Annotated in this window: 50 protein-coding genes (2 of these 50 cut by a window edge); 27 read left to right on the top strand and 23 right to left on the bottom strand. The window is 62.5% G+C overall.

Features of this window, described 5'->3' with window-relative positions:
- The 5 genes from PQQ51_RS19350 to PQQ51_RS19330 form a co-directional block, all read right to left on the bottom strand.
- On the bottom strand, positions 1–1190 hold the 5' portion of the coding sequence (locus tag PQQ51_RS19350; RefSeq protein WP_408498411.1) for a serine hydrolase domain-containing protein. Its footprint begins 316 nt before the window's first position; only the first 1190 of its 1506 coding nucleotides appear in the window; it begins with the start codon at positions 1188–1190; its stop codon lies off the left edge, out of view.
- Positions 1191–1221: 31 nt separating this feature from the next.
- Positions 1222–2775, bottom strand: a complete 1554-nt coding sequence (locus PQQ51_RS19345; protein ID WP_408498410.1) for a methyl-accepting chemotaxis protein — start codon at positions 2773–2775, stop codon at positions 1222–1224.
- A gap of 42 nt (positions 2776–2817) precedes the next feature.
- A complete protein-coding gene (ocd, locus tag PQQ51_RS19340; protein ID WP_408498409.1) occupies positions 2818–3879 on the bottom strand; it encodes an ornithine cyclodeaminase in 1062 nt (353 codons plus the stop codon).
- Positions 3880–3912: 33 nt separating this feature from the next.
- Positions 3913–5031, bottom strand: a complete 1119-nt coding sequence (locus PQQ51_RS19335; RefSeq protein ID WP_408498408.1) for a succinylglutamate desuccinylase/aspartoacylase family protein — start codon at positions 5029–5031, stop codon at positions 3913–3915.
- A 247-nt stretch (positions 5032–5278) separates the two neighbouring features.
- Complete coding sequence (locus PQQ51_RS19330) at positions 5279–6205, bottom strand: LysR family transcriptional regulator (protein WP_408498407.1); 927 nt, start codon at positions 6203–6205, stop codon at positions 5279–5281.
- A 259-nt stretch (positions 6206–6464) separates the two neighbouring features.
- On the opposite strand from PQQ51_RS19330, the gene PQQ51_RS19325 reads away from it, so the two are divergent.
- Positions 6465–7664 carry a porin gene (locus PQQ51_RS19325; protein ID WP_408498406.1) on the top strand — a complete coding sequence of 400 codons (1200 nt, stop codon included), beginning with the start codon at positions 6465–6467 and terminating at the stop codon, positions 7662–7664.
- Positions 7665–7817: 153 nt separating this feature from the next.
- On the opposite strand, the gene PQQ51_RS19320 is transcribed toward PQQ51_RS19325, so the two are convergent.
- The 6 genes from PQQ51_RS19320 to PQQ51_RS19295 form a co-directional block, all read right to left on the bottom strand.
- Positions 7818–9710, bottom strand: coding sequence for a dipeptide ABC transporter ATP-binding protein (locus PQQ51_RS19320; RefSeq protein WP_408498405.1), 1893 nt, complete (start codon positions 9708–9710; stop codon positions 7818–7820).
- Positions 9707–10537 carry an ABC transporter permease gene (locus tag PQQ51_RS19315; RefSeq protein WP_408498404.1) on the bottom strand — a complete coding sequence of 277 codons (831 nt, stop codon included), beginning with the start codon at positions 10535–10537 and terminating at the stop codon, positions 9707–9709. Before PQQ51_RS19315 ends, PQQ51_RS19320 begins: the two co-directional genes overlap by 4 nt.
- Complete coding sequence (locus tag PQQ51_RS19310; protein ID WP_408498403.1) at positions 10538–11479, bottom strand: ABC transporter permease; 942 nt, start codon at positions 11477–11479, stop codon at positions 10538–10540.
- 8 nt (positions 11480–11487) lie between these two features.
- Positions 11488–13101 (bottom strand): ABC transporter substrate-binding protein, encoded by a 1614-nt coding sequence (locus PQQ51_RS19305; protein WP_408498402.1) that lies wholly within the window; start codon positions 13099–13101, stop codon positions 11488–11490.
- A gap of 531 nt (positions 13102–13632) precedes the next feature.
- Positions 13633–14679 (bottom strand): aldo/keto reductase, encoded by a 1047-nt coding sequence (locus PQQ51_RS19300; protein ID WP_408498401.1) that lies wholly within the window; start codon positions 14677–14679, stop codon positions 13633–13635.
- A 63-nt stretch (positions 14680–14742) separates the two neighbouring features.
- Complete coding sequence (locus PQQ51_RS19295; protein WP_408498400.1) at positions 14743–15351, bottom strand: TetR/AcrR family transcriptional regulator; 609 nt, start codon at positions 15349–15351, stop codon at positions 14743–14745.
- Positions 15352–15597: 246 nt separating this feature from the next.
- Between PQQ51_RS19295 and PQQ51_RS19290 the strand changes: the two genes are divergently transcribed.
- The 6 genes from PQQ51_RS19290 (at position 15598) to PQQ51_RS19265 (ending at position 21233) form a co-directional block, all read left to right on the top strand.
- Positions 15598–16614 (top strand): AraC family transcriptional regulator, encoded by a 1017-nt coding sequence (locus tag PQQ51_RS19290; protein ID WP_408498451.1) that lies wholly within the window; start codon positions 15598–15600, stop codon positions 16612–16614.
- Between the two features lie 115 nt (positions 16615–16729).
- Entirely contained in the window at positions 16730–17296 is a 567-nt protein-coding gene (locus PQQ51_RS19285) for a carboxymuconolactone decarboxylase family protein (protein ID WP_408498399.1), read from the top strand.
- Entirely contained in the window at positions 17293–18396 is a 1104-nt protein-coding gene (locus PQQ51_RS19280; RefSeq protein ID WP_408498398.1) for an acyl-CoA dehydrogenase family protein, read from the top strand. The genes PQQ51_RS19285 and PQQ51_RS19280 overlap by 4 nt, the downstream gene beginning before the upstream one ends.
- Entirely contained in the window at positions 18393–19193 is an 801-nt protein-coding gene (locus PQQ51_RS19275; protein ID WP_408498397.1) for an ABC transporter ATP-binding protein, read from the top strand. The genes PQQ51_RS19280 and PQQ51_RS19275 overlap by 4 nt, the downstream gene beginning before the upstream one ends.
- Positions 19194–19207: 14 nt before the next feature.
- Complete coding sequence (locus tag PQQ51_RS19270; protein WP_408498396.1) at positions 19208–20398, top strand: ABC transporter substrate-binding protein; 1191 nt, start codon at positions 19208–19210, stop codon at positions 20396–20398.
- A complete protein-coding gene (locus PQQ51_RS19265; protein ID WP_408498394.1) occupies positions 20391–21233 on the top strand; it encodes an ABC transporter permease in 843 nt (280 codons plus the stop codon). Before PQQ51_RS19270 ends, PQQ51_RS19265 begins: the two co-directional genes overlap by 8 nt.
- Positions 21234–21288: 55 nt before the next feature.
- On the opposite strand, the gene PQQ51_RS19260 is transcribed toward PQQ51_RS19265, so the two are convergent.
- Positions 21289–21474: a hypothetical protein gene (locus tag PQQ51_RS19260; protein WP_408498393.1), complete on the bottom strand. Its 186-nt coding sequence runs from the start codon at positions 21472–21474 to the stop codon at positions 21289–21291.
- A gap of 265 nt (positions 21475–21739) precedes the next feature.
- Between PQQ51_RS19260 and PQQ51_RS19255 the strand changes: the two genes are divergently transcribed.
- Positions 21740–22027, top strand: coding sequence for a DUF1488 family protein (locus PQQ51_RS19255; protein WP_408498392.1), 288 nt, complete (start codon positions 21740–21742; stop codon positions 22025–22027).
- A gap of 64 nt (positions 22028–22091) precedes the next feature.
- Here the strand turns inward: PQQ51_RS19255 and PQQ51_RS19250 are convergent, their stop codons facing one another.
- The 4 genes from PQQ51_RS19250 to PQQ51_RS19235 form a co-directional block, all read right to left on the bottom strand.
- Positions 22092–24140, bottom strand: coding sequence for an acetyl/propionyl/methylcrotonyl-CoA carboxylase subunit alpha (locus PQQ51_RS19250; RefSeq protein WP_408498391.1), 2049 nt, complete (start codon positions 24138–24140; stop codon positions 22092–22094).
- Positions 24141–24228: 88 nt separating this feature from the next.
- Positions 24229–25014 (bottom strand): enoyl-CoA hydratase/isomerase family protein, encoded by a 786-nt coding sequence (locus PQQ51_RS19245; RefSeq protein ID WP_408498390.1) that lies wholly within the window; start codon positions 25012–25014, stop codon positions 24229–24231.
- 29 nt (positions 25015–25043) lie between these two features.
- Positions 25044–26651, bottom strand: coding sequence for a carboxyl transferase domain-containing protein (locus PQQ51_RS19240; protein WP_408498389.1), 1608 nt, complete (start codon positions 26649–26651; stop codon positions 25044–25046).
- 19 nt (positions 26652–26670) lie between these two features.
- Positions 26671–27852, bottom strand: a complete 1182-nt coding sequence (locus tag PQQ51_RS19235) for an isovaleryl-CoA dehydrogenase (protein ID WP_408498388.1) — start codon at positions 27850–27852, stop codon at positions 26671–26673.
- A gap of 310 nt (positions 27853–28162) precedes the next feature.
- Here PQQ51_RS19235 and PQQ51_RS19230 point away from each other — a divergent pair, with 310 nt between their 5' ends.
- The 3 genes from PQQ51_RS19230 (at position 28163) to PQQ51_RS19220 (ending at position 31047) form a co-directional block, all read left to right on the top strand.
- Positions 28163–28909, top strand: coding sequence for a TetR/AcrR family transcriptional regulator (locus PQQ51_RS19230; RefSeq protein WP_408498387.1), 747 nt, complete (start codon positions 28163–28165; stop codon positions 28907–28909).
- A gap of 55 nt (positions 28910–28964) precedes the next feature.
- Positions 28965–29768 carry a DUF72 domain-containing protein gene (locus PQQ51_RS19225; RefSeq protein WP_408498386.1) on the top strand — a complete coding sequence of 268 codons (804 nt, stop codon included), beginning with the start codon at positions 28965–28967 and terminating at the stop codon, positions 29766–29768.
- 160 nt (positions 29769–29928) lie between these two features.
- A complete protein-coding gene (locus PQQ51_RS19220) occupies positions 29929–31047 on the top strand; it encodes a 3-deoxy-7-phosphoheptulonate synthase (protein ID WP_408498385.1) in 1119 nt (372 codons plus the stop codon).
- Between the two features lie 177 nt (positions 31048–31224).
- On the opposite strand, the gene PQQ51_RS19215 is transcribed toward PQQ51_RS19220, so the two are convergent.
- Positions 31225–31503, bottom strand: a complete 279-nt coding sequence (locus PQQ51_RS19215) for an HU family DNA-binding protein (RefSeq protein ID WP_408498383.1) — start codon at positions 31501–31503, stop codon at positions 31225–31227.
- 265 nt (positions 31504–31768) lie between these two features.
- On the opposite strand from PQQ51_RS19215, the gene PQQ51_RS19210 reads away from it, so the two are divergent.
- On the top strand, positions 31769–31987 hold the full coding sequence (locus PQQ51_RS19210) for a hypothetical protein (RefSeq protein WP_408498382.1): 219 nt from the start codon (positions 31769–31771) through the stop codon (positions 31985–31987).
- Positions 31988–32137: 150 nt separating this feature from the next.
- Complete coding sequence (locus PQQ51_RS19205; RefSeq protein WP_408498381.1) at positions 32138–34087, top strand: putative bifunctional diguanylate cyclase/phosphodiesterase; 1950 nt, start codon at positions 32138–32140, stop codon at positions 34085–34087.
- Here PQQ51_RS19205 and PQQ51_RS19200 read toward each other — a convergent pair.
- A complete protein-coding gene (locus tag PQQ51_RS19200; RefSeq protein WP_408498380.1) occupies positions 34060–34794 on the bottom strand; it encodes a DUF899 family protein in 735 nt (244 codons plus the stop codon). The two genes, PQQ51_RS19205 and PQQ51_RS19200, sit on opposite strands and share 28 nt — an antisense overlap.
- Before the next feature lie 238 nt (positions 34795–35032).
- On the opposite strand from PQQ51_RS19200, the gene PQQ51_RS19195 reads away from it, so the two are divergent.
- Positions 35033–36058 (top strand): DedA family protein/thiosulfate sulfurtransferase GlpE, encoded by a 1026-nt coding sequence (locus tag PQQ51_RS19195; RefSeq protein WP_408498379.1) that lies wholly within the window; start codon positions 35033–35035, stop codon positions 36056–36058.
- 24 nt (positions 36059–36082) lie between these two features.
- A complete protein-coding gene (locus PQQ51_RS19190; protein ID WP_408498378.1) occupies positions 36083–37024 on the top strand; it encodes a phosphate acetyltransferase in 942 nt (313 codons plus the stop codon).
- 138 nt (positions 37025–37162) lie between these two features.
- Here PQQ51_RS19190 and speB read toward each other — a convergent pair whose 3' ends face one another.
- From speB to relB, 3 genes are all read right to left on the bottom strand, one after another.
- Entirely contained in the window at positions 37163–38125 is a 963-nt protein-coding gene (speB, locus tag PQQ51_RS19185) for an agmatinase (RefSeq protein WP_408498377.1), read from the bottom strand.
- Positions 38126–38263: 138 nt separating this feature from the next.
- Entirely contained in the window at positions 38264–39757 is a 1494-nt protein-coding gene (locus PQQ51_RS19180) for an aldehyde dehydrogenase (RefSeq protein WP_408498376.1), read from the bottom strand.
- Positions 39758–39865: 108 nt separating this feature from the next.
- On the bottom strand, positions 39866–40417 hold the full coding sequence (gene relB / locus PQQ51_RS19175) for a type II toxin-antitoxin system RelB family anti-toxin (protein ID WP_408498375.1): 552 nt from the start codon (positions 40415–40417) through the stop codon (positions 39866–39868).
- A gap of 420 nt (positions 40418–40837) precedes the next feature.
- Between relB and PQQ51_RS19170 the strand changes: the two genes are divergently transcribed.
- The 11 genes from PQQ51_RS19170 to PQQ51_RS19120 all read left to right on the top strand — a co-directional run bounded on the left by PQQ51_RS19170 (position 40838) and on the right by PQQ51_RS19120 (position 53782).
- Positions 40838–41059 carry a hypothetical protein gene (locus tag PQQ51_RS19170; protein WP_408498374.1) on the top strand — a complete coding sequence of 74 codons (222 nt, stop codon included), beginning with the start codon at positions 40838–40840 and terminating at the stop codon, positions 41057–41059.
- 303 nt (positions 41060–41362) lie between these two features.
- On the top strand, positions 41363–42157 hold the full coding sequence (locus PQQ51_RS19165) for a gamma-glutamyl-gamma-aminobutyrate hydrolase family protein (protein WP_408498373.1): 795 nt from the start codon (positions 41363–41365) through the stop codon (positions 42155–42157).
- Between the two features lie 32 nt (positions 42158–42189).
- A complete protein-coding gene (locus PQQ51_RS19160) occupies positions 42190–43524 on the top strand; it encodes a glutamine synthetase family protein (RefSeq protein ID WP_408498371.1) in 1335 nt (444 codons plus the stop codon).
- Positions 43525–43571: 47 nt separating this feature from the next.
- Positions 43572–45011 carry an aspartate aminotransferase family protein gene (locus PQQ51_RS19155; protein ID WP_408498370.1) on the top strand — a complete coding sequence of 480 codons (1440 nt, stop codon included), beginning with the start codon at positions 43572–43574 and terminating at the stop codon, positions 45009–45011.
- Between the two features lie 73 nt (positions 45012–45084).
- Positions 45085–46206, top strand: coding sequence for a polyamine ABC transporter substrate-binding protein (locus tag PQQ51_RS19150; protein ID WP_408498369.1), 1122 nt, complete (start codon positions 45085–45087; stop codon positions 46204–46206).
- 216 nt (positions 46207–46422) lie between these two features.
- Entirely contained in the window at positions 46423–47583 is a 1161-nt protein-coding gene (locus PQQ51_RS19145; RefSeq protein WP_408498368.1) for an ABC transporter ATP-binding protein, read from the top strand.
- Positions 47580–48554 (top strand): ABC transporter permease subunit, encoded by a 975-nt coding sequence (locus PQQ51_RS19140; protein ID WP_408498367.1) that lies wholly within the window; start codon positions 47580–47582, stop codon positions 48552–48554. Before PQQ51_RS19145 ends, PQQ51_RS19140 begins: the two co-directional genes overlap by 4 nt.
- A complete protein-coding gene (locus PQQ51_RS19135) occupies positions 48551–49462 on the top strand; it encodes an ABC transporter permease subunit (RefSeq protein ID WP_408498366.1) in 912 nt (303 codons plus the stop codon). Before PQQ51_RS19140 ends, PQQ51_RS19135 begins: the two co-directional genes overlap by 4 nt.
- 39 nt (positions 49463–49501) lie before the next feature.
- Positions 49502–51094 carry a DUF3138 family protein gene (locus tag PQQ51_RS19130; RefSeq protein ID WP_408498365.1) on the top strand — a complete coding sequence of 531 codons (1593 nt, stop codon included), beginning with the start codon at positions 49502–49504 and terminating at the stop codon, positions 51092–51094.
- A 73-nt stretch (positions 51095–51167) separates the two neighbouring features.
- Entirely contained in the window at positions 51168–52460 is a 1293-nt protein-coding gene (locus PQQ51_RS19125; protein ID WP_408498364.1) for an NAD(P)/FAD-dependent oxidoreductase, read from the top strand.
- Positions 52460–53782, top strand: a complete 1323-nt coding sequence (locus PQQ51_RS19120) for an NAD(P)/FAD-dependent oxidoreductase (protein ID WP_408498363.1) — start codon at positions 52460–52462, stop codon at positions 53780–53782. The genes PQQ51_RS19125 and PQQ51_RS19120 overlap by 1 nt, the downstream gene beginning before the upstream one ends.
- Before the next feature lie 37 nt (positions 53783–53819).
- Here the strand turns inward: PQQ51_RS19120 and PQQ51_RS19115 are convergent, their stop codons facing one another.
- Entirely contained in the window at positions 53820–54845 is a 1026-nt protein-coding gene (locus PQQ51_RS19115; RefSeq protein WP_408498362.1) for a hypothetical protein, read from the bottom strand.
- Between the two features lie 132 nt (positions 54846–54977).
- A complete protein-coding gene (locus tag PQQ51_RS19110; RefSeq protein WP_408498361.1) occupies positions 54978–56852 on the bottom strand; it encodes a patatin-like phospholipase domain-containing protein in 1875 nt (624 codons plus the stop codon).
- Positions 56853–57123: 271 nt separating this feature from the next.
- Between PQQ51_RS19110 and PQQ51_RS19105 the strand changes: the two genes are divergently transcribed.
- Positions 57124–57671: the 5' portion of a DUF2891 domain-containing protein gene (locus PQQ51_RS19105; RefSeq protein WP_408498360.1), read on the top strand. The gene runs 463 nt beyond the window's last position; only the first 548 of its 1011 coding nucleotides appear in the window; it begins with the start codon at positions 57124–57126; its stop codon lies off the right edge, out of view.

Here is a 57671-nt window from a genome sequence, read left to right as displayed (position 1 = left end):
TCGCTGTCGGTGAATTCGAATTGCAATTCCTCGATGCCCTGCGCGTTCGGCTCCATCGCGAATCGCCGGACACCGGAGCCGTCAATCGTGCCCTTGGGTTGCGGCTGCCGAAGATATCCCTCTTTCCACGCAACCGGCGCATCCTCTTTCTGCCACTCGACGATTTTCGCTTCGAGCCGCGCATCGGCGCCGTCTTTCGACGCTGCGTCAAATGCCGCAGGAAAGTATCGATCGATCAACGGCAACAGCTTCGCGCTGCCCTTGATCGCGCCGGTGATCGCCAGCGTCGCACCATGTTCGGGGAACACCACGGCCAACTGAACGAATACGCCTCTCGCGCTGTAAGCGCCGTCCGGGTGTGTCCACCAGTGATATCCGTAACGTCCCGATTCGACATGCGACCTGGTTGCGTCGGCCACCCACGCGGCGGGCAGCAAGCGCTTGCCTTCCCAGACGCCATTCTGCGCGTGCAGGATGCCGAGTTTCAGCAGATCGGCCGTTTTCGCCCACAGTCCGTTGCCACCTGGATTGATGCCGTCCGGACCCACGTCCCATGTTTCACCGGTAATGCCAAGCGGTTCGAGCAGGCGTGGCTTCAGATAGTCGTGCAGCGTTTCGCCTGTCGCGCGGCTCAACAGGGCCGAGAGCATGTAGCTTGCGGCGCTCGTGTACAAAAAGGCGCCCCCCGGCTGTCCGGCGAGCGGAATCCGGAAAAATGCCTCGGTCCAACTCGTGCCCATCCCGCGCCAGCGAGCGCCGGAGGTCGTGGTCTCGTGACCCACGCGCATCGTCAGCAGATCTTCGATCGTCATGGCGGCGAGCCTGTCGTCGACCACTTCCGGAAGCGCCTCGGGAAAGAACGACACGACCTTGTCATCGAGGCGGAAATGGCCCTCTTCTAGCGCGAGACCGATCGCGCAGGCGGTAAAGCTTTTCGCGACCGAATGCAGATTGCGCGGCCGCTCCGCACGATACGGCCAACGCCACGCCTCCGTCACCACATGACCGTTGCGATGGATCATCAAGGCGTGCATGTCGAGGTTCGCGGCCTCGACATCGTTCAGGAAGGCAACGATCGCGTCGGCATCCACACCCATGGACGAGGGCTTCGCACGCGTCAGGCCATCCAGCGCGGTGCCGCTCAACAGCGCCGAGGGTTCTACAGCGCGATCGGAAAAAGAGTCTGACATGTTGTCTACAGAATGATTAACGTTGGACAGCCTACGCCAAAGCTTCGCCGAGCCTGAACACCGACACGGCCTCACGCAGCGAGTGCGCCTGATCGGCCATGGCCTGCGCCGCCGCGGCGGCTTCCTCGACCAGAGCCGCATTACGCTGCGTCACTTCGTCCATCTGCCTGACGGCCTGGTTCACCTGTTCGATGCCGACGCTTTGCTCGGCCGAAGCCGATGAGATTTCGCCCATGATATCGGTCACGCGCTGCACCGACGCAACGATCTCGCTGATCGTCTCGCCGGCCTGGCCGACCAGCGCCGAGCCGACATCGACACGCCGCACGGATTCGCCGATCAACTCGCCGATCTCTCTCGCCGCGGCCGCACTGCGTTGCGCGAGCATCCGCACTTCGGTCGCCACCACCGCGAAACCACGGCCCTGCTCGCCGGCCCGCGCTGCTTCGACTGCGGCATTGAGCGCGAGGATATTCGTCTGGAACGCGATGCTCTCGATCACGTCGACGATCGCGCCGACTTTGCCCGAGCTGTCCGAGATGCCTTGCATCGTTTCGACCACGCGCCCGACGAACTGGCCGCCACGCCCTGCCGCCTCCGATGCCGCGCTCGCCAGCATCACCGCCTGTTTCGCGTTGTCGGCATTGTGACGCACGGTCGAGGTGAGTTCGTCCATGCTGCTGGCGGTTTCCTCGAGCGACGCAGCCTGTTCTTCCGTGCGCCGCGACAGGTCGGTATTGCCTTGCGAAATCTGATCCGCCGCGACCGATATCGACTCGCCCGACGCCTTGATGCCGACCACGGTATCGCACAACTGCCGGTCCATTTTGCGCAGCGCTTCGAGCAACTGGCCGAATTCGTCGCGTGAATCGACCTCGATCCGGTTGTCCAGTCTGCCGCTCGCAATCTGATTCGCGACGCCGACTGCGCGCTGCAACGGCGCCGAAATCGCCCTGACGAGATAGATCGAAATGCCGATCGCCGCCACGATGCCGGCAACGACAATGGCGATCGCCACCAGAATCTGTGTGCGGAAAGTCGCCGTGCTGTTGATCGCGATCTGTCTGGTCTGCGCGAGATTCAGCACGGCGTCTTCGTCCAGCGCCTTTTGCAGGTTGTGTGAAACCGGCACCAGTTTGCCGATCGACACGTTGAGCGCGTCGAATTTTTCAGCGGCGGCGGCCGCAAGCGCGGCGTCGGTGAGGCGTGTGAATTCCGGCAGCGCATCGTCGATGCGCCGCGCGAGCGGGCGTTCCTTGTCGTCGAACGCGCCTTTCTCGTAGTACTCGCTCCACGAGCTGCCGATGCTCTGCTGATCCAGGCGGATCTTCGCGATCATCGGCGCTGCGAGCGCGGCGCTGCTTACGCCCTGCATCGCGCGCAACTGCAAACGGATGTCGAGTTGCGCAACCCGGACATTGCAGAGCTGCGCAATCGGCGTGACTTTGCCGTCGTACAGCTCGCTCATGTCCGAGGTCAGCCGCGACAAGCCCACTACGCCAAACGCGCCGATGCCCGCCATCAGCAACACGCAGACGGCGAATGCCAGCATGATCCTGAAGCGGATCGTGTGAATGAATTGCATCACGTCGATCCCGTCAGCAGGCGTTGGCGAAGGGGCGCGCGCTCACGCCGTCAGCGCAACACGCAGTTGCGCGGCCGGCGCTTCCACCACAGGCGCGACGAACTGATACAGATCCTTGGGATCCTTCGGTGCAGGAATCAGATCGATGTGTTCGCCGATGTTCTGTGCGTCGGTCACGTCGCGCAGATAGCGCAACGCCGAGAAATCTTCCAGCGCGAATCCGACCGAATCGAACACGGTGACCTGCGCTGCGTTCTGGCGGCCCGCCACTTCGCCCGACAGCACACGCCACAACTCCACCACCGGGAAATCCGCGGGAAGCTGCTGGATATCGCCTTCGATCCGCGTTTGCGGTTCGAACTCGACAATCACGCGGCCGCCCTTCAACACATCAGCATGCAACTCGGTCTTGCCGGGGCAATCGCCACCCACCGCATTGATGTGCATGCCCGGCTCGATCATGTCGGGCGTCAGAATCGTCGCGTTGGTTTTATCCGCGGTTGCCGTCGTCACGATATCCGCGCCGCGCGCCGCTTCGGCTGCGCTGCCGGCCCGGATGAAAGTCAGATCCTTGAAACCGGACAGATTGCGGATCAGTTTTTCCGTTGCCGCCGGATCGATATCGAACAGACGGAACTCCTTGATGCCGAGCATCGCCTTGAACGCGAGCACCTGAAATTCGCTTTGCGCGCCGTTGCCGATCAAGGCCATCGAGCGCGAATCGGGGCGAGCCAGTGCTTTCGCGACCAGTGCCGAAGTCGCAGCGGTGCGCAGCGCGGTCATGATCGTGAACTCGCTGAACAGCACCGGGAAACCGGAATCGACTTCGGCCAGCACGCCGAACGCCATCACGGTCAGCAGATTGACGTGGGTGTTTTTCGGGTGACCGTTCACATACTTGAAACCATACAACGTGCTGTCGGACGCCGGCATCAGTTCGATCACGCCGCCAGGCACATGATTGGCGACGCGCGCCGACTTCTCGAATTCGTTCCAGCGCAGATAGTCTGCGCGGATGTACTCTGCCATCGTGGTGATGAACGCTTCCGCGCCGATCGATGTCACCAGCTTGCGGACATCGCTTACATCAATATATCTCGTCATTTTTTGCCCAGCCTTATCAACATTCGAAGTAGGTCATGCGCTCAGCAGATTGCCGGAGCGGATCACTTCGTGGCCCGACACCCGCCCAAGCGGATCGCCTTGCCGCACGTATCGCGCGTCTCTTCGCATATAGAAGATGCCCGCGGTACGCGAGTGAATCGATGTTCTCGTGCCGTCAGCCGTATCGACGATCACGAAGATCTGTTGTCCGACGCTGACCTCGGCGCCGGCATCCACGCAATGCAGCAGGATGCCCGCGGACGGCGCGTGGAACTGTTCGCTGCCGGCCAGCGGCGTCGCCGGCCACGCGAGCGGCGGCAACGGCGCGGCCGGGCCGTCGATCGCGCCGCAATACGTCAGGTACTCGATGATCGCCGTCGCATCCTGCTGCGCCAGTTCATCGGTGACGTCGCGTTGGCCGCGATGCTCGACCGTGACCGCGGTGCTGCCGCGCGGAATCGGGAACTGTTCGCCGAAGCGCTGTTGCAGTTTCCACCACGTGAAGCTGTGCGCTTCGTCGAACGACTGGCCGCCCGAATCCACCGCCAGCAACGATGCGCGAGCGCCCAGATAGCGCGCGAGCGGCTCCGCATCCGGCCAGATCGCTTCGCCGGTGTACAGATGCATCGTCGCTTCCCGCGAGCAATGCAGATCGAGAATGATGTCCGCGTCGATCGAGAGCAACATCAACGTGCGCTGCATATCGTCGAACGTCTGGCGAGGTTGTTGCGCGAGCAACAGCTCGCGCCAGGCCGCACGGATCACCGCGCGGTTCGCTTCAGCGTCCGCGCCCAGCTTGCCTTCCACCGCATCGGCAATTTGCGGCGCGAGCAGCGGAAAGCCGCGATTGAAGTTGCGCCCGCTCGCCAGTTCGAACCGGCCGATCCCGTAGCCGAGTACATATTGACTCAGGCCGATCGGATTGGCCGCGCTGACCAGCACCACTTCGCAACGCAAGCGCCCTTGCTGCTCGATCTGTTGCAGCTTGTCCATCACGGTCAGTGCCACCAGCATGCCGGGGATTTCGTCCGCGTGCAGACCGGCCTGGATATAGATCTTCTTACCGTGCGCTTCGCTGCCGAAGTGATGCGAAATCAACTGATGCGCGGTGCCATCGGTGGCGGCAAGAAGGCGGTGTTTAGCGCTGTGCATTAAAAGAATCGTCCTGTGGTTCATCAACAGACCGCGACGATGGTGGCGGGCGCGCCGGGTCAGCTCACCTCGCGCGCCCGGCGGGTTTCCGCCTTGCCTGATGAACGCCAGCAACGTCGAGGCACAGGTGGGATGCTAAGCATTCGGGCGCACAGCAGGAAGCGTGCTCCGGGTTATCGTGATCGGTAATTTAGATCGCCTGCACGCCGACGCTCATCGGCGCTAATCGGCGCGCGCCGGCGTGGCCTCAACTGCTTCGCGACACGCCGCGTTTCAGCCGCGCATACGACACCAGCATGCTCGCCAGTTCCTGCGCGATTGAGGTCAGCGGCGAATTGCTGCGGCGGATCAGGCAGATGTCGCGCGGCTGAAAGCTCTCGCGAATCGGCACTCTGACGAGCGACCCGGAGAACAGTTTGAAGTCGGCGAGCACGCCTGGGTCCATCGTCAGATAGTCGGTTTCGCAGACGAGAAACAGCGACTCCAGCAGCGTCTCGGCGGTCACGACGATCTTCGGCATGCCCAGCCCGCTGGCCGCGAACATCCCCACCAGACGGTTCGCCGCGATCCCCACCACCCCTTCGCGCCTGAAGCCCACCCATTCGGAATCGGCCAGTTCGACAATCGACGTCGCGTTGGCCTTCGGGTGACCGGCGCGCGCGAGAATCGCGGGCGAGGAACGGTACAGCCGGTCGATGTGCAGATCGACGATGTCGTCCAGTTCCGGCGCGAGCGGACAGAGCGCGAAATCGAGGCGGCCGTCGCGAATCCTCTCGATCAGCATTTGCGACGACCCGTTCGACAGATGCACGAGCGCGCGCGGATAGCTCGCGCTGAAGCGCTTGAGCGTCGGCACCAGCAGCTCGGCGAGCGGCTCGGATGTGAGACCCACCGCGATGCGTCCGGTCGGCTCTCCTTCCAGTTCGCGCATGTCCTGATCGATGCGCTCGCAATCCTTGATGATCGACGACGCGCGCGCGAGCAACTTCTCGCCGAACGGCGTGAGGCTGATGCCCAGATGCGAGCGCGTCAATAACGGCACCGCGAGTTCGGCTTCGAGACTCTGGATAGCGTGGGTCAACGCGCTTTGCGCGATATCCAGCGAGCGCGCGGCCGCACGAAAACTGCCCTGCTCGACGACCGCGCAAAACACTCTGAGTTGGCTCAACGTCATGGGATCACCTTATGCGATTGCACTGATTTTGCGTCTGTTTTGTGCTGATTTTTGCATGTCATAACAGCTCTTCGGCTCGCTGCAAATACGGGTAATTCTGTGATCTGCGGTTTAGATCGTGATGCCAAGGATCGGTCTTCCGACTAAAAAAATGACCACATAGGATTTGCCGCAACCCGTGCTAGCGCGCAGGCCCCGCTTCACTGCGACCCGTTTCACTTCACCTTACTTGCATCCGGCTATGCCGAGGATAAATACGATGAAAAAGACCATACCCATGATCGCCGTACTCGCTGCCTTCTCGAGCGTCGCACACGCTCAGAGCAGCGTGACGCTGTACGGCCTCGTCGACACCGGGTTGACGTTCAATTCAAACTCCAAAGGCGGCCGTCAGTACTCGGCTTCCTCCGGCAACCTGCAAGGCGACCGCTGGGGCCTGCGCGGCTCGGAAGACCTGGGCGGCGGTCTCAGCGCGATCTTCCGTCTCGAAGGCGGCTTCAACATCGACAACGGCACGCTCGGCCAGGGCGGCGCGCTGTTCGGGCGCAAAGCCTACGTCGGCCTGTCCGGTCCGTATGGTACCGTCACCCTCGGCCGCCAGTACGACCCGCTCGGCGACTACGTCGGCAGCTTCGAATCGGCTAACGCGGAAGAACTCGTAACCGGCACGGAATGGGGCAGCATCTACGGCGCTCACCCGGGCGACATGGACAACCTCGACAACTCCGACCGCATCAACAACTCCATCAAGTACGCGAGCAAGAACTACGGCGGCTTCACGTTCGGCGGCATGTACAGCCTCGGCGGCAAAGCCGGCGACTTCACCAGCAACCAGTTGTTCGGCGTCGGCGCCGGCTATCACAACGGTTCGCTGAGCCTCGGCCTCGCTTATGAAAAGGCCAAGGATCCGAACTACTCGGTGTTCGGCACCAACCCGAACGCCAATTCGTCGACGTCGACGAACGCGCTGAACATGTCGAGCCCGGTGTACAGCGGCTTCGCGTCCGCCGGTGCATGGCAGGTGATCTCGGCCGGCGCCGCTTACCGGATCGGCAATGCGACGATCGGCGGTGTTTACAGCAATGTCGCGTTCCAGAACCTCGGCAGCGAAGCCGGCGCAGGACTGAACCCGAAGCACCTGAGCGGCACCGCATCGTTCAATATCGGCGAACTGAACTTCGCGTATCTGGTGACGCCCGCGCTGCAACTCGGCGCGGCCTATACCTACACGCGCGGCAGCTCGGTCGGCAGCATTTCCGGTGCATCGTATAGCCAGGTCAATCTCGGCGCGGACTACTTCCTGTCGAAGCGCACCGACCTGTATCTGGTCGGTATCTATGAACATGCTAGCGGCGTCGATTCGACCGGCAAGCAGGCTGTAGCCGCAATCGCCAATCTGTCGAATTCTTCGACCGACGTGCAGACCGCTGTCGTGGTCGGCATCCGTCACAAGTTCTAACGCGCTGCGTTCTCCACCGCAGTTGAAAAAGGTGCCTCCGGGCACCTTTTTCTTTTACTGCTATTACTGCTATTTTTTTGCGCCGCCTTCATTGCCTGCTTCCAGCGGGCGATAAAGGCGGCTTCAGTTCGCTTCAGTCCGATTCACGCAGTCTCACGCGGCCGCATGCAAAGCGACACGATGCCCTTGCGCGCCGCGCGCCACCGCCACGAGTCGCGGCGCACCGTACTGCGCGCTTTGCTGCGCCTGATCGGGATTGAAGTACGCGTCGTCCGCGAGACGCTGTGTCGGCACTTCGCGCGACAGCACCTTGAAACCGTCCCGGCGATTACCACGCAACTCCGGCACCGCCTGCAGCAAGCGGCGTGTGTACGGATGGCACGGATCGTCGAATACGGCGTCGCGCGAACCTTCCTCGACGATATGTCCGCGCAGCAACACCAGCACCCGGTCGGCGATCTGTTCGACCACACCGAGGTCGTGCGAAATCAGCAAACAGGCAAAGCCGTAACGCGCTTGCAGCGACACCAGCATATCGAGCACCTGTTTCTGCACGGTCACGTCGAGCGCCGACACGGGTTCGTCCGCGATGATCACCGCCGGGCGGCTCGCGAGCGCACGAGCAATCGCCACGCGCTGCCGCTGTCCGCCGGACAACTCATGCACGAAGCGCCGCGCGTGATCGCCGAGTCCGACATCGGTCAATGCGGTAGCGACACGCTCGGCGCGTTGCGCGGCACTCAGCGTGCTGTCCGCACGCAAGCCTTCCGCGACGAGCGCACCGACCCGCATGCGCGGATCGAGCGACGAATACGGGTCCTGGAACACCATCTGGATCGCCCGGCGCGCGGTTTGCAACTGCTTCGCGCCGGTGTGCAGAAAGCGCTCGCCGTTCAGCAGCACTTCACCTTCTGCCGGTTCGACGAGACCGAGCACCACTTTCGTCAGACTGGTCTTGCCGCTGCCCGACTCGCCGACGATCGCCAGCGTCTCGCCCGCACGCAAGCTGAACGACGTGCGATGCACCGCGCGAACGCTGCGCTTCGCGCCGAACCACGACGCGACACCGCTGCTCGCGGCCCGATAGTCGATCACGACATCGCGCACATCAAGCACCGGAGCGGGCAATTGAGCCGGTTCAGACGACCCGGCAGTCTCGGGCGCTTCAGAAGAAGGCAGCCGCCGCGGCAACGCATCGAGCAACGCCAGCGTGTAGTCGTGCGACGGCCGCGACAGCACCTGCTCGGCCGCGCCGGTTTCGACGGCCACACCCGCTCGCATCACCAGAACGCGCTCGGTATAAGCCGCGACCAGCGCGAGGTTGTGACTGATGAAGATCAGCGCGGTGCCTTCTTCGCGAGTGAGCTCCGTCATCAGATCGAGCACTTCTTTTTGCACCACGCAGTCGAGCGCGGTGGTCGGTTCGTCGGCGATAAGCAACCGTGGCCGCAACAGCATCACGGCCGCGAGCATGATCCGCTGACGCATGCCGCCCGAAAACTCATGCGGGTAACGCCTCATGCAGCCTTGCGGATCGCGTACGCGAACCCGTTCGAGCATCGCCACGGCCTGCGCCCACGCTTGTGCGCGCGGCACGCCGCGGCGCCGCACGAGCGCTTCGGTCAACTGTTCGCCGACCCGGAACGCCGGGTTCAGCGACACCATCGGCTCCTGAAACACCATGCCGATGCCGATGCCGCGAGTGGCGCGCCATTGCGCCGGCGTCTGGTCGAGCAACGGCTGGTCTGCGAACGTCACGCTGCCGCCGATGATCTGCGCCGCGTCCGGCAACAAGCCGAGCAGCGTCTTGCCGATCAGCGTCTTGCCGCTGCCGGATTCGCCGACCACCGCCAGCGATTGCCCCGCATCGAGGTCGAAACTGACACCGTGAACAACCGGTTTCGCGTTGCCGTCGGGCGTGCGGAAACCCAGCGTCAGATCGCGCACGCTCAATAGCGGCCGGCCTGATTGACCGCTTGCCGCCTGAGCTCGCTGCACGGATGCAGCGTTGGTCGAAATATCGAGCGCGGATTCACGCGTCATCATTTAGCCCCTCCGTTCATGCGCGGGTCGAGCAGATCGCGTACCGCGTCGCCGAGCATATTGATGCCGAGCAATGCGAGCGAAATCGACATGCCCGGGAAAATCGCCAGCCAGATGGCGCGGTCGATCGCGTTGCGGCTGTCGGCGAGCATGCCGCCCCACGTCGGCGCGGGCGGCGGCACGCCGAGCCCGAGAAAGCTCAACGCGCTTTCGGCCAGCAGCGCCGAGCCGAATAGCGAAGTCGAAAAGATCAGCAACGGCGCGACGCAATTCGGCAGCACGTGGCGGCACAGCGTCCACACCCCGCTGTTGCCCATCGCCTGCGACGCGACCACGAAATCGCGGCTGCGCAATGACAGCGTGCCGCCGCGCGCGAGCCGCGCGACCGACGGCGTGTATGCAAGACCCAGCGCGAGCACGACGGACCACTTCGACGGTCCGAGCACCGTCATGATGCCGAGCGCCAGCAGCAGCCCTGGAAACGCCATCAGCGCGTCGACCAGCACCAGCATCAACCGGTCGAGCCAGCCGCCGATATAACCGCACACCGTGCCGAGCAACGTGCCGAGCGCGAGCGCGAACAGCACCGAGCCGATGCTGACGGTCAGGCTCACCGACGCGCCGGCCATGATCCGCGACAGCACGTCGCGGCCGAATTCGTCGGTGCCGAGCCAATGATGGATGCCCGGCGCCGCGTAACGCGTGACCAGATCGACTTCGGTCGGATCGTACGGCGTGTAGACGAGCCCGATCAGCGCGGTCGCCACCAGCAGCCCGACCAGCACCACGCCGATCTTCAGATTGAATCGTTTGAAGGAACGCAGTTTCATTTAGAGCTTCATCCGGGGATCGAAGACCGGATACAGCAGATCGACGACGAGATTGACGAGGACGTACAGCAACGCGATCACGAGCAGGCAGCCCTGCACCACGGGATAGTCGCGAGCGTAGATGCTTTCCACCAGCAGGCGCCCCATGCCGGGCAGCGTGAAGACCGTTTCGATCACCGCGCCGCCGGCCAACAGATGGCCGAGGATCAGCCCGACCACCGTCAACGCCGGACCGAATGCGTTCGGCAACGCGTGGCGCAGCAACACGCGCGGTTCCGACAGACCCTTCGCGCGGGCGTGGGAAATGTATTCGAGCCGCAGCACTTCGAGACTGCTTGCGCGCATCATCCGCGTGAGCACCGCGATTTCGCCGAGCGCGACCGCGATCACCGGCAGCACCAGATAGCGCACGGTACCCCAGCCGACGTCGCTGAAGGATTCATAGCCGAAGGTCGGCAACCATTGCAGCTTCACGCCGAACAGCCACATCAGCAGAATGCCGATCCAGAAGCTCGGCAGCGACACCAGCAGAATGCTGGTGAACACGATGGCCGGATCGGCGCGGCGGTTCTGCGACCACGCGGCGAACAGGCCCGCCGGAATCGCGATCAGGCTCGCGAGCAACGTGGCGGACAGCACGATTTCCGCGGTGACCGGGAACGTCGAGCGAATCAGTTCCGCAACCGGCTGATGACGCGCGATCGACATGCCGAGGTCGCCATGCATCAAATGCGTGACCCACAACATGAATTGCTCGGGCACCGAACGGTCGAGGCCGAACTGATGCCGCAGTTGCTCCAGCAACGCCGGATCGTTCACGTCGCCGAGCATCAGCGAAGCCGGATCGCCCGGAATCGCCCGCATCATGCCGAACACGAGCAATGTCACGATCAGCACGGTAGGCACCGCCATCGCGATGCGTTTGATCATGTAGAAAAACATCGCGTTCTCTAGTCCTTGCTAACGTTAAACAGGCGGATGCGGCGCATCGGCCACGACGTCACACCATGCAGCCGGCTGCTGACCAGCAGCAGATCCGGCGTGTAGTACATGCCGAGAATCGGCGCGTCGGCGAGCATCATCTGGTGCAGACGCTCGAAGGTCTGCTTGCGCGTCGCCTCGTCCGTCACGCCTTCGAGGCTGTGCAGCAGTTCGCGCGCCGCCGGGTTTTCCCACTGCGTCATCGGCGCTTTCGATTTGTCGCCGAGTATGTCGCCGAACATCAACGCGGGATCGATCCGCGCCGAATAGCCGAACGACATCATCTGAAAGTTGCCCGAGCGGAAATCGCTCACCTGCTTGCCCCATTCGACGATGTCGAGTTCAGTGCGAATGCCGGCTTTGGTCAGCAGCGACTGCACATAGATAGCCAGCGTGTACATGTGCTCGAAACGGCGGCTCGTTTCGAGCTTCAGCGTCTGACCGTGATAACCGGCCTCGGCAAGCAGACGCTTGACCTCGGCCAGGTTCTGCGTATAACCGGTTGCGTCGATCGGCGAGAACAGCTCGTTTGCGTCCGGCACCAGCGACGGGTTGTAGCGCGCGTGACCGTCCGTCACCGCGTTGACGATGCCGGGAAGATCGAGCGCGAGCGTGATCGCGCGGCGCATCCGTACGTCGGACAACAACGGATCGCGGGTTTGCATCAGCACCAAGGCGGGATCGGCGCTCGGGCCTTCGACGATATGCCAGCGCGGATCGGGCGGCAGCAGACTGTTTTCGTCGATTGCCATCACGTCGATCTGGCCGGCCGTCAACGCGGACTTCTGCGCGGCTTCGTCGGGAATCACGACGAAGCGCACGTCGGCATGCGCGATCTTGGCGCCAGCGCCGCCGCTCGGCGGCTCCGCACGCGGCTTGTATTGCGCAAACGGTTTGAGCAGCACGTACTGGCCGCGTTTCCAGTCGGCGAACACATACGGGCCGGTCGCAACCGGCTTCAGCCATTTGCCGTCGCTGTCGACGCTGGACGGATGCAGCACCGCCAGCGGGCAGCGCGGATCGACCGTCTGCTTGAGAAAGAGCGCGTGCGGCCGGTCGAGTTCGAACACCACGGTGTACGGATCCGGCGTGCGCACCGCGAGGACCTTCACGCCGCGCCGGCCGTCGAACACGCTGCGGCACTCGAAGCCGGAACTGCGCTTCATCAGGAACTCGAAACTCCATTTGACCTCGGCCGAGGTCATCGGCGCGCCGTTGTGAAACAGCACGCCGTGGCGCAGATGGAACGTGTAGGTCTTGCCGTCGGGGGAGATGGTCCAGCTGTCCGCGAGCATCGGACCGACGCTCAGGTCGGCGCGCAGCGCGACCAGCGATTCGACCACATTGCCGAGGATGTTGTCGGTCGCGGTGTTGCGCGCCACGTTGCCGGGCATCGAGGTCGGCGTGTCGGTGCCTTCGGCCACTCTGATTTCGTGCCGGACTGGCGCGGTTGCGGCGGCGGCAGCCGACGCCGGCGCCGTCGACAAAGCCGACGCGTAAACGGCTGACGCCGCCGCACATCCGATGAGCGGCGCGGCGATCTGCAGCAGAAGTCGGGAGAAACGTGTCCTGCGATCAGTCACGAACAGTACTCCACGATGATCCGCGCGTTAGGGTCGGGCATGAAGTCGACGCGAAGCGGCGCAGTGACGAGGCACGTTCGAGGCACGTTCGCGGGAATAGATTGGGCGGGAACATCGGGTCTCCGTGCAGGGGGATCGATCTGATTGGGTTTGTGAACATCGACCATTTGCCGCGATCCTAAGCACGCCGCTAAAGCGAAGGAAGTCGTGACAAAATATCGTGATCTACTTTTTCGATCACCATACGCCTCGGCGCTGCCCCAACGGTGCGTCAGCCGGGCGAAGCCCCGGTGCAGGCGGTCGTCAGCGCCGATTTTTGCATTTTTACCGCGTGAAAGTGCAATGTGGGAAAAATATCGTGGGTGCGCCGCAGGCGACGCGAGATATTCATCGGAGGAAATCGCTGGCGGGGTCTCAAACCCCGGGTTCTGATCGCTGGACCGGCGTGAGCCGGCGCGGCAGGTGTTGACTTTCAGCCTCCCGCGCGCCGGGCCGCCGGTCACGTCTATCGCGATGATCTGTCTTTACGCTTTACGCGACGGTTTCCGCCGGCGCGTCGACCTCATCGAACTTGCCGCCCGTGTACAGATCGCGCGTCGACGGATCGTTGATCACCGTGTACGGAAAACCTTGCGGAATCGCGCTCACTTCGTCGAGGCGGGCAATCTGCTGCGGTGACAGCGTCACGTTTGCGGCGGCGAGATTGTTTTCGAGTTGAGCCAGCGAGCGCGGTCCGATGATCGGAAGCGAACCCTTGGCCGCCACCCAGGCAATCGCGATTTCGCTCGGCGTGACGCCCGCGTCATTCGCGACCGCAATCAGCGTGTCGAGAATGGCGGTGCGTTGCGGCGAGTTCTCAGCCTGAAAAACTTTGCCGCCGAACCCTTCCGCGCGGCCCTTCTCGCCCCGGCGATACTTGCCGGTCAGCATGCCGCCGCCGAGCGGCGACCACGCGACGACGCCCAGACCCAGCCCGCGTCCGGCCGGCAGAAGCTCCTGCTCGGTGCTGCGCTCGACGAGACTGTGCTCGACCTGCAGACCCGCGATCGGCGCGGCGCCGCGCAGTTCGGCAAGGGTCGCCGCCCGGGCCACGCGCCATGCTGGAAAATCGGACAGGCCCGCGTACAGGATCTTGCCGGCGCGCACGAGGTCGTCGAAACCGCGCACGATTTCCTCGACCGGCGTCACACCGTCGGACACGTGCGCCCAGTAGAGATCGATCCGGTCGGTCTTGAGCCGCTTCAGGCTCGCCTCGACCGACGCGACCATCGCCTTGCGGCTATTGCCCGTGACGAGGATGCCGGAATCCGGCTGCGAGCGCATCGTGAACTTGGTGGCGAGCACGAAATCTTCGCGCCGTCCTTCGAGCAGATCGCCGAGGATTTCCTCGGACTCGCCGAACTGATAGCCATTGGCCGTATCGATGAAATTGCCGCCTGCGTCCGCGTACGCGTTGAAGATCCGGCGGACCTCGTCGAGCTCCGCGCCATGCCCCCAGCGCGTGCCGAAATTACCCGCTCCCAGCACCAGTTCGGAGACCCGCAGGCCGCTATGCTTGCCAAAAAGTTTGTAACGCATGAATCGTACTCCTTAGTGTGAATATCGAATTCGACATGAATTCGAACGATCAAACGGGACGATCTAACTAGCTTCCGCTTCGGTGCTGCCGTCGCGATTGAGAAGACTGCCGGTGGCGGAATCGAGTATCTGTCTGGAAAGATTTTCGTCCTTGACCAGGCGGGATAGCACGAGCGCACCCACCATTGTGGAAAGGACGGCGGCGGGGTCGCTCTGCGCGCCGTGGGGGGGAGAGCTTTGTATCGCTGCGTCGAGTATCTGCAGATACGACTTGATACTCGCTTCGAAAGTCTGGACCAGTGCAGGGCTGTGCCGTGCGGCATCGGGGCCGACTGCCGCGAAGAGGCAGCCTTCACCAACATTGTCGCGATGCTCGCAAGACAGGTACTGGCCGACGATGCTGGCAAGCGGGTCGTCGGCGCCGCTCTCGACTACGCTCGCCATTTTTTCGCTGCTCTCGGCGAGCACGCGTTCGCAGGCCTGAACCGCCAGATCGTCTTTCGAGCGGAACTGTTTGTAGAAGCCGCCTTGCGTCAGACCGGCCGCACCCATCAAGTCATTCAGGCCTATGCCGTCGAAACCATGCTCGCGAAACAGCCGGCCGGCCGCCTCGATGACGGCGCGGCGGTTCTCTTCCGCCTGTGCACGACTGACCCTCATGACGCTCCCCATTGATTCGATCTGGTTTTATTATATGGTGATCGCAATCTAACTGCAATGGAGGGGTGACTTCGACGCGGGAGGATTCAGGCGCAGATCTCCCAGCTCCGCTATGCGGCCTGAAAGAAATAGGCCCCAGAAGAAGCCCATTCACGCATATAAGCTAAGCACGAAATATTGGTTGCCAGCGAGCGCAACTCCGCTAAGGTGACGAGTTTGCATGCCGATCCACGCATGCGTCATCACATTCCGAACGTCATGCAGCACAACGCCGACAAGTTAGCCGACTGGCTGCTCTCCAGCCTCGAACTGAAGAGCACGGTTTTTCACGTCGGACAATACTGCGGCACCTGGCAGGCGTCGACTGCCGGACGTCAGCGCGCGAGCTTTCACGTGGTGCTGCACGGCGACTGCTGGCTGCATCTCCCGGCCGCTGCGGAGCGCCATGCGCACAGCCTGCATCTGTCGCACGGCGACGCGGTGTTCCTGCTGCGCGACATGCCGCATTGTCTTTCCCCCGACCCACGCCCGCCCGCGAGCGGCCACGAGAGCGCGCGCTTCGGCACGATGTCGCCGCTGCTGGCCGCGCCGGCCGATTCGTCGACGGGTATGAACGCCAATAGCAGCAGTGTCGGCATCGCCTGCGGATTCTTCGAATTCAGCTCCGCACTCGACGACATGCTGCTCAGCCTGTTGCCGGATTTCATCGTCGCGCGGCGCAATCATCCGTCGCTCGACGGCGCACGCGCCATTTTCGACCTGATCCGCGCCGAAGCGCTGCGCGACGCGCCGATGCCGTCGCCGGTCATCGCGCGTCTCACCGATCTGCTGTTCGTGTACGCGCTGCGCTCGCTCGGCGCGCGCGACGAAGTCGCCCCGTGCTTCTGGTCGCTAATGCGGCGGCCGGAATTCGCGCCGCTCGTCACCGCGATCATCGAGGCGCCGGCCGAGCGCTGGACCACCGAGACGATGGCGCACTTCGTCCATATGTCGCGAGCGCGCTTCTGCAAACAGTTCGTCGACATCTCCGGTCAGCCGCCCGCGCAATTCGTCACGCTGATCCGGATGAAACTGGCCGCGGCGATGCTCAGAAGCGGCGCCCGCACGCCGGACGCCGCCGAACGGGTCGGCTACCAGTCGGAATCCGCGTTCTCGCAGGCATTCAAACGTGTCACAGGCATTCAACCGGGTGCGTGGCGGCGCGCGTCCATCGCGCACGATTCCGGCAACCTGCAGGTTTCAGCCGATGCAACAAGCTCCGCCGCGCTGCATTGACCGCGCTACGCGCACGCCGCCGCGCCGAGACAAACTCGCAGAAATCGCAGACAGCGGCGCATTGTGCGGCCCCCTTCCGGCCACCACAATGGGCACCTATCTGTGAGGAACCGACATGAGCCGTCTACCGCTGCACACCCTCGACAGCGCGCCCGAAGCGAGCCGCCCCTACCTCGAACGCGCACAGGCCAACAATGGCTTCCTGCCGAATCTGGTCGCGTCGCTCGCGAACGCGCCGACCGCGCTCGAAACCTATCTGACCGTCGCCGAGATCAATGGCCGCAGCGGTCTGACGCTCGCTGAACGCGAGGTGGTGCAGATCACCGCGGCGGGCATCCACGGCTGCGGATTCTGCGTCGCGGGTCACACGGCGGTTGCGCTGAAGAAGGCCCAACTCGCGCCCGAACTGGTCGAAGCGATTCGCGAGCAGCAGCCGCTGTCCGATGCGCGCCTGGATGCCGTCGCGATCTTCACGCGCGCGGTGATCGCCGCACGCGGCGCGGTGTCCGACGATGCGCTCGCCGCCTTCCGCGCGGCCGGATTCAGCGACGCCAACGCACTCGAAGTCGTGCTCGGCGTAAGCCTCGCCACGCTGTGCAACTTCGCGAACAATCTCGCGCAGAACGAACTCAATCCGCAACTGGCCGCTTATCGCTGGGAAGCGGGCGCGCACGCCGCATGAAAACGCTGCCGCTGACTACCACGGCGCCCGACCTGGCAAGCTGGCTCGACGCCAACGCCGAGGCGATCGATGCCGGCCAGGATCTCGCGCGCGAGATCCTGCCGCGGCTCGGACGCGCAGGTCTGTTCCGGATCGGCGTGGCGGCGCATGAAGGCGGGGTGGACGGCACGACGGTCGATGCGATCGAAGCGGTCGCGAGCGTCGCCAGCCATTCGCTGACGGCGGCATTCGTGTTCTGGGGACAGCGCACGTTCATCGAATACCTGTTGCAGAGTCCGAACCAAGCGCTGCGCGCGCGCTGGCTGCCCACGTTGTTATCCGGCGAACTGGCCGGCGCGACGGGGTTGTCGAACGCGATGAAGTATCTGTCGAACATCGAGCCGCTGCGGATGAACGCGACGCCCCACTCCGGCGACGGAGCAAGCGCGGGCTGGAAGCTCGACGGCAAGCTGCCTTGGATCACGAACCTGCGCCGCGAGGGTTTCCTTGCCGCCGCCGCGTTCGACCACAGCGACGGCGCGCCGCCTTCGATTTTTGCGATTCCTCACGACGCAGCCGGCGTCGTGCGCAGCGACGATCTCGATCTGATCGCGCTGCGTTCGAGCAACACCGCCGCGCTTGCGCTGGAAGGCGCATGGCTCGACGCAAGCTGGCAGATCACCGCCGACGCGCCCTCTTTTCTCGCGCGCGTGCGCCCGGCTTTTCTCGGCCTGCAATGCGGGTTGTCGATCGGACTCGCGCGCCGCGCGCTTGCCGCCGTCGACGCCAGCAGCCCCGCCGCGCGTGAAGCCGTAGAGGACGAAGTCGCGCCGCTCGCGCACGAACTCGACGTGCTGACGAAGAGGTTGTTCGACGGCATTCAACACGGCACTTTCCTCGCGACGCCGGCCGCGCTGTTCGAAGTGCGGATCGGGCTCACCGCGGTGGTCGAGCAGGCAGCGCACCTCGAAGTCGTGACCGCAGGCGGGCGCGGTTATCTGCGCGGCCAGGGCGGCACCGCGCGACGCACTCGCGAAGCCGCGTTCGTGCCGATCGTCACCCCGAGCGTCGTGCAGTTGAAAAACCAGTTGGCGCAGCATCGACAGAACAAGGCCGCATGAGCTTGAACGACAGCATCGGCCAGCACGCACCGCGCGTGGACGTGCGCCAGGTCCGGCTCGGTTACGCGGGACGTCGCGTGCTGGACGGCATCGACTTCGACGTCCGCGCGGGCGAACTCGTTGCACTGCTCGGCCCGAGCGGCTGCGGGAAATCGACGTTGCTGCGTATCGTCGCCGGTTTGCAGCAGCCGGAATCCGGCGAGGTCGCCGTCGACGGCACGCCCGTGCGCGGCCCGCGGCCCGACGTCGCGCTGGCGTTTCAGGACCCGTGTCTGCTGCCGTGGTTGTCGGTAGAAAAAAATGTGGCGTTCGGGCTCGGCTTTTCGCGTCAACCGGATTTGCCGCGCAACGTGCGGCGCGAGCGCGTCACCACCGCGTTGAATCAGGTGGGACTCGCTCACGCCCGTCAGTACTCGCCCCGCCAGTTGTCGGGCGGCATGGCGCAGCGCGCGGCGCTCGCACGCTGTCTCGCCCGCAAACCGCGCACGCTGCTGCTCGACGAACCGTTCGGCGCGCTCGACGAAGTCACCCGCGCCGACATGCAGCAACTTCTCGTGGACGTGGTGCGCGAAACGGGCGCCGCCACCCTGCTCGTCACGCACGATATCGACGAAGCGCTGCTGGTGTCCAATCGCATCGTCGTGCTGGGCCATCGCGGCAAGCCGGTCCTGCAACTGAGCGTCGACATTCCGTCGCCACGCGACGCGCACCTCGAAGCGCTCGGCGCGTTGCGCATCCAGATTCTTCAGGCGCTGCGCGATCCAGTGCCACGTCCGGCCCTCGCCGCTTCCAACTAGAAGGCAAACCACGCATGTGCCAGCTTCCGATGTCCCGCCGCGAGTGGCTCAAGCTCGCTTCGATGTTCACCGTCGCCGGCGCCGCGCCGTTGCTCGGCACGCTCAACGCGCGCGCCGCCACGGACCCGAACGCGCCGGTGCGCATCGGCTATCTGCCGATCACCGACGCCACGCCGCTGCTGGTCGCGCATAACAACGGCTATTTCGAAGCCGCCGGCCTCGCCGTTGAAAAACCGACGCTGCTGCGCAGCTGGGCGCAACTCGTCGAGGCGTTCCTGTCGGGCCAGGTCAACGTCGTGCATCTGCTCGCGCCGATGACGATCTGGGCGCGCTACGGCGGCCAGGCGCCGGCGAAGGTGGTTGCATGGAATCACGTGAACGGCTCCGCGCTGACCGTGTCGCCGGATATCGACAAAGTCGCGGACCTCGCCGGAAAAACCGTCGCCGTACCGTTCTGGTATTCGATCCACAACGTGGTCGTGCAAGACCTGTTGCGTGCGCAAGGACTCGTGCCGGTCCTGAAGAAAGACGGCGACCTGAAGCCGAACGAAGTGAGGCTGGTGGTGATGTCGCCGTCCGACATGCCGCCTGCGCTCGCGTCGAAGCAGATTGCCGGGTTTATCGTCGCCGAGCCGTTCAACGCGGCGGCCGAGGGATTGAAAGTCGGCAAGGTGCTGCGTTTCACCGGCGACGTGTGGAAAAACCACGCGTGCTGCGTCGTGTTCATGCACGAGCGGGATCTGACCGAACGCGCCGCGTGGTCGCAGAAAGTCGTGGACGCGGTGGTCAAGGCACAGTTGTGGACTCGTGCTCATCCGCAGGAAGCGGCCCAGCTTCTGTCGAAGACCGGCCCGAACCATTACACGCCGCACACGGCCCAGGTATTGACCGACGTGCTCGCGCCCGCAGCCGGCGATCAGGGCCGCTATCTGGCCGATCGCGCGATCGTTCACGCGGACTGGCACGCGAAGCGGATCGATTTCCAGCCTTATCCGTATCCGGGGTACACCGAAGAACTCGTGCGGCGCCTGAAGTCGACACAACTCGAAGGCAACGCGCCGTTCCTGCCCAAACTCGATCCCGCTTTCGTCGCGCGCGATCTCGTGGACGACCGCTTCGTGAAGAACAGTATCCAGGCGGTCGGCGGCATGAAGGCGTTCGGCTTGCCTGACGGTTTTGCGCGCACGGAGACGATCGTTGTCTAGTCTGTCGACACGCGCCGCTGCCACGCCTGCCGCGACCTCTTCCCCACGCGCGGGCGGCGCCTCGTCGAACTGGTTGGCGCGCGCCGCGCTCGGACTGGCGGGGCTCGTCGGCGTCGTCGCGATATGGTGGTTGGCGATCACGCTGTTCGCCGCGCCCGGCACGCTCGCCGCACAATTTTCGCCGGCCCGTGCGGCGGCCACGCTGCCTTCGCTGATCACCGACGATCGTCTTGCCGTTCACATCGTTACGAGCTTGCGGCGCATCGCGATCGGTCTCATCTGGGCGCTGATCGTCGGCGTGCCGCTCGGCTTTCTGATCGGCCGTGTGAAAGCGCTCGATACGGCGCTGTCGCCCACGCTGCAATTCCTGCGCATGGTGTCGCCGCTATCGTGGATGCCGATTGCGGTGATGTCGCTCGGCGTCGGCGACCGCGCGGTGTATTTCCTGCTGGCGTTCGCCGCCGTGTGGCCTTTGATGATGAGCACCGCCGCCGGCGTCGCGCAGATCGACCGGCGCTGGTTGCAACTCGGCGAAAGTCTCGCGGCCACGCGCAGCGAAATGCTCTGGCACGTGTTCGTGCCCGGCATCGCCGCGCATGTGCTGACCGGCGTGCGGCTCGCAATCGGCATTCTGTGGATCGTGCTGGTGCCCGCGGAAATGCTCGGCGTGAGTTCCGGCCTCGGTTATCTGATTCTCGATTGCCGCGACCGTCTCGCATATTCCGAGTTGACCGCGGTGATTCTGGTGATCGGCGCGCTCGGGTTTCTGCTCGATTTCGCGGCGCGCGTCGCTTACCGGCGCTTCGGTGTCGGTAGGGTCGAGCAGGAGCGGTAGCAGCGCGGCGTAAAAGCCATGGTGCGCGCGCGGCCAACGCCATCCAACCTGTTCGTCAGTGACAACCCACCGCGCAGCCGAGCGCGCTGAACGCGCTGACAATCCCGACTCCCGCGCCGAGTCCGAAGGTTTCGAGTGAGCTTGCGCAGCCTTGCAGACCGAAGGTCAGCGCAAAGGCCACGGCGAACATGATTCGCCGCGCGCCGGTACGAATGATGCCGTGCTGGTTGCTGTGGGGCATGGTGCTTCCTTCCGCGTGAAATGGGTCGACCCAACCCGACTCGTTGCAGCGAGTTTAGCCAGCGTCCTTCCGCGCAAAAGACCCGAATACCGGGCAATAAAACCGTGCCACTTACCAAACTTTGCGTCCCTCACCGCGTGCAACATATGCCACCGGACAGGCCACCGGACGGCAGCGGTCATTTAGCGCGGAGTGCCGGTTTTCCCACATACCCGAACCTTACGTTCCGTTATGTTGGGTGCTCGGGCGCTCGAGGGAGATCGCGATGTCAGTCTATGTCGATGAAGGGTTCCGGCCCTGTGTCACCGAATGCGCGACCGTCGCGTTCCGGGTGTGTTTCGATGACCGCGCGTTGATCTTCGAAGTGAGTGCCGACGCATTGGTGACCTATTGCGGAGCGGCCAGCAAACGGCGCCGCGACCTGCTGGTCGCGTTCGAGGACGCGCAGTTCGAGATCTTGTCCGTGGCCGCGCGCAAAGGCGCGGCCAAACCGGATGAGCCCGTCGAGCCCGTGCGATTGGACCTCGACGAATTCAGAATGGTCAGACATTAATCGGCGTGTGAGCCCGGCTCGCTGAGCGCGGTGTTAATTGCATGCGGCACGCCGCGCGCCGCCATTAACCCACGTCGAGCACCAGAAGCTGCGCGCCATCCGCGACCTGATCGCCGACCGCATACAACACCTCCGACACCGTTCCCGCCGCCGGCGCACCAATCGTGTGCTCCATCTTCATCGCTTCCATCACGATCAGCGGCGTGCCTTTCTCCACCACTGCGCCTGGCTCGACCAGCACCGCGATCACCTTACCCGGCATCGGCGCGGTCAAACGGCCCTCGCCGCCTTCCACATCCGCTGCATGCGCGAGCAGGTTCTGCCACTCGAACGCGAGCGCTTCACCGAGGCAGAACACATGGAACGTATCGCCGTCGACGAACACGCGGCCCGTCACGCGCGCATCGCCGATGGTCGCGCGGAATGCGTGCTGGCCCGTGCCCTCCGACCAGTCGAAACTTTCGCGCACGCCGTCGTGCTCGAGCGTTTGTGTGCCGCCGTCGCGTGCGAACGTCACGGTAAACGCGCTTTCGTTGTCGTTGCTGCCGTGGTCGATTGCGCGCCAACCGAGGGTCTGTGTATAGCCGCTGTTCAGGCGCCAATGCGATAGCGCGTCCCACGGTGATGCGCCATGCGCGCTGCCGCCTTCGCGCGCGAGCAGCGCCGCGCAGGCGAGCGCCAGGGCTTCCCTGAACGGCTTTTTCACGGGCGCGAACAACGCGTCGTGATGCCGTTCGATCAAGCCGGTATCGAGATCGCCGCTCGCAAAAGGCTCGCTCGTGACGATTCGCTGCAGGAACTCGACATTGGTATGCGGGCCGACCACCTCGCACGCACGCAACGCGCGATTCAGCCGCGCCAGCGCTTCTTCGCGCGTCGCACCGTGGACGATCAGCTTCGCGATCATCGGATCGTAGAACGGTGTGATCGTATCGCCTTCGCGCACGCCGCTGTCGATCCGCACAGGCGCTTTGCGGCTCGATTCGCTCGAGGCCGAACCTTCCGCTCCGATCGCAAACTCCACGCCCTCAGGCATGCGCAGATGCTTCAACGTACCGGTAGACGGCAAGAAACCGCGCGCCGGATGCTCGGCATAGATCCGCGCTTCGATCGCATGACCATCGATCTTCAATTGCTGCTGCGTGAGCGGCAACGGTTCATCCGCCGCGACGCGCAGTTGCCATTCCACGAGGTCTTGCCCGGTCACCATTTCGGTGACCGGATGCTCGACCTGCAAGCGCGTGTTCATCTCCATGAAATAGAACTCGCCACCCGGCGTCATGATGAATTCGACGGTGCCCGCGCCGACGTAATTCACCGCGCGCGCGGCCGCCACCGCCGCCTCGCCCATCTCGCGTTTGATCTCGGCGGACAGGCCCGGCGCGGGCGCTTCCTCCAGCACCTTCTGATGACGCCGCTGCACCGAGCAATCGCGATCGAACAGATAAACTGCACTGCCATGACGGTCCGCGAAGACCTGCACTTCCACGTGACGCGGCCGCGTCAGATATTTTTCGATCAGCACGCGGTCGTTACCGAAACTGCTGGCCGCTTCCCGTTTGCACGAAGCCAATGCCGCCGCGAAATCCTCGCTGCGCTCCACCACGCGCATGCCCTTGCCGCCGCCGCCCGCACTCGCCTTCAGCAACACCGGATAACCGATCGCGTCAGCCTCGCGATGCAGCAGTTGCGGGTCCTGATCGTCGCCGTGATAGCCGGGCACGAGCGGCACTGCAGCCGCGTGCATCAGCGCCTTCGCGGCGGCCTTCGACCCCATCGCGGCAATCGCTTCGACCGGCGGTCCGATGAAGACGATGCCGGCCGCTTCGCAAGCCTGCGCGAAATCCTCGTTTTCCGACAGGAAGCCGTAGCCCGGATGCACGGCCTGCGCGCCGGTAGCGCGCGCCGCTTCGACGATACGTTCTGCACGCAGATAACTTTCAGCGGCCGTCGCGCCGCCGATGTGCACCGCTTCGTCGCACGCGGCGACATGCTTGGCGTTCGCGTCCGCGTCGGAATACACGGCCACGCTCGCGATGCCGAGCCGCTTGCAGGTCGCGGCCACACGGCACGCAATTTCGCCCCGGTTCGCAATCAGAATCTTGTTGAACATGAGGTGTCTCGATCAAGGGCCCCGATGTGTCGGATTAGGGGCGGTTGTTCTGGTGAAGGCGGACTAAGGCCCAATGTGTGTTGCCGCGCTAGTTGCGCCACGACGGCGTGCGTTTTTCGAGGAACGACGCGACGCCTTCGCGACCTTCCGCGCCGGCGCGCGTGCGCGCGATGCGCGCGGCCGTCTCTTCGATCAGCGCCGCGTTCAACTCGCGCCCGGCGACGTCCTGCACGAGTTGCTTGCACGCGCGCACCGCTTGCGGACCGTTCGCGCAAAGCGTGTCGGCGATCTGTCTCACGGTGGCATCCAGTTGCTCCGGTCCGACCATTTCAGCGACGAGCCCAAGACGCAACGCGGTCGCGCAATCGAACTGCTCGGCCGTCGTGAAGTAACGGCGCGACGCCTGCTCGCCCAACGCGCGAATCACATACGGCGCGATGGTGGCGGGAATCAACCCGAGCCGCGCCTCGGATAAACAAAAGCGCGCGCTCTCCACCGCCACGACGACATCGCACGCCGAGATCAAGCCCATCCCGCCCGCGTACGCATCGCCATTCACACGCGCGATCACCGGCTTGTTGCAGCGATAGATCGACGACAGCATGTTCGCCAGCAGCATCGCATCGGCGCGGTTCTCGTCGTCCGAGTAGCCGGCCATTTTCTTCATCCAGTTCAGATCGGCGCCCGCGCAGAACGCCTTGCCGTTCGCGGCGAGCACGATCGCGCGCACGTCGTCGCGCGTGTTCAGCGCTGTGAAGACCGCGGTCAGCTCCGCGATCATCGTTTCGTTGAACGCGTTGCGCACGTCCGGCCGGTTCAGCGTGACCGTGGCGATCTGAGCATCGAACGCGAGATTCAGCGTTTCGTATTGCATCTTCATGGCTCCTTGCGCATCGCGCGCTGTCACATTCTGAACACGCCGAAACGCGTTTCTTCGATCGGCGCATTCATCGCGGCGGACAGACCGAGACCGAGCACGTCGCGTGTTTGCGCCGGATCGATCACGCCGTCGTCCCACAGACGCGCGCTCGCATAGTAAGGATGCCCTTGATGCTCGTATTGATCGCGAATCGGCTGCTTGAATGCCTCTTCCTCTTCAGCGCTCCACGCGCCGCCCTTGGCTTCGATCCCGTCACGCTTGACGGTGGCCAGCACCGAAGCCGCCTGCTCGCCGCCCATTACCGAAATGCGCGCGTTCGGCCACATCCACAGAAAGCGCGGCGAATACGCACGGCCGCACATGCCGTAATTGCCCGCGCCGAACGAGCCGCCGATGATCACCGTGAACTTCGGCACCTTGGCTGTAGCCACGGCCGTGACCATCTTCGCGCCGTTACGCGCGATCCCTTCGTTTTCGTATTTGCGGCCCACCATGAAGCCGGTGATGTTCTGCAGGAACACCAGCGGAATCTTGCGCTGCGCGCACAGCTCGATGAAGTGCGCGCCCTTTAACGCCGACTCGGAAAACAGAATGCCGTTGTTCGCGACGATGCCGACCGGATGCCCCCAGATATGCGCGAAGCCGCACACGAGCGTGGTGCCGTAACGGGCCTTGAATTCGTCGAAAGCGGAATCGTCGACGATGCGCGCGATCACCTCGCGAATATCGAACGGTTTGCGCGTATCCACCGGAATCACGCCATACATGCTCTTCACGTCGTAGCGCGGCGGCTTCGGTTCCTGCAACACCAGCGGCGGCTGCTTCGCGCGGTTCAGATTGCCGACGATGCGGCGCGCGATCGACAACGCATGCGCGTCGTTCTGCGCGAGATGATCGACCACGCCGGACAGACGCGTATGCACGTCGCCGCCGCCGAGGTCTTCCGCGCTGACCACTTCGCCGGTCGCCGCTTTCACCAGAGGCGGGCCGCCGAGAAAAATCGTTCCCTGATTCTTCACGATGATCGATTCGTCGCTCATGGCCGGCACATAAGCGCCGCCCGCCGTGCACGAGCCCATCACGACCGCGATCTGCGGAATGCCCGCTGCGGACAGATTCGCCTGGTTGTAGAAGATGCGGCCGAAGTGATCGCGATCCGGGAACACGTCGTCCTGATTCGGCAGATTCGCGCCGCCCGAGTCGACCAGATACACGCACGGCAAATGATTTTCCGCGGCGATTTCCTGCGCCCGCACATGCTTTTTCACGGTGACGGGATAGTAAGTGCCGCCTTTGACCGTCGCGTCGTTGCAGACGATCACGCACTCCTGCCCGGCAATCCGGCCGATGCCGGTGACGACGCCCGCGCCCGGCGCGTCGTCGTTATACATGCCGTATGCGGCGAGTTGCGAGAACTCCAGAAACGGCGTGCCCGGATCGAGCAGTTTCTCGATGCGATCGCGCGGCAGCAATTTGCCGCGGCCCGTGTGTTTGTCGCGCGCCGCCTCGCCGCCGCCGAGCGACAGCTTCGCGATCTTCTCGCGCAGATCGGCGACCAGCGCTTCGAGCGCCGCCGCATTGGCGCGGAAATCGTCGGAGCGGGGATTCAGTTTTGATTCGATGATCGGCATTGAGTGGTTCTCCCGAGGCTCAAGCCGTTTCCGCAAACAGTTCGCGGCCGATCAACATGCGGCGGATTTCGCTCGTGCCCGCGCCGATTTCATAGAGCTTCGCATCGCGCCACAAACGGCCGACCGGATACTCGTTGATATAACCGTTGCCGCCGAGAATCTGGATCGCTTCGCCGGCCATCCACGTGGCTTTTTCCGCGGTATAGAGAATCACGCCCGCGCAATCCTTGCGCACCTGGCGCACGTGTTCCTTGCCGAGCGTGTCGAGTTGACGGCCCACCGCGTACAGATACGCGCGGCACGCCTGCAACGTGGTGTACAGATCGGCGACCTTGCCCTGGATCAACTGGAACTCGCCGATCGACTGGCCGAACTGCTTGCGATCGTGGATATACGGCACCACGGCGTCCATCACCGCGACCATGATGCCGGTCGGGCCGCCCGCGAGCACCGCGCGCTCGTAGTCGAGGCCGCTCATCAGCACCTTCACGCCGCCGTTCAGTTGACCGAGGATGTTTTCTTCGGGCACTTCGACGTCCTGGAAAACCAGTTCGCCGGTGTGCGAACCGCGCATGCCGAGCTTGTCGAGTTTCTGCGCGACCGAAAAGCCCTTCATGCCCTTCTCGACGATAAACGCGGTGATGCCGCGCGAATTCGCTTCCGGATCGGTTTTCGCGTAGACCACCAGTGTGTCGCAATCCGGTCCGTTGGTGATCCACATTTTCGTGCCGTTCAATACGTAGCGGTCGCCCTTTTTGTCCGCGCGCAGCTTCATGCTGACCACGTCGGAACCGGCGTTCGGCTCGCTCATGGCCAGCGCGCCGATGTGTTCGCCGGAGACGAGCTTGGGAAGATACTTCTGTTTTTGCGCGTCCGTGCCGTTGCGATGAATCTGGTTCACGCACAGATTCGAGTGCGCGCCATACGACAGACCGACCGAGGCCGACGCGCGCGAGATTTCTTCCATCGCGATCATGTGCGCGGTGTAGCCCATGTTCGCGCCGCCGTATTCTTCCGCGACCGTCATGCCGAGCACGCCCAGATCGCCGAATTTGCGCCACAGGTCCATCGGAAATTGATCCGTACTATCGATTTCCGCGGCGCGCGGGGCGATTTCCTTGGCCGCGAATCCCGCAATGCTGTCGCGCAACATTTCGATTTCTTCGCCGAGCGGGAATTGCAAACCGGGCAGATTGCTCATTGTCGTGTCTCCAGAGTTCGTTGACGGCCGGCCTGGGTGCGTGCCGGCGAGTCTGATGATTGCCGATGGGGCGATCGGGCCGACGGCACCGGCCTTGTGAGCCGATTCGCGACGCCGCCTTCGCGCAAACTTTCGCCGCGCACGAAGCGCCTTCGTTCAATGCCGCATTTCACGCCAGATTTACGTAAGCGTCAATAGGTATTTTTGAGTGTTACTCAGAAACTGGCGGATACGCTTACTGGAAAGGCTATAGCGTGATAGGATCGTCGTCACCGGTCGTATTGGCCTCACAAATCTGAACTCGACTCATATGACGGCAACGATGAACGCCGAGCTCCCCGCGTCGCGCCGCCAGCCGGCCGGACGCAAATCGCAACAGCGCGTGAAGGAGATTCTTCAGGCGGGTCGCGACGTGTTCTCCGAGAAGGGCTACGAGCGCGCGACGACCGCGGAGATCGCGCAGCGTCTGGGCATTTCGGAGGCGACCGTATTCAGCTATTTCCGCGGCAAACGCGAGTTGTGCGCGCGAGTGATCGGCGACTGGTACGACGAGATCATCGAAGCGATCGAAACCGGCTTACCGCGCGACGGCAATGTGCGCCAGCAGTTTGCGTTCATCGTGAGAACGCATTTGCGGCTGATGCTGGTGAACGGCACCGACCTGTGTGCGTTGGTGCTGTCCGAGGGCCGTGCGCGCCATCATGAATTGAGCGAAGCGCTCACCGACTTGCAGCGCCGCTATACGGCCCCGCTGATGCGCGTGCTGTCCCAAGGTCAGGAAGACGGCCAGATTCGCACGGACATGCCGTTGCGCCTGCTGCGCTCGATGGTCTTCGGTCCGATGGAACATGTGCTGTGGGACGCCACGCTCGCGAACCGGCATATCGACATCGACGCCACCGCCGATCAATTGATCGACGTGCTGTGGACCGCGCTCACGCCGCCGGCTGTCGCGGTGAACGCGTTGCAGCAGTTCCACCTGGAAGTGGCCGAAGCCACGCGGCGCTTCGAGCAGGCAGCGGCGCCACGCGCAACGCCGAAAGTCCGCAAGAAATAGCCGCGCCGATGCGCTACTCTAGTTCTCCCGGCGCAATCCACGAGGAGATCCGAGCATGCCATCGGCGAAAAGCGGCACCATCAGAATCGGTATCGGCGGCTGGACCTATGCGCCGTGGCGCGGCCCGTTCTATCCCGACGATCTCACGCAAAGCCGCGAACTCGAATACGCGAGCCGCCATCTCACGTCGATTGAAATCAACGGCACGTTCTACGGCTTGCAGAAACCGTCGAGCTACGAAAAGTGGTATCAGGAAACGCCGGACGATTTCGTGTTCTCGCTGAAAGCGCCGCGCTACTCGACCAATCGCAAGGTGCTCGCCGAGGCAGGCGAAACAATCGAGCGCTTTTTCGGCAGCGGCCTGCTGCTGCTCAAGCAGAAGCTCGGCCCCATCAACTGGCAGTTCGCGCCGACAAAAAAGTTCGACCCCGAAGACTTCGAAGCCTTCCTGAAACTGCTGCCCGCGAGCATCGAAGGACAAAAACTCAGGCATGCAGTCGAGGTCCGCAACGAGACCTTCAGGACGCCCGCGTTCATCGCGCTCGCCAGAAAATACAAGGTCGCGGTCGTGCTGGCGGCCGACAGCGAGTACCCGCAAATCGCGGATCTCACCGCGCCGTTCGTGTACGCCCGCATCATGGGCACCACCGACCAACAGACCAAAGGCTATTCGCCCCAGGCGCTCGACGCATGGGCCGAGCGGGCACGCCAACTCGCCGCCGGCACGACACCCGGCGATCTGGAAGCGGCGGCCGAGGCGCCTGCGAAAGCCGCTGCGCGCGATGTCTATCTATACGTGATCAGCGGCTTCAAGGAACGCAATCCGGCCGCGGCGATGGCGCTGCTCAAACGCATCTGATCGGTGTGAGCGCGACCGGACGGGCAAACGCGTCGGCGAACGTGGGGGAAACACGAAGCAAACACAAGGCGAGTGTCATAATCCCGGCTTCCGAAGAAAGCAACCATCCCTGCAATCAGGCCGCGAGGCCATTTCGACACCCAAGGTCCGGGAGAATATTTTGAGCGCCATCGACAATCCTCTGCACGATCAGGAAGTCGGCTCGGCCGACGCCACCCAGGACACCACGCGCATCGACGACGTTCGTATCGGCGCAGTCCGCCCACTCATCTCGCCCGCGCTGTTGCAGGACGAACTGCCCGTGCCGCTGCCGGTGCAAACGCTGGTCGAGAGAACCCGCGCGGAAATCGCCGACATCCTGCACGGCCGCGACGACCGGCTCGTGATGATCGTCGGCCCGTGCTCGATTCACGATCACGACCAGGCGATCGAATACGCGCGCAAGCTGAAAGTCGCGGCAGACCGCTATAAGGACGATCTGCTGATCGTGATGCGCGTGTACTTCGAAAAGCCGCGCACCACCGTCGGCTGGAAAGGCTATATCAACGACCCGCGGCTCGACGGCAGCTTCCGTATCAACGAAGGCTTGCGGCTCGCGCGGCAACTGCTGCTCGAGATCAACGGGCTTGGTTTGTCGACGGCGACCGAGTTTCTCGACCTGCTCAGCCCGCAATACATCGCGGATCTGATCGCGTGGGGCGCGATCGGCGCACGCACGACCGAGAGTCAGAGCCACCGCCAGCTCGCGTCGGGCCTGAGCTGCCCGATCGGTTTCAAGAACGGCACGGACGGCGGCGTGCAGATCGCCGCGGACGCGATCGTCGCCGCGCGCGCGAGCCACGCGTTCATGGGAATGACGAAGATGGGCATGGCCGCGATCTTCGAAACGCGCGGCAACGACGACGCGCACGTGATCCTGCGCGGCGGCAAGAAGGGGCCGAACTACGACAGCGCGTCGGTGGAGGCGACCTGTGCGGCGCTGCGCTCAGCGAATCTGCGTGAACAGGTGATGATCGATTGCTCGCATGCAAACTCGGGCAAGTCGCATTTGCGTCAACTGGAGGTGGTGCAGGATATTGCGCAGCAACTGTCCACGCGCGAGCGCCGCATTATCGGCGTCATGCTGGAAAGTCATCTGGAAGAAGGCCGTCAGGACCTGAAAGCCGGGGTGCCGTTGCGTCACGGCGTATCGATCACGGATGCCTGCGTGAGCTGGGTACAAACCGAACCGCTGCTCGACACGCTTGCCGAGGCGGCTCGCAAACGCCGCGCGGGTTGATCGGATCACTCGCCCGCACTGCACGCACCGCACGCGCCGCGCCAACCGCCGATTGCCTGCTTCACGGGGGTTGGGCAGCGCGTTGTTCCTCACGCCCGCTGCATCGCTCGTCGCGCATCGTGGCGACGTGCATCGATGCGCCAGCGTGAGTCGCGTTGCATGACGACGCTTTGACGCTTACGACGCGTTGACGGCTTCCTTGAACGCCTTGCCGGCAACGAACTTCACCGTCTTGGCAGCCGCAATCTGGATCTCGGCGCCGGTCGACGGATTGCGGCCGACACGTGCTGCACGCGCACCGGTCGAGAAAGAACCGAAACCGACCAGTTGCACCGTATCGCCGCCAACCACTGCCTTGGTTACCGCTTCGACGATTGCGTCGATGGTCTGGCCGGTGGCCGCTTTGCTTTCGCCCGTTTGTGCGGCGACCGCATCAATCAGTTCCTGTTTGTTCATAGCACATCCCGTATGGTAATCATGGAACCGGCGCCACATCTGTTGCGCCGGGACCGACACACTAACGCATAGGCGCGCATTCGCGCAAACCTTGCCTGTAAGGCTTGTATCACGCTTGCACCGGGGATTTGACGTTTTTTGAGGGCAAAGTGCCATAAGAATCGCGTGCTTAGGTGCGCAAGCCGTTTTACAGCCGCTCGCCGCGCTTCACAATCCGTTGCAATTTCAGTGATTTAGCGCCGTCCAGCCGAGTGCGGACGGGGGTTTGTCCTATCTCATGGCAAATGACGCAGGCCGCTTTGATCGCCCGCAGGAACAGCGCAACAAAAGAATTGAACATCTAAAAAAAAATCACATTTCGCCACACTGCGAAACGTTTAATCGCGTGAGCGAGTTTCAAACCGGTGAAAAACATCGCAGGGTCGCCGCTGATTATCGGGCCTCAATTGAATCGCCAGACCGCGATCCAGCACAAATGACTTGACATCGAATAACCGAGGTCGTATTTACCGGCTCTTCGACGCCGACCACGCCGCCCCGCCGGATTTCTCTTTTCAAATCAGGCTCAAGCTCCCGCCCCGCGCTGCCGATATACAAAGCTGCGTTCGCCGCGCAAACGTTGACAGGGATGAGAATGGTCGGATTTGCCAGATTGAGAGAAACGCTTTCGGTTGCCGCCGGCGATCCGGAACTCGTGCGCTCGCAACTCGATGCATTCGGCCGTCAGACTCCGCTGCTCTACTTCATCCTGTTCGTCAACACGATGGCCGTCGCGATCACGCATTGGCGCCTCGCGCCGGCGTGGTTGGCGATCTACGTGCCCACGCTGCTGTGCTCGCTGTGCATCGTCCGCTGTGCGCGCTGGTGGCGTGCCCGGCACCGGGTGCTGACGCACGACAAGGCGGTGCCCGAACTGCGCAAGCTGATCTGGCTGTCAGGACTGTTCAGCACCGCGTTCAGCGCGTGGTCGCTCGCGTTGTTTCCGTACGGCAGCGCATACGAGCAGGCGCAAGTCGCTTTCTACATCGCGACAACCGTGGTCGGCTGCGTGTTCTGCCTGATGCATCTGCGCGCGGCGGCGCTCGTGCTGCTGTCGATCGCCGTTCTGAGCTTTGCGACATTCATGGTGCTGACAGGACACCCCGTGTTCATCGCGATGGCGGTCGACATGACGCTCGTTGCCGGCGCGCTCGCGTTCATCATCGAACTGTATTACCGGACCTTCGCGGGCGTCGTGCAGGCGCAGCGCGAGTTGCAGTTGAGCCAGCAGAAAACGCAAAAACTCAGCGACGACAACTTCCGGCTCGCCAGCATCGACAGCCTCACCGATCTGCCTAATCGCCGCAGTTTCTTCGCGTCGCTGCGCGCGCTGTCGGAACAGGCGCCCGGCCCGGGCGACGGCTTCAACGTCGGACTGATCGATCTCGACGGCTTCAAACAGGTCAACGACGTGTACGGCCACGCAAGCGGCGACATCGTGCTTCAGGAAGTCGGCTTCCGCCTGCTCGCGCTGGCCGAGCCGGGCGTTTTCTTCGCGCGGCTCGGCGGCGACGAGTTCGGCATCCTCACGCAGACCAGGCTGCCGAGCGACGCGCTGCTCGAGTTGGGGCAGCGCATTTGCGACACGCTCAGGCAGCCGTACCGGGTGGCCGGCAATGTCGCCGAGCTGACGGGCACGATCGGCTGGGCCGCGTTTCCGGAAGCCGGCAACACGGTCGCACAGGTTTTCGAGCGCGCGGACGCCGCGTTGTACGTCGGCAAGGAGAGCCGCCGCGGCACGCCGATCATCTTCTCGACCGAGCACGAAACGCGCATCCGCCGCTCGAGTCTCGTCACGCAGGAGCTGCGCCATGCGGACCTCCATACGGAGCTGTTCCTCGAATTCCAGCCGATCTGCGACGTGCTCACGCAACGGCCGATCGGTCTCGAAGCGCTCGGCCGCTGGAGCAACGCGCGGCTCGGCGCGGTCAGGCCGGAAGAGTTCATCCGGATCGCCGAGCGCACCGAACTGATTTTGTCGGTTACGGAAGTGCTGCTGCACAAGGCGCTCGCCGAAGTCGCGCGCTGGCCGTCCGAGCTGTATCTGTCGTTCAATCTGTCGGCGATCGATATCTGCACGTCGCCGCGCGCGCGGCGCCTCGTCGACATCGTCGAGGCGAGCGGCGTGCCGCCGCATCGCGTGACCTTCGAGATCACCGAAACCGCGGTCACGCGCGATTTCGAGCAGGCGCACAGTTCGCTCACGATGATCAAGGAGGCCGGCTGCCGCGTGTCGCTCGACGATTTCGGCACCGGCTATTCGAGCCTCAGCTACGTGCACCGCCTGCCCTTCGATACGATCAAGATCGACCGCAGCTTCATGACCGACGTGGACACCAATACGGCGTCGAAGAAGATCGTCAAGTCGGTGCTCGATCTGTGCCGCAACCTCGGCCTCGAATGCGTGGTCGAGGGGCTCGAAACGGTGTCGCAGGCAGAGGTCGTCAAGGCGCTCGGCGCGCGTGCCGTGCAGGGCTACCTGTTCGCGCGGCCGATGCGGGCCGGCGCGGTGGCCGGCTATCTGTCGACGGCGGTCGCCCCATAGTCGAGCTTCGGATACCAGTCCGTGCCGCGGCCACCCGGCGTCATGTCGAGCACCGTCCAGATCGGCATCACATCCGGCGCGCCGCGCGGGTCCTGACCGGGGTCCGCCGTGGCAGGCCCCATCTCCTCGGCCCAGAAATGCCGCACGACGCCGCCTGAGCGCGTGAACACGTTGAATTCGGGATGATCGTCGCCGTCCGGATCTTCCGCGGCGTAGTCGCGATTGAACGTGTTGCCGCCCGACGAGTACAGCCGTAAATACCGCCAGCCGCGCTCCTTTTTGAAAGCGACCAGCTTCTCGATCGGCGAACGGCCGATCACCGCGAAAGCGACGCGCTGCAGGATATCGGGCATTTCGCCGTCGTACGCGCTCAGCAGCGACGTGCACATCGGGCACGGCCGCGCGCGCTGCGGGCCGAACATCCAGTTATAGGTGACGAGCGTGTCGTGCGTGCCGAACATCTGCGAGAGCGTGACCGGCCCCTGTTCGCCGACGAAACGATAATCTTCGGGCACCACGCCGCCGGGCGGCAGCATACGGCGTTGCGCGGCGACCCGTTCGATATGGCGGCGCAACTCGATTTCCTCGGCCAGCAGATCGTTGCGCGCGCGACGATATTCCGCGCTCTCGCCGGGAAACCGGCTCGGCAATTCGGCCAGCAAACGGGCGGATTTCAGCGTGTGGCCGGATGGATTGATGTCAGTCATCAGCAACCTCCTCGTGCGTTGAACAGGACGAATGGTGCGATGCGGCGCTTCAGCGCTTGTCGCGCCTTCCATACGAACGACGAACGGCGCGCTGCCGGATCGACACCGTTGCCGAAATTTTTTTCGCCCCACCTGGACCAGCCGCCGCGCGAATGCGTACGTTTTTTCGCCCTCCTCGTCACGCACTTTCATCAACCTGTGCTTAAATCCGCATTCGAGATTTGAAAGGAGCGCGGTCGTGTGGCATTTCCCCGTGGCTATTCCACCTTCGCTCGGCGTGTGGGCCGTCTTCATGAGTGTGCTCGTCACGCAACTCGGCGTGCCGATTCCCGCCGCGCCAATGCTGATCTTCGGCGGCACGATGGCGGCGATGGGACAAGCGTCGTACGCCGGCGTGTTCGGCGCCGCGGTGAGCGCCACGCTGATCGCCGATTCGCTGTGGTTTTTCACCGGACGAACCTACGGCCGGCGTCTGCTGAATTATCTGGTGCGCTTTTCGTTGTCGCTCGACACCACGATCCGCGTCACGCGCAACACCTATGAACGTTACGGCGCGCCGATTCTCACGCTCGCCAAGTTCCTGCCCGGTCTCGGCCTGATCTCGGCGCCGCTGCTCGGCACGACCGCGATCAGCGTCGGCGTGTTCCTGATCTGGGATCTGCTCGGCGCCGCGCTGTGGGCCAGCGTGTGGATCGTCGGCGGCGCGGCGTTTCACGACCAGATCGTGCAAACCATTCTGCTCGTGCGTCAGAACGGCGGCACGATTGTCGACGCATTCGCGGCCATCTTCGCGACCGTCATGTTGTATCGGTGGGTACGCCGCTGGCAATTTCGCCGTTGGCTCGCTCACGTGCGGATTTCGCCCGACCAGCTCGACGCGATGATGAAGTCCAACGAACCGCCGCTGATCTTCGACGCGCGGCCGCGCAGCATACGGGCGAAGGAATCGCACCGGATCGCGGGCGCGCGGCCGCTCGATCTCGATTCGCCCGACGCGATCGATCCGGCTTTGCTGAAGCGGCCGATCGTCGTCTACTGCGTCTGTCCGAACGAGGCGAGCGCGAAGCGGATCATCGGCCAGTTGCATCGCAAGAAGCTGCATCACGTCCGCGCGCTGAAGGGCGGGCTCGATGCGTGGGAAAAGCGCGGCTATCCGGTCGAGCCGCTGCCGCCCGACTTCGAAACCGCGAAGGCCCATATGATCGAAGACGAAGACGAGGCCGACGAAGGCGAATACACCGTGCGCGCAACACTGGCGAAATAACCTCCAATTTGCGGGAGCAGCACTATGGCAGCGAGCCACACCCACTATCGGCGTCTGATCGATTTTGCCGCCACCCTGCCACCCACGCCGACCGCCATCGCGCATCCCTGCGATGCAGGCACGCTCGAAGCCGCGGTCGAAGCGGCCCGGCTCGGCCTGATCGCGCCGATTCTGGTCGGGCCTCGCGACAAGATCGCGTCGGTCGCGAGCGCGGCTGACATCGACGTCGGGCAGTTCCCGATCGTCGATGCGCCGCACAGCCATGCCGCGGCCGAAACGGCCGTGCGGCTCGTGCATGAAGGCACCGCGCAGGCGTTGATGAAAGGCTCGCTGCACACCGACGAACTGATGAGCGCCGTGGTCGCGCGCGCGACGGGTCTGCGCACCGAGCGGCGCATCAGCCACTGCTTCGTGATGGACGTGCCGGGCCATGCCGATCCGCTGATCATCACGGACGCCGCCGTCAATATCCTGCCCACGCTCGAAGACAAAATGCACATCGTGCAGAACGCAATCGATCTCGCGCACGCGCTCGGTTTTCCTGCGGCGCGCGTGGCGATTCTGTCGGCGATGGAAACCGTCAATCCGAAAGTACCGTCGACGATCGAAGCGGCCGCGCTGTGCAAGATGGCCGATCGCGGACAGATCGTCGGCGCAATACTCGACGGCCCGCTCGCACTCGATAACGCGATCAGTCTCGAAGCGGCGAGCGTGAAGAAGATCAATTCGCCTGTCGCGGGTCAGGCCAACGTGCTCGTCGTGCCCGATCTCGAAGCCGGCAATCTGCTCGCCAAAAGCCTGTCGTTTCTGGCCGGCGCGGACGCGGCGGGTATCGTGCTCGGCGCGCGCGTGCCGATCATTCTGACAAGCCGCGCCGATTCGGTGATGACGCGTCTCGCTTCGTGCGCGGTGGCCGCGCTAGTCGCGCTCAGGCGCCGCGAACCGGGGAACGCTATCGCCAGTTGAGCGCCGGTTTTTCGTACTTCGGTCTGAACCGGGCCATGCCCTCGCGCCCGGTTTGCGCGAAGGCCGGCGTCAACCGGATCGATCGTCGTCGATGGGTCGATGCCGGCGTTAGCTCACGGTTATCGCTGAGCGGAACGACTAGCGTTCGGCGACCTTGCGCTGCCGCCACAAGCACAGCAGATCGCACGCGATATGCGCGGCGGCGATCGCCGTGATCTCGCTCTGGTCATATGCGGGCGACACCTCCACCACGTCCGCGCCGATCAGATTCAGCGCGCCGAGCCCGCGCACGATGGCGAGCCCCTGCGCCGACGACAAACCGCCCGCCACCGGCGTGCCCGTACCCGGCGCGAACGCCGGATCGAGACAGTCGATATCGAAGGTCAGATACGCGGGCCGCTCGCCGACAATCGCCTTGATCCGCTCCACCGCCGCACGCGTTCCGTGCTCGTGGACCCACGCCGCGTCGAGAATGTTGATGCCCATGAAGTCGTCGTTCCACGTGCGAATACCGATCTGCACCGAGGTCTTCGGGTCGATCAGACCGTCTTTCACCGCCTTGTAGAACATCGAGCCGTGATTCAGGCTGTCCGGACTGTCGTCGGCCCACGTATCGCAATGCGCGTCGAAATGAATCAGCGAAAGCGGCTTGCCGTACTTCTCCGCATGCGCGATCAGCAACGGATACGTGATGTAGTGATCGCCGCCCAATGTCAGCATCTTCGCGCCGGAACGCAGAATCGTGCGCGCGTGTTCGACGATCGATGCCTTGATCGTCAGCGGATTGTGCGCGTCGAACCAGCAGTCGCCGTAATCGGTCACGGCGAGGTCGTCGAACGGATTGAAACCCCACGGATAAGGATGCAACTCGGACAACTGCACGCTTGCCGCGCGTACCGCAGCCGGTCCGAGACGCGCGCCCGGGCGGAACGTGGTGGCGAGATCGAGCGGCACGCCGGACACCGCGACGTCGACACCGTCGAGTTCGCGGGTGTACTTGCGTCGCATGAACGACAGCACGCCCGCATAGGTGTTTTCGATCGACGAGCCGTAAAGCGACGGACGGCGCAGCGCGCCGTCGCCGTAGATGAGTTCAGTCATGGCTGACCTGATACCTGATAAACATGCCGGCGCCGCACGCGGGGCGTCCTGGTGATGCGTGCGATGCCGGCGGCGGATTCATTGGGAACGCGCCGGCGCCTGTTAAAAAGCGCGCCGCCGCGCTGGCTTGCGAATCCTTTAGCGCAGCCGAACGAGCGTGGACTTCAGCTCGGTGTACTTCTCCAACGCGTGCAACGACTTGTCACGGCCGTTGCCCGATTGCTTGTAGCCGCCGAACGGGAAGTTCATATCGCCGCCCTCGTCGTAGCAATTGACCCACACGGTGCCCGCGCGCAGCTTGCGCGACACTTCGTGCGCGGTGGTCAGGTTCGAGGTCCAAACCGCGGCGGCGAGACCATACTCGCTGTCATTGGCAATCCTGATCGCTTCTTCAACCGTGTCGAACGTGATCACCGACAACACCGGTCCGAAGATTTCCTCGCGCGCCACTTTCGCGCCCGCAGCGGGAATGTCGAAGATCGTCGGTTCGATATAGAAACCGCCCGTCTCTTCTTTCACGCGCGCGCCGCCCAGCAGCAGCTTTGCTTCGGCGCGGCCCGCTTCGATATAACCCAGCACGCGCTCGAGTTGCACGTTATCGACGATCGCGCCCATCGAGGTCTTCGGATCGAGCGGATTGCCCGGCGTGTACGCACGCGCCGCGGCGATCAGCTTGTCGAGGAACACGTCCTTGATGTCTTTGTGCACGAGCAGACGCGAACCCGCGGTACACATCTCGCCCATGTTGTAGAAGATCGCCCCCGCGGCCGCGTTTGCCGCGCGGTCGAGATCCGGGCAATCGGGCATCACGATATTCGGCGACTTGCCGCCGAGTTCGAGCCACACACGCTTCAGATTCGACTGGCCGGCGTATTGCATGATCAGCTTGCCGACATTCGTCGAACCCGTGAACGCGAGGCAATCCACGTCCTGATGCAGCGCCAGCAGTTTGCCCGGCTCGCCTGCGCCCGGTACGACGTTGAACACGCCCGGCGGAATGCCTGCATCCACCGCGAGTTGCGCGAGGCGAATCGCGGTGAGCGGCGACTTCTCCGAGGGCTTGAGCACCACGCTATTGCCGGCGGCCAATGCCGGACCGAACTTCCACGACGCCATCAGGATCGGGAAATTCCACGGCACCACCGCGGCGACCACGCCGATCGGCTCACGCGTAACGAGACCCACCAGATGATGATCGGCCGGCGCGACTTCGCCGCCGATCTTGTCGATCGCTTCGGCGAACCATTCGACGCAATAGGCGGCGCCGGGCACGTCCACCGTCGTGGTGTCGCCGATCGGCTTGCCCGCGTCGAGTGTTTCCAGCAGCGCGAGTTCGTCCTCATGCTCGCGAATCGACGCGGCCCAGCGCAGCAATACCGCTTTGCGCTGACGCGGATTCAGGCCCGACCATACACCCGAGTCGAACGCTGCGCGCGCGGACGCGACGGCTGCGTCGACATCCGCCGCGCCGCTGTCCGCGATTTTCGCGAGCAGCTTGCCGTCGATCGGACTCAGGCAGTCGAATGTACGGCCGCTTGCAGCGTCGCGATATTCGCCGTCGATAAACGCGCGGCCTTCGATCGAAAGCGTAGCGGCCTTGTCTTGCCAGAAGGCGAGTGATTTCTTGTCCATCAGGATGCCTCAATGTTATGCGCCCGGCGCATGCCGGCCGGGATACGCTTCACGCGCCCCGGCTTCATCCGGCATTGAATTGCGCCGCAGCGCGTTGACGCGGAGTGCCTAGAACGTGGGCGGCGAATTCGCCGACACGATCTCGCAGAGATGCTCCGCGCTGGGATTGCGAAAACGATGCGGTAAGCGGCTTTCGAAGTAGTAACTGTCACCGGGATCGAGCAGCCACGTGACGCCGTCCACCGTCAGTTCGATCTGACCGCGCACGACCACGCCGCCCTCGTGCCCCGCGTGCTCCAGCATTTCCGGGCCCGTATCCGACAGAGGCTGATACACCTCGCGCAGGATGCCCATGTTGCGATCCTTCACGCTCGAGCCCGCCAGATAGAACTCGATCGACTCGTTGCCGAGATTCGGCATGTCCGCACGACGCGACACGACGGAGCGCTCCACTTCGACTTCGAAGGTGAAGAACTCGGCGAGACTCATCGGTATGCATTCGAGCAGTTTCTTCAGCGAACCGACCGAAGGACTCACGCGGTTCTGCTCGATCAGCGAGATCGTGCCGTTGGTCACGCCCGCCCGCTTGGCCAGCTCGCGCTGCGACAAACCGTGCTTCTTGCGGATGTACTGCAGGCGGGTCGCTACTTCTAAGGACATCGCTAGGTTCTCTGACATGAAGACGATCGGGGCGCGTGGACTCGGACAACAGTGTGCCCGCGAGTGTTGAATATTCTAATCACTTTAATCGTTGCGCCGCTGGGGAAAACCCTGAAAGCATTCCGAAATATTCGGTGCGCAACGAATGTTCCCACTGGCTGAGATTCTAGCGAGAGCTTGGGGAAAGCCCTGATAAATCTTTTATAAAAATGATTTGACGGCTTTATTGGCTCGTATATGCTGGTTCACAGGCGATCGTCATACCTAAGTCACGAAGCACTCCGGGAGTGCCTGGCGGCACAGCGAACCTGGTTCGCTGCGGTATGAAACGGTCATCCCAACGTCCTGTTTCTTTAAACGCCCCGTGCGGATTTCGAGCAGACCGTTCAATACTTTCAACGTCGCTAGTCGAGTGTAATCGTGAGAGTCCGAGGCCCTTTGGTGAGATGGAATCGTAGTCAGGCGAGCAGTCCTCGCGCTGACAGCGCCATCGCCGACGGCAGCAACGGCAGCCTTGCGTTCCGCCGCTTCCTGTCCGTCTTCACGATCCTGTCCCGCCGTTCAGTTCGACGTCACAACTCCATCTCCGCGCGCGCCTTCATTGCGGTGCGCACGGACGAAGTCGCCTCGCTGCTGCCGTAGCGCCTCCCCCTTTTTCCGCCGTTCGATTCATCCGTTTGCGTGAGCGCGCTCATTTGAGCCAGGCGTTCCCGTATGGGCGGTGCTGTCTGCCGCCCATACGCTTCACGCGGACCCGATCAGTTGCGCCTCGCAGCGGATCGAATCGAACGGCCAATCCGAAGATCACGCGCGGCACGTTCCAATTGGTCGTTGCCTGCACCCATCCGGTGGCTTGACGCCTTGCGTCCGGCTGCGGAATCGTGCCGCGCTGTGTTTAACGTTGTCCATGCCGCGTCCCGCGGGGACCACACACGTCTATTCGTTATGCGAACCAAACCTCTAGTCGGCATCAGCGCCGACAGAACGATGATGGGAGTCCACCCGTCGCATGTGGTCGGCGAGAAGTACATCGCCGCGATCGTCGACGGCTCACAGGCGCTGGCCATGTTGCTGCCGGCGCTCGGCGAACGGCAAGCCGCTGAAGAGGTGCTGGCCGCAGTCGACGGGCTGCTGTTTACCGGCAGCTATTCGAATGTCGAACCGCACCGCTACGGCGGCTACCCGAGCGCACGCGGCACGCTGCACGACGCCGCACGCGATGCGACGACGCTGCCGTTGATGCGTGCCGCGATCGATGCCGGCGTGCCGGTGCTGGCCGTATGCCGGGGCTTCCAGGAAATGAACGTGGTATTCGGCGGGACGTTGCATCAAAGCGTTCACGCGGTGCCGGGTCTAAACGACCACCGCGAGAACAAGGAAGACGACCTCGACGTGCAATACGCACCCTCGCATCCGATCGCACTGACGCAGGGGGGCTTGTTGCAGCGCCTCGCGGCCGGCGCGCAAGAAGCGCGGGTGAATTCCCTGCACGGTCAAGGCGTCGAGCGGCTGGGTGCGGGGCTCGTGGTGGAAGCCACGGCGCCGGACGGATTGATCGAAGCGGTGAGCGTGCAGAACGCGCGCGCTTTCGCGCTGGGTGTGCAGTGGCACCCGGAGTGGAAGCACGCGAACGATGCCCTGTCCACCGAGATCTTCCGTGCCTTCGGCAACGCCTGCCGCGATCGAATGCGCACCAGGGCCGGCTATGGCGCGGCATCCGCCGCCGCCACGCATGCCTGAGCCGGTCGCGCACCAAAACAGAGAGAAAAACCATGCATGACATCGACGATTTTCTGAAAAAGAACCGCGTCACCGAGATCGAAGCGATCATCCCCGATATGGCCGGGATCGCACGCGGCAAGATCATTCCGCGCAGCAAGTTCGAATCCGGCGAGTCCATGCGCTTGCCGCAAGCAGTGATGATCCAGACCGTCACCGGCGACTATCCGGAAGACGGCACGCTCACCGGCGTGACCGATCCCGACATGGTGTGCGTGCCCGACGCGAGCACCATTCGCATGATTCCGTGGGCCGTCGATCCGACCGCCCAGGTGATCCACGATTGCGTCCACTTCGACGGCACGCCCGTCGCGATCTCGCCGCGCCGCGTGTTGCGCCGCGTGCTCGAACTCTATAAGGCCAAGGGCTGGAAGCCGGTCATCGCGCCGGAACTCGAGTTCTATCTGGTCGATATGAACAAGGACCCGGACCTGCCGCTGCAACCGCCGATCGGCCGCACCGGCCGCCCGGAGACCGGACGTCAGGCGTATTCGATCGAAGCGGTCAACGAATTCGATCCGCTGTTCGAAGACATCTACGAATACTGCGAGGTGCAGGAACTGGAAGTCGACACGCTGATTCACGAAGTCGGCGCCGCGCAGATGGAAATCAACTTCATGCACGGCGATCCGCTGAAACTCGCCGACAGCGTGTTCCTGTTCAAACGCACGGTGCGCGAGGCCGCGCTGCGTCACAAGATGTACGCGACGTTCATGGCCAAACCGATGGAAGGCGAACCGGGCTCGGCGATGCATATGCATCAAAGTCTCGTGGACGAAGAAACCGGCCAGAACATCTTTACCGGTCCGGACGGCAAACCCACGTCGTTGTTCACGGGCTATATCGCCGGTCTGCAAAAGTACACGCCCGCGCTGATGCCGATTTTTGCGCCGTATATCAACTCGTATCGCCGCCTGTCGCGTTTCATGGCCGCGCCGATCAACGTCGCATGGGGTTATGACAACCGCACGGTGGGCTTCCGGATTCCGCATTCGGGACCGGCCGCGCGGCGCATCGAAAACCGCATTCCGGGCGTGGACTGCAACCCGTATCTGGCGATCGCCGCCACGCTGGCCGCCGGCTATCTGGGCATGACGCAGAAGCTCGAAGCCACTGAACCGCTGCTCAGCGACGGCTACGAATTGCCGTACCAGTTGCCGCGCAATCTCGAAGAAGGTCTGACGCTGATGGGCGCCTGCGAGCCGATCGCCGAAGTACTCGGCGAGAAGTTCGTGAAGGCTTATCTCGCGCTGAAGGAAACCGAATATGAAGCGTTCTTCCGTGTGATCAGTTCGTGGGAACGCCGGCATTTGCTGCTGCACGTGTAAGCCGGCACACCAGCAAATCGCCGAATGCAGAAAAACCTGGAGGCAGTATGAGCTACAGAACAGAAGAAGTCGCTTACGTGCAACCGGCCCAGCCGGCCGCAAGCACACAAGCCGCACAGCAGCAACGCAGCACCGCCGAATACCGCGCGCTCGACGCCGCGCATCACATCCATCCGTTCTCGGATATGGGTTCGCTCAATCGCGCCGGCAGCCGCGTGATCGTCAAGGCACAAGGCGTGTACCTGTGGGATTCGGAGGGCAATAAGGTTATCGACGGGATGGCCGGCTTGTGGTGCGTGAACGTGGGTTACGGCCGCAAGGAACTGGCCGACGCGGCGTACCGGCAGATGCAGGAACTGCCGTACTACAACACGTTCTTCAAGACCACGCATCCGCCGGTGATCGAGTTGTCGGCGTTGCTCGCCGAACTCGCGCCGGAACCGTTCAATCACTTCTTCTATTGCAACAGCGGGTCGGAAGGCAACGACACCGTGCTGCGCATCGTCCATCAATACTGGGCGACGCAAGGCAAGCACGCGAAGAAGTTCGTGATCTCGCGCAAGAACGGCTATCACGGTTCGACGATCGCAGGCGGCACGCTCGGCGGCATGGGCTACATGCACGAACAGATGCCGTCGAAAGTCGAGAACATCGTGCATATCGACCAGCCGTATTTCTTCGGCGAAGCACAAGGCAACCTGACGCCCGAAGAATTCGCGCTGGCGCGCGCACAGCAACTCGAAGCGAAGATTCTCGAAATCGGCGCGGACAATGTGGCCGCATTCATCGGCGAACCTTTCCAGGGCGCGGGCGGCGTGATCTTCCCGGCTTCGACGTACTGGCCGGAAATCCAGCGCATCTGCCGCAAGTACGACATTCTGCTCGTGGCCGACGAAGTGATCGGCGGCTTCGGGCGCACCGGCGAATGGTTCGCGCATCAGCACTTCGGTTTCGAACCGGATCTGATCACGCTGGCCAAAGGCCTCACCAGCGGCTATGTACCGATGGGCGCAGTCGGCCTGCACGATCGCGTCGCGAAAGCGATCATCGAGAACGGCGATTTCAATCACGGCCTCACGTATTCCGGCCATCCGGTCGCGGCCGCCGTCGCCGTGGCGAACCTCAAGCTGCTGCGCGACGAGAAGATCGTCGATCGCGTGAAGAACGATACAGGTCCGTACTTCCAGAAGAAGCTGCGCGACACCTTCGCGAATCACCCGATCGTCGGCGAGATTTCGGGCGCGGGGCTGGTGGCCGGCTTGCAACTCGCCGAAGACCCGGCAACGCGCAAGCGTTTCGCCAACGGCGGTGACGTCGGCACGATCTGCCGCGACTTCTGCTTCAACGGCAACCTGATCATGCGTGCCACCGGCGACCGGATGCTGCTGTCGCCGCCGCTCGTGATCGACAAACTGGAAATCGACGAAATCGTTTCGAAGGCCAGAAAGGCCATCGACGCGACAGCACAACAACTCGGTATTTCGTAACGGCAGTTCGTTCCGGCATGCGCGCATCCACCTCTCGCGCTCATGCCGACTCTTCACATCAAGGGAAAAAACCATGAGCGTTTGTCATCTTCGTCATGCGGTCGCGGGGGCCGCGCTTCTCGCCTTCACGGGTTTTGCAGCGCTGTCGGCGACGCCGGCGCTTGCGGCCGATACGGAACTGAACGTGTACAACTGGTCGGACTACATCGCGAAGGACACGATTCCGAACTTCGAGAAGCAGGACGGCATCAAGGTCAAGTACGACAACTACGATAGCGACGACACGTTGCAGGCCAAACTGCTCGCGGGCAGCTCCGGCTACGACATCGTGGTGCCGACCTCGAACTACATGGCCAAGCAGATTCAGGCAGGCGTGTACCAGAAGCTCGACAAGTCGAAACTGCCGAACCTCGCGAATCTCGACCCCGTGCTGATGAAGATGATCTCCGACGCCGATCCGGGCAACCAGTACGGCGTGCCCTGGGCCTACGGCACGGACGGCATCGGCTACAACGTGCAAGCCGTGCAGAAAGCGCTCGGTGCGAACGCACCGGTGGATAGCTGGGCACTCGTGTTCGAGCCGGCCAATCTGTCGAAGTTGAAGAGCTGCGGCGTGTCGATTCTCGACCAGGCCGTCGACGTATTCGCAGCCACGCTGCAATACATGCATAAAGATCCGAATAGCACGAACCCGGCGGACTATCAGGCCGCCTTCGAAGTGCTGAAGAAGATCCGCCCGTACATCACGCAATTCAACTCGTCGGGCTACATCAACGACCTCGCCAATAACGACGTGTGCGTGGCACTCGGCTGGTCGGGCGACGTCGGCATTGCGAGCCGCCGCACCGAAGAAGCCAAGCGTTCGTATCAGATCAGGTTTTCGAACGTGAAGGAAGGCGGCCTGTTGTGGTTCGACGTGATGGTGATCCCGAAAGACGCGCCGCATCCGGAAGCCGCATTGAAATGGATCAACTACATCTCGGATCCGAAGGTCAACGCCGCGATCACGAATGAAGTGTTCTACCCGACCGCGAACAAGGCAGCGCGCCAGTTCGTCACGCCGGCCGTCGCACAGGACAAGACCGTTTATCCGGGCGACGACGTCCTGAGCAAGATGACGCTGATGAAACCGATGCCGACCGACATTCTGCGTCTGGAAAACCGTCTGTGGGCGCAGCTCAAAACCGGCCATTGATCAAACGCCAATCGATAAATCCCGATCCCGCGCTCAGGGATTGCTCGAACCCTGAGCGCATGAAATAGCAGTCACGGTAGTCAGCCTGCGCGCTTTCAGGGTTCCACCTACCCGCGCGCAGTCCCATGTTTTCCGATCGCAGCGCATCTTGCGAGCCGCCTTGCGCGCCTCGTAGGGAGACACTTGCGCCCGCGATCCGCAAGGAACGGTTACACCATGAACTCGACGACCTCAAATAGCGCGGCCGGCGCCGCCCAGACGGCCCGCCCCGCCTCGACAAAATCGAAACCCGACGAATTCGTCCGGATCGAAAACGTCGTGAAGAAATTCGGCGACAGCACCGCTGTCGACAATGTCAATCTCAGCATCGCGAAGAATGAACTGTTCGCGTTGCTCGGCAGTTCCGGCTGCGGCAAGTCCACGCTTTTGCGCATGCTCGCGGGTCTCGAGACGGTCACGTCCGGGCGCATTTACGTCGACGGCGAAGATCTCGCCGCGATGCCGCCGTATAAGCGGCCGGTCAACATGATGTTCCAGTCGTACGCGCTCTTTCCGCACATGAGCGTCGAGGCGAATATCGCGTTCGGCCTGAAACAGGAAGGCACGCCGAAGAACGAAATCAAGGAACGTGTCGCCGACGCACTGCATCTCGTGCAGATGAGCAAATACGCGCAGCGCAAGCCGCACCAGCTTTCCGGCGGCCAGCAGCAGCGTGTGGCGCTGGCCCGTTCGCTGGTGAAGCGCCCCAAGCTGCTGCTGCTCGACGAACCGATGTCGGCGCTCGACAAGAAAATTCGCCAGAAAACCCAGCTCGAACTCGTGAACATCATCGAGAAGGTCGACGTGACCTGCGTGATGGTCACGCACGACCAGGAAGAGGCGATGACGATGGCCGGCCGCCTTGCGGTGATGAGCGAAGGCCGCATCGTGCAGATCGGCTCGCCGAGCCAGGTCTATGAACATCCGAACAGCCGCTTCTCGGCGGAGTTCATCGGCTCGACCAATCTGTTCGAAGGCACGCTGGTCGAGGACGAGCCGGATCACATCTTCGTCGAGAGCGAAGACCTCGAAGCGCGCATCTATGTGAGCCACGGGATCACCGGGCCGCTCGGCATGCCGGTCGGCATCTCGGTGCGCCCGGAACGCGTGAAGGTCTCGCTCGAAAAGCCGTCGGCACAGCACAACTGGGCACGCGGCGTGGTGTCGGATGTCGCTTACATGGGCAGCTATTCGCTGTATCACGTGCGCCTGCCGAGCGGCAAAACAGTCGTGTCGAATCTGTCCAGTTCGCACCTGATGAGCGAAGGTGCGCCGTCCTATAACGACGACGTGTTCGTCTACTGGTCGCCCGCTAGCGGCGTGGTGCTGACGCAATGAGAAATCCCGCCACCTCCTCCCCCGCGGCGCTCGGCGCGCCGTCGAGCGGCCGCGTCGCCGGTGCGCTGAAAAAACGCCTCGCGATGTTCGTGCCGTCCGGCCGCAGCACGGTGATCGGCGTGCCGTTCCTGTGGCTCACGGTGTTCTTCGCGTTGCCGTTCGTGCTGGTGCTGAAGATCAGTTTCGCCGATCTGCGCCTCGGCATTCCGCCGTACACGGATCTCGTGACGGTCAAGGACGGCATGGTGCACTTCGCGATGCAGTTGAGCCACTACGCGTTCCTGCTGCAGGACGACCTGTACATCGCGACGTATATCAGTTCGCTGAAGATGGCCGCGGTGTCGACTTTCTTCTGCCTGCTGATCGGCTATCCGATCGCGTACTACATCGCACGGTCCGAGCCGGCCCGACGCAACCTGCTGATGATGGGCGTGATGCTGCCGTTCTGGACGTCGTTCCTGATTCGCGTGTACGCGTGGGTCGGCATTCTGAAAGACGACGGCCTGCTCAATCACACGCTGATGGCGATCGGCATGATTCATTCGCCGTTGCGCCTCTACCACACGGATATTGGCGTTTATATCGGCATGGTCTATTCCTACCTGCCGTTCATGGTGATGCCGCTCTACGCGCACCTCGTGAAGATGGATCTGACGCTGCTCGAAGCCGCGTACGACCTCGGCTGCAAACCGTGGACCGCATTCACGCGCATCACGTTGCCGCTGTCGAAGAACGGAATCATCGCCGGCAGCCTGCTGGTGTTCATTCCGGCGGTGGGCGAGTACGTGATTCCCGAACTGCTCGGCGGCGCCGACACGCTGATGATCGGCCGCGTGATGTGGGATGAGTTCTTCAACAATATGGACTGGCCGATGGCATCCGCCGTCACCGTCGCGATGGTGCTGCTGTTGCTCGTGCCGATGGCCGTGTTCCAGTACTACCAGGTCAAGGAACTGGAGGGCGCGAAATGATCAAACCTAATAAGACGCTTTCCGCGAGTGTATTGACCGTCGGGTTTCTGTTTCTGTATATCCCGATCATCAGCCTGGTGGTGTACTCGTTCAACGAATCGAAACTCGTGACGGTCTGGTCCGGTTTCTCGTTCAAATGGTACGGCGCGTTGCTCCACGACGAAGAACTGCTGAGCGCGGCATGGCTCTCGCTGAAGATCGGTCTGCTGACCGCGTGCGCTTCTGTCGTGATCGGCACGTGGGCGGGCTTCGTGCTCGCGCGCTTTGGACGTTTTCGCGGCTTCACGCTGTTCGCCGGAATGATCAACGCGCCGCTCGTGATTCCCGAAGTGATCCAGGGCATCTCGCTGCTGTTGCTGTTCGTCGCGCTCGAACAGATGCTCGGCTGGCCGAAGGGCCGTGGCCTGTTCACGATCTGGATCGGTCACGTGATGCTGTGCGTGTCGTACGTGGCGATCATCGTGCAATCGCGTGTGAAGGAACTGAACAAGTCGCTCGAAGAGGCGGCGCTCGATCTCGGCGCCACACCATTCAAAGTGTTCTTTCTGATCACGCTACCGCTGATCTCGCAAGCGCTGATGTCGGGGTGGCTGCTGTCGTTCACGCTGTCATTCGACGATCTCGTGCTGTCCGCATTCCTCTCCGGTCCGGGCTCGACCACGTTGCCGCTCGTGGTGTTCTCACGCGTGCGTCTCGGCCTGAATCCGGAAATGAATGCACTGGCGACGATCTTCATTACCACCGTGACGATCGGCGTGATTGCCGTGAATCGCTGGATGCAGCTCCGCGAGCGCAAGCGCAATAAAGACATGCAGATGGCGTTCGCGCTCGCCGAAGCCGCCGACCCGTTGCCCTCGGCACCACAACAAGCCGCCGTACGTCAATCGCTCGATACGGCACGCGCATAAGAAGTCCTTTTGCAATACGACCCATAAGGAGAATCTGCAATGAGAAAGAAGCTTATCTGTCTGTTGGTGGCGGGGAGTTTGCCTGGCATGGCCATGGCAGATGCCACCAGCGACCAGATCAAGGCGCTACAGGCCCAGCTCAACGCGCTGCAAAAGGAGGTCAAGCAGTTGCGGGCCGAAGTCGGAACGAAACCGAAGGCGGCAACGGCCGCCAATGCACCGGCAGCACCGGCCACGCCGGCCGTGGCAGCCGCGCCGGTCGATGTTTCGTCGCCGGACTACGGCCGCGCGCAGGCCACGCTGACCAACGACGAAGTCACGTCGATGAAGCAGCAGATCGCCAACCAGCAACTGAAGGTGGACTCGCTCGAAGACGCCGCGCAAACCGGGCCGATCGCCGGTTTGTCGGTGACGGGTTATATCGATCCGACCTACATGTACAACCGCGCGCAGAGCAGTTCGTCGTTCCTGTTCGCGAACCACGAAAGCGCCTACAACTACTTCAACAGCACGTTCGGCGATCTGTACCTCGACATCAAGAAGACGTTCGGCGTCGGCCCGATGGCGCCGTCCGCCGAAATCACGTTGATGCCGAACCGCGGCAACGGCATTACGCTGCTGCAGAATTCGCACGGCAACATCGGCAACAACATCCTGAACACCGCAGTGGTCAATGTGCCGGTGTCCGCGACCACGACGCTCGTAGCCGGTTTGATTCCGAGCTTCGGCGGCTATGAAGTGCAGCAATCGAACCAGATGGTGACGCTCACGCATAACCTGCTGTACGACTTCTCGGATCCGGGCAGCTATATCGGCGTCGGCGCAAACTACACCACGGGTAACTGGGCGTGGAAGTTCTTCCTCGGCAACGAACAGTACCGCACGTATGGCGCGACCACGCAGATCGGCACCAATGCGTTCGGCGACCCGATCACTACCAGCAACAAGATTCCGACGTTCACGTCGCGAGTCGATTACACCTGGTCTAGCGCGCTCGATGTGGGCGGCTCGTTCAACATCGGACGCCAGACTTTGTCTGCATCACCGGCAACGGATGCGAACGGCAATCCGATTCCGGTCAAATACGGCGTAGGCGGCAACTCGCCGAGCGCGGGCGGCACCTTCTTCTTCGGCGAAGCAGATCTGACGTACACGCTCGCAGACGTGCAGTACAACGCGGAAGTCGACTACGGTCAGCAGCAGAACGCTGCGTTCAACGGCGGCCAGGCGCAGTGGTACGGCCTGTCGCTGCTCGCGCACCGCAAGTTCAACCTGCCGGTGGTGGGCCGCATGGGCGCGACCGCACGTTACGACCTGCTGGTCGACAGCAAGAACGGCGGCGGCGGCGGTGGCATCGCGCTGAACAGCAATGGCATGGATACGGCCGACGGCTTCGGTATCGGCGCGGACTGTCTCGCGAATTCGAAGACCAACGGCGGTCTCGGCTTCGAATGCATGGGCGCGACCCATCAGGACGTTGCGCTCGATCTGTTGTTCTATCCGACCCAGCAGATCACGGTCAAGGTGGAATATCGCCACGACTGGGCCAACAAACAGGTGTTCCTGAAGAACGACGGTTCGTACGGCAAGTCCAACGACCTGCTCGCGACGCAGTTCATCTACTCGTTCTAATCCGTACCGCCTCATCGCGTGGCCCGGCTTCAACACGGGTCACGCGCCGGGGACCCTTCTGCATGCCCTGCCTATGCTCCGATTCTCAAACCAGCCTCACGTCGACTCGTATTACGCCGCAACGGCCAACGACACCACCCGCCATCCCCCGCTCGAAGACGCTATTACCGTCGACGTCTGTGTCATCGGCGCCGGTCTCACCGGCATCTCCACCGCGCTGAATCTCGCTGAACGCGGCCACTCTGTCGCGGTACTCGAAGCATCGAAAGTCGGTTGGGCCGCGAGCGGCCGCAACGGCGGTCAATTGATCGGCGGTTTTGCGTGCGATATCGATACGTTCGCGAAGTTCATGCCCGCGGACGATGTGAAGCGCGTGTGGGACATGGGCATCGAAACGCTGGATATCGTGAAGGAGCGCATCGCGAAACATCAGATCGATTGCGATCTGACCATCGGCTATCTGACCGCGGCGAACAAACCACGCGATACCGACGCGCTGCAAAAATGGCGCGACGACGCGCAACGCCGCTTCGGCTACGACCGTTTCAGCTATGTCGACGCCGATCACATCGGCGAATACGTGCAGTCGCAACGCTATCTCGGCGGACTATACGATGCGGACAGCGGTCATCTGCATCCGTTGAATTACACGCTGGGTCTGGCGCGGGCCGCGCGCGCCGCCGGCGTGCGGATTTTCGAGGACAGTTGCGTGAGCGCGTTGCGTGAAGAAAACGGCCGGCATGTGGCCGAAACCGCACGCGGCAAAGTACACGCGCAATTCGTCGTACTCGCCTGCAATACCTATCTCGGCAAGCTCGCGCCGGATGTTGCCAGCAAGATCATGCCGGTCGGCACCTATGTGGTCGCTACCGAACCGCTCGATCCCGATCGCGCCGAAGCGCTGATGCCCGCGAAAGCAGCCGTATGCGACAGCCGCTTCGTGCTCGACTATTTCCGGCCCGCTCCCGACAACCGTTTGCTGTGGGGCGGCAAGGTCAGCTATTCGACGTTCGCGCCGCGCAACCTCGGTGAAGCGATGCGCCGCGATATGCTGAAGACTTTCCCGCAACTCGCCGACGTCAAAATCGACTATGCGTGGGGCGGTTTTGTCGACATCACCATGAATCGCGCGCCGCATTTCGGCCGGCTCTCGCCTACGGTGTATTTCGCGCAAGGGTTCTCCGGTCATGGCGTGAACACAACAGGGCTCGCTGGCAAACTGATCGCCGAAGCGATCGATGGCCAGGCGTCGCGTTTCGATCTGTTCGGCAAGATTCGTCACCGCGATTTTCCCGGCGGCGCTACACTGCGCACCCCTGCCCTCGTACTCGCGATGGCCTGGTATCGAATGAAGGACCTGCTTTGATGAATGCTCCAACGCCTCACATCAATACTCTCGACCGTCGCGCCGATGCGTTGATCGCGAACTCTTATTACGAAGCGAGCGTCGCGCGGCCGCTCGCCGACGATCCCGTGCTCGCGGGCACGCTCGAGGCCGATGTCTGCGTGATCGGCGCGGGCTTCTCCGGTTTGTCGGTGGCACTGGAATGTCGGGCACGTGGCTTGTCGGTGGTGGTGCTCGATGCGCATCGTCCGGGTTGGGGTGCGTCGGGGCGTAACGGCGGGCAAACGCTGGTGGGTTTCGCAAAAGACGAGATCATCGAACGGCAACTCGGGCTCGACGGCACGCGCGCTGCGTGGGCGATGTCGGTGGAAGGCGTGGCTTTGGTGCGCGAGCGCATCGAGCGCTACGGCATCGATTGCGATTTCACGCCCGGCTATCTGACTGTCGCGACCAAACCGAAGCGCGTACCCGATCTGCGTTCATGGATGGAATCGGCGTCGCAGCGCTGGGGCTATACGAAGCTCGCCTGGCTCGATACGGATGAAGTGCGCGCACGCGTCGCGTCGCGACGCTATCTGGCGGGCGTGTACGATCCGTTTTCCGGGCATCTGCACCCGCTCAAATATTGTCTCGGCCTCGCCGACGCCGCGCGTCGTGAAGGTGCGCAACTGTTCGCGCATTCGCCGGTGATCGAGGTGGTGCGCGGTGCGCGGCCTATCGTGCGCACTGCCGGCGGCGAAGTGCGCTGTCGCTTTGTCGCCGCGTGCGGTAACGCGACGATCGGCGATGTGTTGCCGGCTCCTGTGGCCGCGCGCATCGCGCCGATTGCTTCGTATATCGTGGCGACGGAACCGCTCGGCAAAGCACGTGCCGATGCACTGATAAAAGGCCGTGAAGCGATCTGCGATAACAACTTCTTTCTCGACTACTTCCGTTTGTCGGCCGATCATCGGGTGCTGTTCGGGGGACGGGCGAGCTCGACCGGTGCGTCGCCTGTGCAACTCGGGGAGGAAATTCGCAAGCGCATGATCGGCGTGTTTCCGCAACTCGCCGATGTGCGAATCGACTATGCATGGGGCGGTTTTGTCGATGTGACGCGCAATCGCGCGCCCGATTTTGGTTCGATCGATCCGAATTATTTTTATGTGCAAGGGTTCTCGGGGCATGGCGTGGCGTTGACCGGCATTGCCGGGCGTGTGATTGCCCAAGCTATGGCCGGAGAGACGGCTGCGTTCGATCTGTTTGCGCAGTTACGGCATGCGCGCTTTCCTGGCGGCGCGGCGTTGCGTGGGCCGGCGTTGGAGTTGGGGATGTTGTATCACCGGGTGCTGGAGTTGTTTTAGGGCGCGGGGTGGTGAGATGGCCGCGCCACCCTCCCGGCTATTTTCCGGGAGGATTTCGTCCCTGCAGGGCAGCCGTCAGCGCAGCGATGTATTCCCACGAGTATTTTTTCTTGTCGCTGATCTGCCATTGTGTTTTGAAGGTTGCGCGTGCCGAGCCGGTCTCTTTTCCATCAATCCCGTCTACTGCACCCGGATTGCGGCCGACGAGACGCAATGCGACTTGTTCGATACAGATAGCCTGCCGTCCACCGCTGTGCAAGGCGGCCCCCATACCAGCTTCAATCTGACTCAGGTCCAACTGGATGGTGCCTTTGAGAATACAAGGTTCGCCCCGCAAACTTCCTACCTCGCGATGGATCTCTATCTGCCTCCAGCCAACCTTGATCGGCTCACAAAGCGAAGTCGAAAACCCTGCCAATATCACTGGCAGCAGCACCGATACGCCAACCCATTTCAACCTGCCTCGTCCTGAATGCCCCAGGCTGCCGTATTCGTAGATGCTCTCAGTCAGCCATGCCTCGGAATGAACCGACCGGAATTCTTTGCCCCAATAGAAAGATGATTGATCGACTTGTCCAACGCAGATCAACTCCGGTTGCGGGGACATATAAAAGCGGTTGCCCGCAGCCAGCGAATGGGCGAAATTCAACGACAAACCAATCGTCTCGCCGGGCCGGCGGAGCCTGGACATGGAATACTCATTCAGATCGAATCCGGGTACCTCGTTCGGCGCTGTAAAGTCACGAAGAATCTGTCCCAGGAAATAGTGCACAGGTGATCGCGCAACCATTCTGAGTTCCGGCAATACGGCTTGCCACTCCGGCCCCGGATCCGTGAAGCGGCCCGGCTGGAAATAACTTAAGTCGGTGACAGACGTCAAAAACTCGTTCCAGAAATCGGCTAGAACCGATGCATGAAAGTACGTCATTTCAGTTCTGGAGTACGGCAGCTCCTCATCGTTCCAGCCTAAGAGGGCTGATTTGAGCTTGAACTCAAATGGCAAGTCGAATTGATCCCCGTCACCCTCGGAAAACGGGGAGTTCAAGTTCAGGCTGTCTGGCATGTTGGCTTCCTTTCAATATCATGTCCACGAACTATCTGGAATAGAGCGCATATCAACGTCCACCCGGCGTCAAACATGCAACGGCGCGTGCCATCCGCATTTCACTCCGGGTCACGAAACGATCTCTGTATTTCAAGCCGCGCGTTTAACCGTCCCCGTCACAGGAAAAGCAAGCGCTGCCGTCTCGCATCCCAGTTGATAGTACGCGTCGACAAAAGCCTTTGTCGAAAACTGATTGCGCGTTGGTTCATGCGGAAACTTCGGGTCAATCGAGCTTTGAAGTCGCATTCTCATCGAATGATGCTCCGTCACAACCAGCTTGAGGTAGGTCAGCTTTGCCGGCTTGTCGACACCGCGATAGCGAATATACCCTTCGAATTTCGACTGATGACACCTTCCCGGCGAGCGCTGCGGGAATAGTCCCGGAATATCGATCTCAGCTCCAAAATCATCCCGACACTTCTCCATCGCCAATGCAAGATCCGAGAACCGATACTCCGGGTCGCAACCGGCATCCACTACAATGATATCCATACATTGCCGGGCCACAAGTTCGTACAAGCCTAGATTCTCGAAATGACCGCCGTCGCTTAGACGGATCCATTTTTGCTTTATGCTGTTGCCACCGACAGCCGCAGCAAAATTAAGCACGAAAACTGGCCCCCCCTTGCGATGCTTTCTCTTGAAAGACGGGTTAATAACCCAGCTACAGAGTCCGATGTTGAACATGGTAGGCAGCCCATTCACAATTGGACTCTGCCGTGTGGGATGGACGTCCACTGCCGCTCCAGACGTGGTGATCAGCCTCCAGATCGTTTGATGGCGCCATACCGGTTTTTTCTCCCGGCCGGACGACCACGTCGCAGTTCTGAAATAGTCAAGGGACTGCGACCCGCAAAAGAAGCGGCTAATGCAAAAGTTCTCTCCGCCTCTGCTCCGGACAGGTTCCTCGCGAGTCCGCGGTGATTGAACAAAGCAGTTGATCAGATGGATCGGATCCCCTTGTTGGGCGCGGTTTCTCCAAATGGCATCGTCCCGGCCGTTACCAAACGCCGTCTGAAGGCTCTTGTAGTAAGTCACCAGAAATGGATTTAACCGGTTCGGACTGGCTAACAACGCCAGGAAGATCAGACCGAGACTAACGATATATAGACAAGCAAGAACGTCGTTCGTGTGGGTCTTGCCCGTACCGTCGATGACAAGGTGCAAGACGATCGCAAACGTCAGGACGATATTTGCCATCAATCCGAGAAACGACGCACGCTGGATACGTTTGATTAATGGATGGCTTAGCCCCAGACCGAGTAGGCCCAGAACAATCAGCCACGATAGGATCAACAGAATTCCCATCCCTACGCGGAGATTTGGCGGCAAGTATCCCGTCACCCAAGCCACCTGAATGGACCCAAAGAACACCGCGATAAAAAGCGTGAGTTTCCCGACCATACCGGGCATTCTCCACGTGCTGAGACTTATCACTGCCGAGGCCGCGCAGAATATCCCCGAGGCCCAGTTATCAACCGTCCTCGGATAGATATTAATCATCAGCGATGCGGACTGTCCGCATAGAAGCATGATCGGGGAAAACGTCAGCAAACCCGAGATCGATGCCGATATCACCAGCAAAAATAACGTCGCGGACTTGGATCTAAGATATCCATCGTCGTGACGAAGTTTGTCGACGACCATCTCCGCGCGTGTTTTCCCCGAGCCTTCCCCATCGAACTCACGTTCGAGAACGCTGGCGACCGCGTAACCGCCACCCGATACGCTCGATACGTAATCGAACTCTTTCCACATCCCGGATCGTTCAAGCCAGTTGAGAATACCGAGCGAAAAGCACGCCGACCGGATGCCCCCACCGGAGAATGCAATGCCTGAACGGTCGGTAGTGTGTGTTCCTGCGACACTTCTCCGGTTTCTCAAATACGCGGCCTCTTCTTCGTATACCTTAGACCTTTTCTCTCCGCTCATGGTAAAGGATTTCTCCTGCTGCTCTTTCTTCAAATTCAACTCCTCAAAGAAACACAACCTGTCAGGAGCAAATCCACGGCAGGACTATGTCGAATGAATAGACCCAAAAAGACGGCGCGGAACTATATAACCTCTTATCGACGATCACCCTAAAATCTTGAGCCAAGTCCATTATCCGGAGCGGGCCGCGCCCACGCCCACGGCCCCCCTTGGATGCGATAGCTGCCCCACCTGCTTTACTATTGCAGATTACCGGCATCATACTGTCGCCCTAGTCCATATCCCGCTTTCCAGGAGGCACCCGATGCCCGCCCAACTCACCCCCGACTTCGCGTCCCGATTCGCCAACCTCGCACTCGCCCATCTCACCCGCGAGTACCCGAACAAGCTGACGCATTCCCTGGACGGCCCGCAGGACGTGCAAGGCCCCCGCGCGTTGCATCCGATTTTCTACGGCAGCTACGACTGGCATTCATGCGTACACGGCTACTGGCTGATCCTGCATCTGCTCGACTGCTTTCCCGACTTGCCCGAAGCACCGCGCATCGTCGCCGTGGTCGACGAGCATTTCACCGCCGCGAATGTCGCGGGCGAACTCGCGTATCTCGACTTGCCGCACAATCGCGGCTTCGAGCGTCCGTATGGTTGGGCGTGGCTGCTCGCATTGAGCGCGCAACTCCACAAGATGAAGCTCTCCGATGCCGCGCGCTGGTCGCAAACCATCGCACCGCTCACCGAGGCTTTTGTCGAACGCTTCGAAGAATTTCTGCCGAAGGCAACCTACCCGCTGCGGGTCGGCACGCACTTCAACATGGCGTTCGCGCTGTCGCTCACGCTCGACTTCGCGCGGCA

This window comes from Paraburkholderia xenovorans (assembly GCF_046030735.1).
GTDB classification, from domain to species: domain Bacteria; phylum Pseudomonadota; class Gammaproteobacteria; order Burkholderiales; family Burkholderiaceae; genus Paraburkholderia; species Paraburkholderia xenovorans_A.
This window is presented reverse-complemented; position numbering and strand designations above follow the sequence as displayed.

Excerpts from the sequence above, each read along its gene's own strand:
- PQQ51_RS19275 (WP_408498397.1), top strand. The coding sequence starts at position 18,393 with ATGAGCTTGAACGACAGCATCGGCCAGCACGCACCGCGCGTGGACGTG.
- PQQ51_RS19190 (WP_408498378.1), top strand. The coding sequence starts at position 36,083 with ATGGCAGCGAGCCACACCCACTATCGGCGTCTGATCGATTTTGCCGCC.
- PQQ51_RS19300 (WP_408498401.1), bottom strand. The coding sequence starts at position 14,679 with ATGCGTTACAAACTTTTTGGCAAGCATAGCGGCCTGCGGGTCTCCGAA.
- ocd (WP_408498409.1), bottom strand. The coding sequence starts at position 3,879 with ATGACGAGATATATTGATGTAAGCGATGTCCGCAAGCTGGTGACATCG.
- PQQ51_RS19205 (WP_408498381.1), top strand. The coding sequence starts at position 32,138 with ATGGTCGGATTTGCCAGATTGAGAGAAACGCTTTCGGTTGCCGCCGGC.
- PQQ51_RS19280 (WP_408498398.1), top strand. The coding sequence starts at position 17,293 with ATGAAAACGCTGCCGCTGACTACCACGGCGCCCGACCTGGCAAGCTGG.
- PQQ51_RS19125 (WP_408498364.1), top strand. The coding sequence starts at position 51,168 with ATGCTCCGATTCTCAAACCAGCCTCACGTCGACTCGTATTACGCCGCA.
- PQQ51_RS19255 (WP_408498392.1), top strand. The coding sequence starts at position 21,740 with ATGTCAGTCTATGTCGATGAAGGGTTCCGGCCCTGTGTCACCGAATGC.
- PQQ51_RS19270 (WP_408498396.1), top strand. The coding sequence starts at position 19,208 with ATGTGCCAGCTTCCGATGTCCCGCCGCGAGTGGCTCAAGCTCGCTTCG.
- PQQ51_RS19215 (WP_408498383.1), bottom strand. The coding sequence starts at position 31,503 with ATGAACAAACAGGAACTGATTGATGCGGTCGCCGCACAAACGGGCGAA.
- PQQ51_RS19180 (WP_408498376.1), bottom strand. The coding sequence starts at position 39,757 with ATGGACAAGAAATCACTCGCCTTCTGGCAAGACAAGGCCGCTACGCTT.
- PQQ51_RS19315 (WP_408498404.1), bottom strand. The coding sequence starts at position 10,537 with ATGAAACTGCGTTCCTTCAAACGATTCAATCTGAAGATCGGCGTGGTG.
- PQQ51_RS19155 (WP_408498370.1), top strand. The coding sequence starts at position 43,572 with ATGAGCTACAGAACAGAAGAAGTCGCTTACGTGCAACCGGCCCAGCCG.
- PQQ51_RS19295 (WP_408498400.1), bottom strand. The coding sequence starts at position 15,351 with ATGGGGAGCGTCATGAGGGTCAGTCGTGCACAGGCGGAAGAGAACCGC.
- PQQ51_RS19260 (WP_408498393.1), bottom strand. The coding sequence starts at position 21,474 with ATGCCCCACAGCAACCAGCACGGCATCATTCGTACCGGCGCGCGGCGA.
- PQQ51_RS19290 (WP_408498451.1), top strand. The coding sequence starts at position 15,598 with ATGCAGCACAACGCCGACAAGTTAGCCGACTGGCTGCTCTCCAGCCTC.
- PQQ51_RS19325 (WP_408498406.1), top strand. The coding sequence starts at position 6,465 with ATGAAAAAGACCATACCCATGATCGCCGTACTCGCTGCCTTCTCGAGC.
- PQQ51_RS19225 (WP_408498386.1), top strand. The coding sequence starts at position 28,965 with ATGCCATCGGCGAAAAGCGGCACCATCAGAATCGGTATCGGCGGCTGG.
- PQQ51_RS19345 (WP_408498410.1), bottom strand. The coding sequence starts at position 2,775 with ATGCAATTCATTCACACGATCCGCTTCAGGATCATGCTGGCATTCGCC.
- PQQ51_RS19115 (WP_408498362.1), bottom strand. The coding sequence starts at position 54,845 with ATGCCAGACAGCCTGAACTTGAACTCCCCGTTTTCCGAGGGTGACGGG.
- PQQ51_RS19285 (WP_408498399.1), top strand. The coding sequence starts at position 16,730 with ATGAGCCGTCTACCGCTGCACACCCTCGACAGCGCGCCCGAAGCGAGC.
- PQQ51_RS19230 (WP_408498387.1), top strand. The coding sequence starts at position 28,163 with ATGACGGCAACGATGAACGCCGAGCTCCCCGCGTCGCGCCGCCAGCCG.
- PQQ51_RS19150 (WP_408498369.1), top strand. The coding sequence starts at position 45,085 with ATGAGCGTTTGTCATCTTCGTCATGCGGTCGCGGGGGCCGCGCTTCTC.
- PQQ51_RS19145 (WP_408498368.1), top strand. The coding sequence starts at position 46,423 with ATGAACTCGACGACCTCAAATAGCGCGGCCGGCGCCGCCCAGACGGCC.
- PQQ51_RS19240 (WP_408498389.1), bottom strand. The coding sequence starts at position 26,651 with ATGCCGATCATCGAATCAAAACTGAATCCCCGCTCCGACGATTTCCGC.
- PQQ51_RS19235 (WP_408498388.1), bottom strand. The coding sequence starts at position 27,852 with ATGAGCAATCTGCCCGGTTTGCAATTCCCGCTCGGCGAAGAAATCGAA.
- PQQ51_RS19310 (WP_408498403.1), bottom strand. The coding sequence starts at position 11,479 with ATGTTTTTCTACATGATCAAACGCATCGCGATGGCGGTGCCTACCGTG.
- relB (WP_408498375.1), bottom strand. The coding sequence starts at position 40,417 with ATGTCCTTAGAAGTAGCGACCCGCCTGCAGTACATCCGCAAGAAGCAC.
- PQQ51_RS19250 (WP_408498391.1), bottom strand. The coding sequence starts at position 24,140 with ATGTTCAACAAGATTCTGATTGCGAACCGGGGCGAAATTGCGTGCCGT.
- PQQ51_RS19160 (WP_408498371.1), top strand. The coding sequence starts at position 42,190 with ATGCATGACATCGACGATTTTCTGAAAAAGAACCGCGTCACCGAGATC.
- speB (WP_408498377.1), bottom strand. The coding sequence starts at position 38,125 with ATGACTGAACTCATCTACGGCGACGGCGCGCTGCGCCGTCCGTCGCTT.
- PQQ51_RS19335 (WP_408498408.1), bottom strand. The coding sequence starts at position 5,031 with ATGCACAGCGCTAAACACCGCCTTCTTGCCGCCACCGATGGCACCGCG.
- PQQ51_RS19330 (WP_408498407.1), bottom strand. The coding sequence starts at position 6,205 with ATGACGTTGAGCCAACTCAGAGTGTTTTGCGCGGTCGTCGAGCAGGGC.
- PQQ51_RS19245 (WP_408498390.1), bottom strand. The coding sequence starts at position 25,014 with ATGCAATACGAAACGCTGAATCTCGCGTTCGATGCTCAGATCGCCACG.
- PQQ51_RS19130 (WP_408498365.1), top strand. The coding sequence starts at position 49,502 with ATGAGAAAGAAGCTTATCTGTCTGTTGGTGGCGGGGAGTTTGCCTGGC.
- PQQ51_RS19320 (WP_408498405.1), bottom strand. The coding sequence starts at position 9,710 with ATGATGACGCGTGAATCCGCGCTCGATATTTCGACCAACGCTGCATCC.
- PQQ51_RS19165 (WP_408498373.1), top strand. The coding sequence starts at position 41,363 with ATGCGAACCAAACCTCTAGTCGGCATCAGCGCCGACAGAACGATGATG.
- PQQ51_RS19140 (WP_408498367.1), top strand. The coding sequence starts at position 47,580 with ATGAGAAATCCCGCCACCTCCTCCCCCGCGGCGCTCGGCGCGCCGTCG.
- PQQ51_RS19135 (WP_408498366.1), top strand. The coding sequence starts at position 48,551 with ATGATCAAACCTAATAAGACGCTTTCCGCGAGTGTATTGACCGTCGGG.
- PQQ51_RS19200 (WP_408498380.1), bottom strand. The coding sequence starts at position 34,794 with ATGACTGACATCAATCCATCCGGCCACACGCTGAAATCCGCCCGTTTG.
- PQQ51_RS19120 (WP_408498363.1), top strand. The coding sequence starts at position 52,460 with ATGAATGCTCCAACGCCTCACATCAATACTCTCGACCGTCGCGCCGAT.